Source organism: Pseudomonas sp. TE21435, assembly GCF_056279265.1.
The window spans coordinates 3,636,353-3,693,609 of sequence record NZ_JBWBQZ010000001.1 but is presented as its reverse complement, the minus strand read 5'-3'; the positions used below and the strand labels follow the sequence as shown (position 1 = coordinate 3,693,609).

Annotated in this window: 48 protein-coding genes and 2 pseudogenes (2 of these 50 running past the window's edge); 24 read left to right on the top strand and 26 right to left on the bottom strand. The window is 63.2% G+C overall.

Translation table 11 applies throughout. The features are described from left to right. The 4 genes from ntrC to glnA all read right to left on the bottom strand — a co-directional run. On the bottom strand, positions 1 to 845 hold the 5' portion of the coding sequence (gene ntrC, locus ACZ9C1_RS16650; protein ID WP_277502226.1) for a nitrogen regulation protein NR(I). It extends 592 nt beyond the left edge of the window; 845 of the gene's 1,437 nt are visible here — the first part of the coding sequence; its start codon is at positions 843 to 845; its stop codon lies off the left edge, out of view. Next, positions 842 to 1,927, bottom strand: coding sequence for a nitrogen regulation protein NR(II) (gene glnL / locus ACZ9C1_RS16645; RefSeq protein ID WP_046853886.1), 1,086 nt, complete (start codon positions 1,925 to 1,927; stop codon positions 842 to 844). The genes ntrC and glnL overlap by 4 nt, the downstream gene beginning before the upstream one ends. A gap of 255 nt (positions 1,928 to 2,182) precedes the next feature. Continuing rightward, the gene (aroQ, locus tag ACZ9C1_RS16640; protein WP_102681747.1) at positions 2,183 to 2,725 is read right to left on the bottom strand and encodes a gamma subclass chorismate mutase AroQ; all 543 of its coding nucleotides are present in this window, start codon (positions 2,723 to 2,725) and stop codon (positions 2,183 to 2,185) included. Between the two features lie 145 nt (positions 2,726 to 2,870). Then, on the bottom strand, positions 2,871 to 4,277 hold the full coding sequence (gene glnA, locus ACZ9C1_RS16635) for a type I glutamate--ammonia ligase (protein ID WP_023628815.1): 1,407 nt from the start codon (positions 4,275 to 4,277) through the stop codon (positions 2,871 to 2,873). A gap of 375 nt (positions 4,278 to 4,652) precedes the next feature. On the opposite strand from glnA, the gene thiI reads away from it, so the two are divergent. Both thiI and typA read left to right on the top strand, forming a co-directional pair. Further along, positions 4,653 to 6,107 (top strand): tRNA uracil 4-sulfurtransferase ThiI, encoded by a 1,455-nt coding sequence (gene thiI / locus ACZ9C1_RS16630; protein WP_110700348.1) that lies wholly within the window; start codon positions 4,653 to 4,655, stop codon positions 6,105 to 6,107. A 127-nt stretch (positions 6,108 to 6,234) separates the two neighbouring features. After that, positions 6,235 to 8,055, top strand: coding sequence for a translational GTPase TypA (gene typA / locus ACZ9C1_RS16625; RefSeq protein WP_046853888.1), 1,821 nt, complete (start codon positions 6,235 to 6,237; stop codon positions 8,053 to 8,055). A gap of 112 nt (positions 8,056 to 8,167) precedes the next feature. On the opposite strand, the gene ACZ9C1_RS16620 is transcribed toward typA, so the two are convergent. After that, complete coding sequence (locus ACZ9C1_RS16620; RefSeq protein ID WP_016712459.1) at positions 8,168 to 8,572, bottom strand: YkgJ family cysteine cluster protein; 405 nt, start codon at positions 8,570 to 8,572, stop codon at positions 8,168 to 8,170. 185 nt (positions 8,573 to 8,757) lie between these two features. Here ACZ9C1_RS16620 and ACZ9C1_RS16615 point away from each other — a divergent pair, with 185 nt between their 5' ends. The 3 genes from ACZ9C1_RS16615 to ACZ9C1_RS16605 all read left to right on the top strand — a co-directional run bounded on the left by ACZ9C1_RS16615 (position 8,758) and on the right by ACZ9C1_RS16605 (position 13,081). Then, positions 8,758 to 11,223 (top strand): glycogen/starch/alpha-glucan phosphorylase, encoded by a 2,466-nt coding sequence (locus ACZ9C1_RS16615; protein ID WP_277502225.1) that lies wholly within the window; start codon positions 8,758 to 8,760, stop codon positions 11,221 to 11,223. 247 nt (positions 11,224 to 11,470) lie between these two features. Further along, positions 11,471 to 12,481, top strand: a complete 1,011-nt coding sequence (locus ACZ9C1_RS16610; protein ID WP_038706942.1) for a class 1 fructose-bisphosphatase — start codon at positions 11,471 to 11,473, stop codon at positions 12,479 to 12,481. Between the two features lie 3 nt (positions 12,482 to 12,484). Continuing rightward, positions 12,485 to 13,081 carry a DUF924 family protein gene (locus tag ACZ9C1_RS16605; RefSeq protein WP_102681744.1) on the top strand — a complete coding sequence of 199 codons (597 nt, stop codon included), beginning with the start codon at positions 12,485 to 12,487 and terminating at the stop codon, positions 13,079 to 13,081. Positions 13,082 to 13,212: 131 nt separating this feature from the next. Here the strand turns inward: ACZ9C1_RS16605 and ACZ9C1_RS16600 are convergent, their stop codons facing one another. Further along, positions 13,213 to 14,001, bottom strand: a complete 789-nt coding sequence (locus ACZ9C1_RS16600) for a methyl-accepting chemotaxis protein (RefSeq protein ID WP_372241261.1) — start codon at positions 13,999 to 14,001, stop codon at positions 13,213 to 13,215. A gap of 66 nt (positions 14,002 to 14,067) precedes the next feature. Next, positions 14,068 to 15,105: pseudogene (locus tag ACZ9C1_RS16595) on the bottom strand (cache domain-containing protein); the annotation flags it as partial. A 223-nt stretch (positions 15,106 to 15,328) separates the two neighbouring features. Here ACZ9C1_RS16595 and bamE point away from each other — a divergent pair. Then, on the top strand, positions 15,329 to 15,583 hold the full coding sequence (bamE, locus tag ACZ9C1_RS16590; RefSeq protein WP_011536093.1) for an outer membrane protein assembly factor BamE domain-containing protein: 255 nt from the start codon (positions 15,329 to 15,331) through the stop codon (positions 15,581 to 15,583). Next, complete coding sequence (locus tag ACZ9C1_RS16585; RefSeq protein WP_139674073.1) at positions 15,580 to 16,152, top strand: lipocalin family protein; 573 nt, start codon at positions 15,580 to 15,582, stop codon at positions 16,150 to 16,152. Before bamE ends, ACZ9C1_RS16585 begins: the two co-directional genes overlap by 4 nt. Positions 16,153 to 16,222: 70 nt before the next feature. On the opposite strand, the gene ACZ9C1_RS16580 is transcribed toward ACZ9C1_RS16585, so the two are convergent. Further along, positions 16,223 to 17,587, bottom strand: a complete 1,365-nt coding sequence (locus ACZ9C1_RS16580; protein WP_110700358.1) for a formimidoylglutamate deiminase — start codon at positions 17,585 to 17,587, stop codon at positions 16,223 to 16,225. Positions 17,588 to 17,731: 144 nt separating this feature from the next. On the opposite strand from ACZ9C1_RS16580, the gene hutC reads away from it, so the two are divergent. From hutC to ACZ9C1_RS16510, 14 genes are all read left to right on the top strand, one after another. Beyond that, positions 17,732 to 18,442, top strand: a complete 711-nt coding sequence (gene hutC, locus ACZ9C1_RS16575; protein ID WP_167659468.1) for a histidine utilization repressor — start codon at positions 17,732 to 17,734, stop codon at positions 18,440 to 18,442. Beyond that, positions 18,439 to 19,011, top strand: coding sequence for a HutD/Ves family protein (locus tag ACZ9C1_RS16570; RefSeq protein ID WP_139674067.1), 573 nt, complete (start codon positions 18,439 to 18,441; stop codon positions 19,009 to 19,011). Before hutC ends, ACZ9C1_RS16570 begins: the two co-directional genes overlap by 4 nt. Positions 19,012 to 19,257: 246 nt before the next feature. Further along, the gene (gene hutU / locus ACZ9C1_RS16565) at positions 19,258 to 20,931 is read left to right on the top strand and encodes a urocanate hydratase (protein WP_038706939.1); all 1,674 of its coding nucleotides are present in this window, start codon (positions 19,258 to 19,260) and stop codon (positions 20,929 to 20,931) included. Positions 20,932 to 21,014: 83 nt separating this feature from the next. Continuing rightward, positions 21,015 to 22,547: a histidine ammonia-lyase gene (hutH, locus tag ACZ9C1_RS16560; protein WP_139674064.1), complete on the top strand. Its 1,533-nt coding sequence runs from the start codon at positions 21,015 to 21,017 to the stop codon at positions 22,545 to 22,547. A 140-nt stretch (positions 22,548 to 22,687) separates the two neighbouring features. After that, positions 22,688 to 24,091: an amino acid permease gene (locus ACZ9C1_RS16555; RefSeq protein WP_139674062.1), complete on the top strand. Its 1,404-nt coding sequence runs from the start codon at positions 22,688 to 22,690 to the stop codon at positions 24,089 to 24,091. Positions 24,092 to 24,109: 18 nt separating this feature from the next. Then, the gene (gene hutI, locus ACZ9C1_RS16550) at positions 24,110 to 25,315 is read left to right on the top strand and encodes an imidazolonepropionase (protein ID WP_277502220.1); all 1,206 of its coding nucleotides are present in this window, start codon (positions 24,110 to 24,112) and stop codon (positions 25,313 to 25,315) included. A 10-nt stretch (positions 25,316 to 25,325) separates the two neighbouring features. Next, the gene (gene hutG / locus ACZ9C1_RS16545; protein ID WP_198755750.1) at positions 25,326 to 26,141 is read left to right on the top strand and encodes an N-formylglutamate deformylase; all 816 of its coding nucleotides are present in this window, start codon (positions 25,326 to 25,328) and stop codon (positions 26,139 to 26,141) included. Between the two features lie 259 nt (positions 26,142 to 26,400). Next, a complete protein-coding gene (gene pip, locus ACZ9C1_RS16540; protein ID WP_046853900.1) occupies positions 26,401 to 27,372 on the top strand; it encodes a prolyl aminopeptidase in 972 nt (323 codons plus the stop codon). Continuing rightward, positions 27,369 to 27,806, top strand: coding sequence for a D-aminoacyl-tRNA deacylase (gene dtd / locus ACZ9C1_RS16535; RefSeq protein WP_139674053.1), 438 nt, complete (start codon positions 27,369 to 27,371; stop codon positions 27,804 to 27,806). Before pip ends, dtd begins: the two co-directional genes overlap by 4 nt. 262 nt (positions 27,807 to 28,068) lie before the next feature. Next, positions 28,069 to 29,805: a glucan biosynthesis protein G gene (locus ACZ9C1_RS16530; RefSeq protein WP_110700374.1), complete on the top strand. Its 1,737-nt coding sequence runs from the start codon at positions 28,069 to 28,071 to the stop codon at positions 29,803 to 29,805. Next, a complete protein-coding gene (gene mdoH / locus ACZ9C1_RS16525; RefSeq protein WP_102690661.1) occupies positions 29,798 to 32,365 on the top strand; it encodes a glucans biosynthesis glucosyltransferase MdoH in 2,568 nt (855 codons plus the stop codon). Before ACZ9C1_RS16530 ends, mdoH begins: the two co-directional genes overlap by 8 nt. A 266-nt stretch (positions 32,366 to 32,631) precedes the next feature. After that, complete coding sequence (locus ACZ9C1_RS16520) at positions 32,632 to 33,429, top strand: transporter substrate-binding domain-containing protein (protein WP_173862488.1); 798 nt, start codon at positions 32,632 to 32,634, stop codon at positions 33,427 to 33,429. Positions 33,430 to 33,507: 78 nt separating this feature from the next. Continuing rightward, a complete protein-coding gene (locus ACZ9C1_RS16515) occupies positions 33,508 to 34,470 on the top strand; it encodes an amino acid ABC transporter permease (RefSeq protein ID WP_102685492.1) in 963 nt (320 codons plus the stop codon). Beyond that, positions 34,463 to 35,197, top strand: coding sequence for an amino acid ABC transporter ATP-binding protein (locus tag ACZ9C1_RS16510; RefSeq protein ID WP_476254579.1), 735 nt, complete (start codon positions 34,463 to 34,465; stop codon positions 35,195 to 35,197). The genes ACZ9C1_RS16515 and ACZ9C1_RS16510 overlap by 8 nt, the downstream gene beginning before the upstream one ends. A 99-nt stretch (positions 35,198 to 35,296) precedes the next feature. On the opposite strand, the gene ACZ9C1_RS16505 is transcribed toward ACZ9C1_RS16510, so the two are convergent. The 13 genes and pseudogenes from ACZ9C1_RS16505 to ubiE form a co-directional block, all read right to left on the bottom strand. After that, complete coding sequence (locus tag ACZ9C1_RS16505; RefSeq protein ID WP_277502215.1) at positions 35,297 to 36,220, bottom strand: RHS repeat-associated core domain-containing protein; 924 nt, start codon at positions 36,218 to 36,220, stop codon at positions 35,297 to 35,299. A gap of 945 nt (positions 36,221 to 37,165) precedes the next feature. After that, positions 37,166 to 38,029: a methyl-accepting chemotaxis protein gene (locus ACZ9C1_RS16500; RefSeq protein ID WP_431197014.1), complete on the bottom strand. Its 864-nt coding sequence runs from the start codon at positions 38,027 to 38,029 to the stop codon at positions 37,166 to 37,168. Then, positions 38,021 to 39,085, bottom strand: a pseudogene (locus ACZ9C1_RS16495) (methyl-accepting chemotaxis protein); the annotation flags it as partial. The gene ACZ9C1_RS16500 and the pseudogene ACZ9C1_RS16495, both read right to left, overlap by 9 nt. A 169-nt stretch (positions 39,086 to 39,254) precedes the next feature. Beyond that, positions 39,255 to 41,171, bottom strand: coding sequence for a HAMP domain-containing methyl-accepting chemotaxis protein (locus ACZ9C1_RS16490; protein ID WP_277505507.1), 1,917 nt, complete (start codon positions 41,169 to 41,171; stop codon positions 39,255 to 39,257). 98 nt (positions 41,172 to 41,269) lie between these two features. Beyond that, a complete protein-coding gene (locus ACZ9C1_RS16485) occupies positions 41,270 to 41,977 on the bottom strand; it encodes a 16S rRNA (uracil(1498)-N(3))-methyltransferase (RefSeq protein ID WP_457378776.1) in 708 nt (235 codons plus the stop codon). Beyond that, a complete protein-coding gene (gene tatC, locus ACZ9C1_RS16480; RefSeq protein WP_139674032.1) occupies positions 41,974 to 42,765 on the bottom strand; it encodes a twin-arginine translocase subunit TatC in 792 nt (263 codons plus the stop codon). The genes ACZ9C1_RS16485 and tatC overlap by 4 nt, the downstream gene beginning before the upstream one ends. Continuing rightward, positions 42,762 to 43,130 carry a Sec-independent protein translocase protein TatB gene (gene tatB / locus ACZ9C1_RS16475; RefSeq protein ID WP_277502213.1) on the bottom strand — a complete coding sequence of 123 codons (369 nt, stop codon included), beginning with the start codon at positions 43,128 to 43,130 and terminating at the stop codon, positions 42,762 to 42,764. Before tatB ends, tatC begins: the two co-directional genes overlap by 4 nt. A 3-nt stretch (positions 43,131 to 43,133) precedes the next feature. After that, a complete protein-coding gene (locus ACZ9C1_RS16470; RefSeq protein WP_102682249.1) occupies positions 43,134 to 43,406 on the bottom strand; it encodes a twin-arginine translocase TatA/TatE family subunit in 273 nt (90 codons plus the stop codon). A gap of 77 nt (positions 43,407 to 43,483) precedes the next feature. Continuing rightward, positions 43,484 to 43,819 carry a phosphoribosyl-ATP diphosphatase gene (locus tag ACZ9C1_RS16465; RefSeq protein ID WP_023632586.1) on the bottom strand — a complete coding sequence of 112 codons (336 nt, stop codon included), beginning with the start codon at positions 43,817 to 43,819 and terminating at the stop codon, positions 43,484 to 43,486. Position 43,820: 1 nt separating this feature from the next. Further along, positions 43,821 to 44,213 (bottom strand): phosphoribosyl-AMP cyclohydrolase, encoded by a 393-nt coding sequence (hisI, locus tag ACZ9C1_RS16460; RefSeq protein WP_023632585.1) that lies wholly within the window; start codon positions 44,211 to 44,213, stop codon positions 43,821 to 43,823. 73 nt (positions 44,214 to 44,286) lie between these two features. Continuing rightward, a complete protein-coding gene (ubiB, locus tag ACZ9C1_RS16455) occupies positions 44,287 to 45,900 on the bottom strand; it encodes a ubiquinone biosynthesis regulatory protein kinase UbiB (protein ID WP_102682247.1) in 1,614 nt (537 codons plus the stop codon). After that, positions 45,897 to 46,520, bottom strand: coding sequence for a ubiquinone biosynthesis accessory factor UbiJ (locus ACZ9C1_RS16450; protein ID WP_277502212.1), 624 nt, complete (start codon positions 46,518 to 46,520; stop codon positions 45,897 to 45,899). The genes ubiB and ACZ9C1_RS16450 overlap by 4 nt, the downstream gene beginning before the upstream one ends. Next, on the bottom strand, positions 46,520 to 47,290 hold the full coding sequence (ubiE, locus tag ACZ9C1_RS16445; protein ID WP_023632556.1) for a bifunctional demethylmenaquinone methyltransferase/2-methoxy-6-polyprenyl-1,4-benzoquinol methylase UbiE: 771 nt from the start codon (positions 47,288 to 47,290) through the stop codon (positions 46,520 to 46,522). Before ubiE ends, ACZ9C1_RS16450 begins: the two co-directional genes overlap by 1 nt. Before the next feature lie 125 nt (positions 47,291 to 47,415). On the opposite strand from ubiE, the gene ACZ9C1_RS16440 reads away from it, so the two are divergent. After that, positions 47,416 to 47,691, top strand: a complete 276-nt coding sequence (locus tag ACZ9C1_RS16440; RefSeq protein WP_277502211.1) for a polyhydroxyalkanoic acid system family protein — start codon at positions 47,416 to 47,418, stop codon at positions 47,689 to 47,691. Between the two features lie 12 nt (positions 47,692 to 47,703). On the opposite strand, the gene ACZ9C1_RS16435 is transcribed toward ACZ9C1_RS16440, so the two are convergent. Further along, positions 47,704 to 52,413 (bottom strand): hypothetical protein, encoded by a 4,710-nt coding sequence (locus ACZ9C1_RS16435; RefSeq protein WP_476254176.1) that lies wholly within the window; start codon positions 52,411 to 52,413, stop codon positions 47,704 to 47,706. A 173-nt stretch (positions 52,414 to 52,586) separates the two neighbouring features. Between ACZ9C1_RS16435 and ACZ9C1_RS16430 the strand changes: the two genes are divergently transcribed. Continuing rightward, entirely contained in the window at positions 52,587 to 53,006 is a 420-nt protein-coding gene (locus tag ACZ9C1_RS16430; RefSeq protein ID WP_139674012.1) for a phasin family protein, read from the top strand. Positions 53,007 to 53,016: 10 nt separating this feature from the next. Next, a complete protein-coding gene (locus ACZ9C1_RS16425) occupies positions 53,017 to 53,760 on the top strand; it encodes a phasin family protein (RefSeq protein WP_277502209.1) in 744 nt (247 codons plus the stop codon). 85 nt (positions 53,761 to 53,845) lie between these two features. On the opposite strand, the gene ACZ9C1_RS16420 is transcribed toward ACZ9C1_RS16425, so the two are convergent. The 4 genes from ACZ9C1_RS16420 to phaC (ACZ9C1_RS16405) all read right to left on the bottom strand — a co-directional run. Then, positions 53,846 to 54,460 carry a TetR/AcrR family transcriptional regulator gene (locus ACZ9C1_RS16420; RefSeq protein WP_277502208.1) on the bottom strand — a complete coding sequence of 205 codons (615 nt, stop codon included), beginning with the start codon at positions 54,458 to 54,460 and terminating at the stop codon, positions 53,846 to 53,848. Between the two features lie 4 nt (positions 54,461 to 54,464). Then, entirely contained in the window at positions 54,465 to 56,147 is a 1,683-nt protein-coding gene (gene phaC / locus ACZ9C1_RS16415) for a class II poly(R)-hydroxyalkanoic acid synthase (protein WP_102682240.1), read from the bottom strand. A gap of 126 nt (positions 56,148 to 56,273) precedes the next feature. Beyond that, a complete protein-coding gene (gene phaZ / locus ACZ9C1_RS16410; protein ID WP_038706927.1) occupies positions 56,274 to 57,125 on the bottom strand; it encodes a poly(3-hydroxyalkanoate) depolymerase in 852 nt (283 codons plus the stop codon). A gap of 64 nt (positions 57,126 to 57,189) precedes the next feature. Beyond that, a protein-coding gene (gene phaC / locus ACZ9C1_RS16405; protein ID WP_046853916.1) for a class II poly(R)-hydroxyalkanoic acid synthase crosses the window boundary here: on the bottom strand, positions 57,190 to 57,257 show its 3' portion. The gene runs 1,612 nt beyond the window's last position; the window shows 68 of its 1,680 coding nt (coding positions 1,613-1,680); its start codon lies beyond the right edge, outside the window — the gene reads right to left on this strand; its stop codon occupies positions 57,190 to 57,192.

Genomic DNA, 57,257 nt, shown 5'->3' with positions numbered 1-57,257 from the left:
TGGGTGGCGGCGATGATGCGCACGTCCACCTTCACCGGCACATGGCCGCCGACCCGGTAGAACTCGCCGTCGGCCAGCACGCGCAGCAGGCGGGTCTGGGTGTCGGCGGGCATGTCGCCGATCTCGTCGAGGAACAGCGTGCCGCCGTCGGCCTGCTCGAAACGCCCACGACGCAGGTTGGCAGCGCCGGTAAAGGCGCCCTTTTCATGGCCGAACAGTTCGGACTCCATCAGGTCCTTGGGGATCGCCGCCATGTTCAGGGCGATGAACGGCGATGCCGCCCGTGGGCTATGGCGGTGCAGGGCATGGGCCACCAGCTCTTTGCCGGTGCCAGACTCACCATTGATCAGCACAGTGATGTTGGAGTGGCTGAGGCGGCCGATGGCGCGGAACACCTCTTGCATCGCCGGCGCCTCGCCGATGATCTCGGGGGTGCGGGCCAGCGCCTGGGGCACCTCCAGCGCCTGCTGCTCCTGGGCGTGCTGGTTGGCGCGCTTGACCAGCGACACCGCTTCGTCGACATCGAACGGCTTGGGCAGGTACTCGAAGGCGCCGCCCTGGTACGACGCCACGGCGCTGTCCAGGTCGGAGTGCGCGGTCATGATGATCACCGGCAGCCCCGGGTGCTGTTCGCGGATCTGGGCGAGCAAGTCGAGGCCGCTGGCGCCGGGCATGCGGATATCCGAGATGATCACGTCCGGTTGCTGGCGGGCCAGGCGGCCCATCACGCCGTCGGCGCTGTCGAAGCTCTGGGTAGTCATGCCTTCCTGCTGCAGGGCCTTTTCCAGGACCCAGCGGATGGAACGATCATCATCGACGATCCAGACGGTTTCACTTCGGCTCATGGGGCGGTGGCTCCTTGTTCCAGGGGCAGGTAGATCGAGAAGGTGGTGTGGCCGGCGTGGCTTTCACATTCGATCAGGCCCTGGTGCTGGCTGATGATGTTCTGGGTGATGGCCAGGCCCAGCCCGGTGCCGTCCGGGCGGCCGCTGACCATGGGATAGAAGAGGGTGTCCTGCAGTTCCGCGGGGATGCCGGGGCCGTTGTCGATGATCTCGATCCGCGCCACCAGGCGGTGGCGCACATGGCCGATGGTGAACTGGCGCACGGCCCTACTGCGCAGGGTGATGCGGCCCAGGCGCAGTTCGTTCTGCCCGGCGATGGCCTGCATGGCGTTGCGCACGATGTTGAGCACGGCCTGGATCATCTGCTCGCGGTCAATCAGCACGTCCGGCAGGCTCGGGTCGTAATCGCGCACCAGGGTGATGCCGCCCTGGCTCTCCGCCTCGACCAGGCTGCATACCCGCTCGAGCACTTCGTGGATATTGGTCATGGACAACGACGGCAGCTTGTTCGAGCCAAGCATGCGGTCGACCAGGTTACGCAGGCGGTCGGCCTCTTCGATGATCACATTGGTGTAGTCACGCAGGCCGTCCTCGGGCAGCTCGCGGGCCAGCAGTTGCGCCGCGCCGCGAATGCCGCCGAGGGGGTTCTTGATCTCGTGGGCGAGGCCACGCACCAGCATCTTGGTGGTTTCCTGCTTGCTTAGCTGGGCCTCCTCCTTGGTGATGCGCAGCAGGCGGTCACGCGGGTGCACCTCCAGCAGCAGCAGGGTCTGGCCCTGATGCAGGATGGGCGTGACGGCGTAGTCGACGGTGATGCTCTGGCCGGTCAGCGAGGTCAGCTGGGCTTCGCGCTTGGTGAACGGGTGCGCCTGCTCCACCGCCTGGCGCAGCGAGTTGAGTGCCTCGGCCGATTCGGTGAACAGCTCGCTGATGAACTGGCCATGGCTGCGCTGGCCACTGACAGCCAGGAGCATTTCCGCGGCTGGATTCATGTACTCCAGGCGCAGTTCGGCATTGAGCAGGAGCGTGGCCGTGGTCAGGTTGTCCAGAAGCAGACGGTGCTGTGCATCGCTGATGGTCATAAGGTGTCGTTGACCTCTTTTGGCACAGTGGCGCCCAACGGCTCGGGCCCGGGGGCGCGCACGGAAAAGTGCTGGATGCAGTGAAAATGCAAGAACCAAACCAAGGCTCCGAAAAGAAGCGGAAATTCCGGATAAACACCTGGAACTGCGCGAATTCGAGCCATAAAGCCCTGGTTTATCGATTCTTGTGACCCAAATTGGGTTGCATGATGGGGCGTACCGCCAAGTCATGCACCAATATGGAGCATAGGGCGGTCAGCGCAATTTGCACAGCTGGGCGCTGGCACGAACCAGGGCGAGGTGGCGCGTTGTGTCCTGGGTGCGTTGTTGCAGGGCGTCGGCCAGGTGGTTGGCGCATTGGCTCGGCGGGGTCTGGTCAAAACGGGCGAGGGCGCTCAGCAGCTGTTCCTGCAGCAGGTCCAGTTCAGGGCGCACTTCGTTGGCCAGGTCGCGGCGTGGAAGGGCTGGCGCCTGTCGGGCGCGATGCCAGGTGTCGAGCAGGTGGTACTGCAGGAGCTTGTTGGCTTCGATCTGGTCGGCAAAAAAGGCCTCGACGCGTGCCGGATCCAAGTGGTGGGCGACGGCGGCCTGGCGTGCGCTGACCAATACCTGGTGCTCGCGGGCGCTGGCCTGCACGGGTTGCTGGTGATCCCACTTGTGCAGGGCGACAGCTTCGGCCAGGTCCAGGCGCCGATCGATGGTGGCAAGCAACTGATCCAGGGTAGGCGTGATGCTCGGTGAGGTGGCACAACCAGATAGGGCGATGCAGCAGGTCAGGGCGAGGGTGGTGGCACGCATGGCGATCTCCTTGGGAATGAAGCCTCGAGTGTCGCCTGTGGCGTTGCGGCGGCTAATAGGTGTTGTCCGATGATGAGGGTATGAAAAAGAAACGGCCTCCCGAGGGAGGCCGTAATGATGTCACCGACGCGAGGCGCCGATCAGATCAGCAGCTGTAGTACAGCTCGTACTCCAGCGGGTGCACGAAGGTGCGGACCTTGATCTCTTCTTCGCTCTTCAGCTCGATGAAGGCATCGATGAAGTCGTCGGAGAACACGCCGCCCTTGGTCAGGAACGCACGGCCTTTGTCCAGCTCTTCCAGGGCTTCCTTCAGGCTGCCACAGACTTGCGGGATTTCCTTGGCCTCTTCAGGCGGCAGGTCGTACAGGTTCTTGTCGGCGGCATCGCCTGGGTGGATCTTGTTCTGGATACCGTCCAGGCCTGCCATCAGCAGGGCCGCGAAGGCCAGGTACGGGTTGGCCGACGGGTCCGGGAAGCGTGCTTCGATACGGCGGGCTTTCGGGCTGCCGACGTAAGGAATACGGATCGAGGCGGAACGGTTGCGCGCCGAGTAGGCCAGCATTACCGGGGCTTCGAAACCTGGGACCAGACGCTTGTAGGAGTTGGTCGACGGGTTGGTGAAGCCGTTCAGGGCCTTGCCGTGCTTGATGATGCCGCCGATGAAGTACAGGGCGGTATCGGACAGGCCGGCATAGCCTTCGCCGGAGAAGGTGTTCTTGCCGTCTTTCCAGATCGACATGTGCACGTGCATGCCCGAGCCGTTGTCGCCGTACAGAGGCTTGGGCATGAAGGTGGCGGTACGGCCATAGGCGTCGGCAACGTTGTGCACGACGTATTTCAGGGCCTGTACTTCGTCAGCTTTCTTCACCAGGGTGTTGAACTTGACGCCGATTTCGTTCTGGCCGGCAGTCGCCACTTCGTGGTGGTGAACTTCGACGGTCTGGCCCATTTCTTCCAGGGCGTTGCACATGGCGGTGCGGATTTCGTGGTCGTGGTCGAACGGCGGAACCGGGAAGTAGCCGCCTTTCACGCCCGGACGGTGGCCTTTGTTGCCGCCTTCCACGTCAGCGCCGGTCATCCATGAGCCTTGCTCGGAGAAGATCTTGAACATCGAGCCGGAGATGTCCGAGTGGAACTTCACTTCGTCGAAGATGAAGAACTCAGGCTCTGGGCCTGCGAACACGGTGTCACCGATGCCGGTGCTCTTCAGGTACTCTTCGGCGCGCTTGGCGATGCCGCGCGGGTCACGATCGTAGCCCTGCATGCTCGACGGGTCGACGATGTCGCAGGTGATGATCAGGGTCGGTTCTTCGGTGAACGGGTCCAGCACGGCGGTTTCGTCAACCGGCATCAGGATCATGTCGGAGGCTTCGATGCCTTTCCAGCCAGCGATGGAGGAGCCGTCGAACATCTTGCCGACTTCGAAGAAGTCTTCGTCCAGGCCATCGCGCGCCGGCATGGTCACGTGATGCTGAATGCCCTTGGTGTCCGTGAAACGCAGATCAATCCACTTGACGTCATGATCTTTGATGAGTTGAACCGACTTCGACATGTTGTCCTCCGGATGGTCTAGGGCGCAGTTGGCCGCTGCCCTGGAATAAGGGTGTCGCTGGGCGCGGATAGTCGGCCAAGCTTACCTGCCTCACAAGGGAGCAAATTGCATGCCAGTGCCCGAAAATGGCCTGCACGCGATAAAAGGAGGCGTTGCTGGGCATTTGCTGATGATCTGGATGGCTGCTGTGCACTCATGTGATGCGTTTTTTAACTTTGCTGCACTGTTATGGTGCGCTCTGTGCGTGCAGGGCTACATCGCGGGGCAGCCAACATAAATCCAACCTTCTGGACAAAAGTTGGTCAAAAGCTGAGCAATTTCCGCTATAATTCGCGCCCCTCATTTTCGGTAGGCCCTGGGCGCGCTGTTAAACCAATGAAACTTATCGTCAAAGTCTTCCCAGAAATCACCATCAAGAGCCGGCCGGTGCGCAAGCGCTTCATCCGCCAGCTCGCCAAGAACATCCGCAACGTGCTCAAGGACCTTGATCCCGAGCTCGCGGTTGATGGTGTCTGGGATAATCTCGAGGTGGTCACCCGCGTCGAGGACGAAAAGCTCCAGCGCGAAATGATCGAGCGCCTCACCTGCACGCCGGGTATCACCCACTTCCTGCAGGTCGAGGAGTATGCACTGGGCGATTTCGACGACATCGTCGCCAAGTGCAAGCACCACTTTGGCCACCTGCTGGCCGGCAAGCGCTTCTCGGTACGCTGCAAGCGCGGCGGCCACCACGATTTCACCTCGATGGACGTCGACCGCTACGTCGGCAGCCAGCTGCGCCAGCAGTGCGGCGCCGCCGGCATCGACCTGAAGACCCCAGAAGTCGTGGTGCGCATGGAGATCCGCGACCAGCGCCTGTACGTGATTCACAATCAGCACAACGGCATTGGCGGCTACCCGCTGGGCGCACTGGAACAGACCCTGGTGCTGATGTCCGGTGGCTTCGACTCCACCGTCGCGGCCTACCAGATGATGCGCCGCGGACTGATGACCCATTTCTGCTTCTTCAACCTCGGTGGCCGTGCCCACGAGCTGGGCGTGATGGAAGTGGCCCACTACCTGTGGAAGAAGTACGGCAGCAGCCAGCGTGTACTGTTCATCAGCGTGCCGTTCGAGGAAGTGGTCGGCGAGATCCTCAACAAGGTCGACAACAGCTACATGGGCGTCACCCTCAAGCGCATGATGCTGCGCGGCGCCGCGCACATGGCCGACCGTCTGCAGATCGACGCGCTGGTCACCGGCGAGGCGATCTCCCAGGTGTCGAGCCAGACCTTGCCGAACCTGTCGATCATCGACTCGGCCACCGACAAGCTGGTGCTGCGCCCGCTGCTGGCCAGCCACAAGCAGGACATCATCGACCAGGCCACCGAGATCGGCACCGCCGACTTCGCCAAGCATATGCCCGAGTATTGCGGCGTGATCTCGGTGAACCCGACTACCCATGCCAAGCGTCACCGCATGGAGCACGAAGAAAAGCAGTTCGACATGGCCGTGCTGGAGCGCGCCCTGGAGCGCGCCAAGTTCATCTCCATCGACCATGTGATCGACGAGCTGGGCAAGGACATCGAAATCGAGGAAGTGGCCGAGGCACTGCCAGGCCAGATCGTCATCGACATTCGTCACCCCGACGCCCAGGAAGACGAACCTCTGGTGCTGGAAGGCATCGAAGTCCAGGCCATGCCGTTCTACGCCATCAACAGCAAGTTCAAGCAGCTGGACCCCACGCGCCAGTACTTGCTGTATTGCGACAAGGGTGTGATGAGCCGTCTGCACGCACACCACCTGCTCAGTGAGGGACATGCCAATGTGCGTGTTTATCGTCCGACATAAGACGCCAGGGCTGTATGGCGGCAGCATCCGCCATCGCCCTCCCGACCATCGGGCCCGCTGAGCCGTAAACCGTACATATTGGCCGCCTACACTGGCGGCAACCGAATCCTCTGATCGAGATACAGTTGTGATCGAAAATCTGCGTAACATCGCCATCATCGCCCACGTTGACCATGGTAAAACCACCCTGGTCGACAAACTCCTGCGCCAGTCCGGCACCCTGGAGCGTAACGAGCTCAACGACGAGCGCGTCATGGACTCCAACGACCAGGAAAAAGAGCGCGGCATTACCATTCTGGCGAAAAACACCGCCATCAACTGGAACGGCTACCACATCAACATCGTCGACACCCCCGGCCACGCCGACTTCGGTGGCGAGGTTGAGCGTGTAATGTCGATGGTCGACTCGGTGCTGCTGCTGGTCGACGCCCAGGACGGCCCGATGCCGCAAACCCGCTTCGTGACCAAGAAGGCCTTCGAAGCTGGCCTGAAGCCAATCGTCGTGATCAACAAGGTCGACCGTCCAGGCGCGCGTCCTGACTGGGTTCTGGACCAGATCTTCGACCTGTTCGACAACCTCGGTGCCACCGACGAACAGCTGGACTTCAAAGTCGTCTACGCCTCGGCCCTGAACGGCATCGCAGGTCTCGACCACACCGCCATGGGCGAAGACATGACCGCCCTGTACCAGTCGATCGTCGACAACGTACCGGCGCCGGACGTTGACCGTGAAGGTTCGTTCCAGATGCAGATCTCGGCACTGGACTACAACAGCTTCCTGGGTGTTATCGGTGTTGGCCGTATCGCCCGTGGCCGCATCAAGCCGAACACCCCGGTTGTTGCCATCGATGTCGACGGCAAGAAGCGTAACGGCCGTATTCTGAAGCTGATGGGCCACCACGGCCTGCACCGCGTCGACGTCGAAGAAGCCCAGGCTGGCGACATCGTCTGCATCAGCGGTTTCGACGAGCTGTTCATCTCCGACACCCTGTGCGCCCCGGACGCGGTAGAAGCGATGAAGCCGCTGACCGTCGACGAGCCAACCGTTTCGATGACCTTCCAGGTCAACGACTCGCCGTTCTGCGGCAAGGAAGGCAAGTTCGTCACCAGCCGTAACATCAAGGACCGTCTGGACAAGGAGCTGCTGTACAACGTTGCCCTGCGCGTCCAGGAAACCGACTCCCCTGACAAGTTCAAGGTATCGGGCCGTGGTGAGCTGCACCTGTCCGTTCTGATCGAAACCATGCGCCGTGAAGGCTTCGAGATGGCCGTAGGCCGTCCTGAAGTGATCATCCGCGAAGTTGACGGCGTCAAGCAGGAGCCGTTCGAGAACGTCACCATCGACATCCCTGAAGAATCCCAGGGTAAGGTCATGGAAGAAATGGGTCTGCGTAAAGGCGACCTGACCAACATGGTGCCGGATGGCAAGGGCCGTGTTCGCCTGGAATACAACATTCCAGCCCGTGGTCTGATCGGTTTCCGTAACCAGTTCCTGACCCTGACCAACGGTGCAGGCATCCTGACCTCGATCTTCGATCGCTACGACACCATGAAGTCGGGCCAGATGTCCGGCCGTCTGAACGGCGTACTGGTTTCGGTCGAGACCGGCAAGGCACTGACCTACTCGCTGGAAACCCTGCAGGCGCGCGGCAAGCTGTTCGTCGAGCACGGCCAGGAGATCTACAACGGTCAGATCATCGGCCTGAACAGCCGCGACAACGACCTGGGCGTGAACCCGACCAAAGGCAAGAAGCTCGACAACATGCGTGCTTCGGGCAAGGACGAAGTCATCGCCCTGGTACCGCCGGTTCGCCACACCCTGGAACAGGCCCTGGAGTTCATCCAGGACGACGAGCTGTGCGAAGTCACGCCGAAGTCGATCCGTCTGCGCAAGAAGATCCTGGACGAAGGCGAGCGTACCCGCGCTGCCAAGAAAGCCAAGAACTGAGCTAGCTCAGGCTGAATGAAAACGCCCCCGGTCGAAAGGCCGGGGGCGTTTTTGTTTGCCTTCAGAAATACAGGCCGCTTTGCAGCCCCAGCATTTCAGGCGTGACGCAGTCTCAGCGCCCGACCACCTTGGGCTTGTACGCGCAATACCCCGGTCGCGGCCCGACCTTGGGGTGGTTGCGGCAGGTATCCGGGCGCTTGTCGTAGATGGTGCACAGACGGCTCTTGCGATCCAGGTACATGCAGTCATCGTTGCTCATCCGGGTCAGGGTGAAGATCCCCGACTTCTGGTTGAAGCGCTCGATGATGCCTTCCTTCTGCAGGCGTTTGGCCACGTTCTTTGGCGGTTCGTCTTTCTCGAATTCGTCCACCACGCCGATGCGGATCAGATCCTTGATCTTCACCTCCACCGGCAGGGTGCAACAGGTCGAGTGGCAGCCACCGCACATATGGCTGGCATAGCGCTGCCAGGTCTCCAGGCGGTCGACTTCGGCGGCGGCGATCAGGGTCGTTTTCATGGTTATGGGGTGAATCACGGTCTTGGGGCGCGCGATCATACCGGAGTTGTTCAATTTGTGAACAACCTTTTGCCCGATTCCCCTGGCAGTTGATGAAAACCGCGAACGCTCGCTGTCGCTGTGTGTCAGAGCGTCTAGGCTGAACACTCTCCCTGCGCTTTCGCCTACTTGCCCGAGGATGCCGCATGTCCCAGGAAAACAAGGCCCGTGAGGCCAAAGCTCATACCGACGAGGTGGCCGCGTTCCGCGCCGCCGTGCTGGCCAAGCTGACCTATGCCGTTGGCAAGGACCCGGAACACGCCTTCGACCACGACTGGTTCGAGGCCATTGCCCTGGCTGCCCGCGACCATATGGTCGACCACTGGATGGATCACACTCGCCAGGCCTACCGCCGTAGCCAGAAGCGGGTGTATTACCTCTCCCTCGAGTTTCTCATCGGCCGCCTGCTGTACGACAGCCTGAGCAACCTCGGTTACCTGGAGATCGCCCGCGAGGCGCTCGAAGGGCTGGACGTCGACCTGGAGCGTATCCGCCTGCTCGAGCCTGACGCGGCGCTGGGCAACGGTGGCCTCGGTCGCCTGGCGGCGTGCTTCATGGAGAGCATGTCGACCCTGGGTATTGCCGCCCATGGCTATGGCATCCGCTACGAGCATGGGTTGTTCCGCCAGGCGGTGGTCGATGGCTGGCAGCAGGAGCAGACCGAGAACTGGCTGGACTTTGGTAACCCCTGGGAGTTCGAGCGGGCCGAGGTGATCTACCCGATCAGTTTCGGCGGCAGCGTCGAGACCGTGCAGGAAGGCAATGGCCAGCAACGTCAGGTCTGGTGGCCGGGCGAGACGGTGCGGGCGGTGGCCTACGACACGCCGGTGGTCGGCTGGCGCGGCTCCAGCGTCAATACCCTGCGCCTGTGGCGTGCCCGGGCGCTTGAGGAGTTGCACCTGGAGCGCTTCAATGCCGGTGATCACCTGGGCGCGGTGGCCGAGGTGGCCCGCGCCGAAAGCATCTCGCGAGTGTTGTACCCGGCCGACAGCACCGAGGCTGGCCAGGAGTTGCGCCTGCGCCAGGAGTACTTCTTCGTTTCGGCCTCGCTGCAGGACCTGCTGCGACGCCACCTGAACATGCACAAGGACCTGCTCAACCTGCCGGATGCCGCGGCCATCCAGCTCAACGACACCCACCCGTCGATTGCCGTGGCCGAGCTGATGCGCCTGCTGGTCGACCAGCACGAAATCCCCTGGGACAAAGCGTGGGCGCTGACCGTCGGCACCCTGGCCTACACCAACCACACCTTGTTGCCCGAAGCCCTGGAAACCTGGCCGGTGGCATTGATGGAGCGCATGCTGCCGCGGCACATGCAGATCATCTACCTGATCAACGCCTACCATATCGACGCACTGCGGGCCAAAGGCCTGCACGACTTCGACGTGCTACGCGCGGTGTCGCTGATCGAGGAGGACAATGGCCGACGGGTGCGCATGGGCAACCTGGCGTTCCTTGGCTCGCACAGCGTCAACGGCGTGTCGGCGCTGCACAGCAAGCTGATGAAAAGCACGGTGTTCGCCGAGCTGCACAAGCTCTATCCGCAGCGAATCAACAACAAGACCAATGGCATCACCTTCCGCCGTTGGCTGTACCAGGCCAACCCGCCGCTCACGGCGATGCTGATCGAGGCGCTGGGGCCGGAGGTGCTGGATGACCCGGAAGGCAAGCTCAAGGCACTGGTGCCCTTCGCCGACAAGGCCACCTTCCGCAAGCAGTTCGCCGCCCAGCGCCTGCACAGCAAGCGCGCCCTGGCCAGCATCATCCAGGACCGGATCGGCGTGACGGTCAACCCGGAGGCGCTGTTCGATGTGCAGGTCAAGCGCATCCACGAGTACAAGCGCCAGTTGCTCAATCTGCTGCACACGGTGGCGCTGTACCAGGCCATCCGCAACGACCCCGGCACCGACTGGGTTCCGAGGGTGAAGATTTTCGCCGGCAAGGCGGCGGCCAGCTACCACCAGGCCAAGCTGATCATCAAGCTGGCTAACGACATCGCCCGGGTGGTCAACAACGACCCCACGGTGCGCGGCCTGCTCAAGGTGGTGTTCCTGCCCAACTACAACGTCAGCCTGGCCGAGAGCATCATCCCGGCGGCTGACCTGTCCGAGCAGATTTCCACGGCCGGCTACGAGGCCTCCGGCACCAGCAACATGAAGTTCGGCCTCAATGGCGCGCTGACCATCGGCACCCTCGATGGCGCCAACGTCGAGATGTGCGAGCAGGTGGGGGCGGAGAACATGTTCATCTTCGGCCTGACCGCGCAGCAGGTGGAGGCACGCAAGCGCAGCGGCGACTTTGGCGCCGCGTCGGCGATCGCTGCCTCCCATCGTCTGGGCGACGTGCTGCAGGCGATTCGCAGCGGGGTGTTCTCGCCTGATGATCCGGCGCGCTATGCCGGATTGGTGGACGGGCTGATCGCCTACGACCGCTTCCTGGTGTGCGCCGACTTCGATGCCTACTGGGACGCCCAGCGGCGAGTCGAGGAGTTGTGGCACGCGCCGCAGGACTGGTGGCGCGTGGCAGTGCTGAACACGGCGCGGATGGGCTGGTTCTCGTCGGACCGGACCATTCGCGAGTATGCGACCGAGATCTGGAAGGCCTTGGATTAGCACACCGGGGCCGCTTTGCGGCCCATCGCCGGCAAGCCGGCTCCCATAAAGATCCACAGCACCGCCAAACTCTGTGGGAGCCGGCTTGCCGGCGATGGGCTGCGCAGCAGCCCTAATCGACAAGCTGCGTGAACTCAAAGCCCAATGAGCCCTCTGATCTGCCACACGAGTCTCTTTGCTCGCTAGCCCGTCACTCTCCCTGTAAACTGCGGGGGTTTTTCTCCCCCTTTCCTTTTCGGAGCCATACATGTCCCGCGTTACCCTGAGTCGCTATCTGATTGAGCAGACCCGCAGCAACAACACCCCTGCCGATCTGCGCTTCCTGATCGAAGTGGTGGCGCGTGCGTGCAAGGAGATCAGTCACCACGTGTCCAAGGGCGCCCTGGGCGGCGTGCTGGGCAGCATGGGCACCGAGAACGTGCAGGGAGAGGTGCAGAAGAAGCTCGACGTGATTTCCAACGACATCCTGCTCGAAGCCAACGAGTGGGGCGGTCACCTGGCCGGCATGGCCTCCGAAGAGATGGACAATGCCTACCAGATCCCGGGCAAATACCCCAAAGGCGCCTACCTGCTGGTCTTTGACCCGCTGGACGGCTCGTCGAACATCGACGTCAACGTCTCGGTCGGCACCATCTTCTCGGTGCTGCGTTGCCCGAACGAATACCTGAGCCAGAACGAAACCCTGAACGAGAATGCATTCCTGCAGCCAGGCACCCAGCAGGTCGCCGCCGGTTACGCCATCTACGGCCCGCAGACCATGCTGATCCTGACCCTGGGCAACGGCGTCAAGGGCTTCACCCTGGACCGCGAGCTGGGCAGCTTCGTCCTGACCCACGAAAACATCCAGGTACCGGCCACCACCGCCGAGTTCGCCATCAACATGTCCAACCAGCGCCACTGGGAAGCCCCGGTGCAACGCTACGTGGGCGAGCTGCTGGCCGGCGAGACCGGGCCGCTGAAAAAGAACTACAACATGCGCTGGATCGCCTCCATGGTGGCCGACGTGCATCGCATCCTGACCCGTGGCGGCCTGTTCATGTACCCACGCGATGCCCGCGAGCCGAGCAAGCCGGGCAAGCTGCGCCTGATGTACGAAGCCAACCCGATGTCGTTCATCATCGAACAGGCAGGCGGCGCCTCCACCAACGGTTACGAGCGTATCCTCGACATCAAGCCGGAGAGCCTGCACCAGCGCGTGTCGGTGATCCTCGGCTCGAAGGAAGAGGTCGAGCGCGTCACCGCCTACCACAAGGAGTAAGTCATGCTCGCACCTTGGCAGCCGTTGCTGGAGTGGTGGTTCGGTTGGGGCACAAGTGCCCAGGCCGTGGCTGACGAGAAGAACACGCTGTGGTTCGGCAAGCATCACGACGTCGATGCCCAGGCGCTGTTCGGCGACCTGGTCGAGCAAGCCCTGGCGGGCGGGCTCGACGAGTGGCAGCAGAGCCCCCAGGGCTGGCTCGGTCTGCTGCTGCTGCTGGATCAGCTGCCGCGCATGATCTATCGCGACACGCCGCGTGCCTTCGAGGGTGACCGGCGTGCCCAGGTAGTGGCGATGCAGGGGTTGCAGAAGGGCTGGGACTACCAGCTGCTGCCGATCCAGCGCGTGTTCGTGCTATTGGTGCTGGAGCATGCCGAGGTGCTGGACTGGCAAAACCTGTGCGTCGAGCGTTACCAGACCTTGCTGGACGAGCAGCCCGAGGCCAGCCGTCGGTTGTTTGAAGGCTTCCTCGACTATGCCGAGCAGCACCAGCGGGTGATCGCCCGCTTCGGGCGCTTCCCGCACCGCAACCTGGTGCTGAACCGCCCGAGCACCAGTGAAGAGATGGACTTCTTGCTGGAGCCTGGGTCCAGGTTCTAGGCCAGTGGGGCTGCTTTGCAGCCCATCGCTGGCAAGCCAGCTCCCACAGGATAAGCGCTGCATTCGGGTCTGGCGCTATCCCTGTGGGAGCTGGCTTGCCAGCGATGGGCCGCGAAGCGGCCCCAGCCATCTCAGATCCTGAAACTCCCCACCAGATGCTTCAACCGCTCGACCTGATGCTCCAGGTCGGTGCAGGCACGCAAGGTGCTCTGCAGGTTCTGCACCCCTTCCTGATTCAGCGTATTGATCTCGGTGATGTCGACATTGATTGACTCGACCACGGCCGTCTGCTCTTCCGTGGCGGTGGCCACCGACTGGTTCATGCCGTCGATCTCGCCGATGCGCTGGGTGACACTGCCCAGGCGTTCGCCGGCCTGGTTGGCGATGCCGACACTGCGGTCGCTGTGTTGCTGGCTCTGGTTCATGGTGCTCACGGCCACCTGGGCCCCGGCCTGCAGCTCCTCGATCAGGCGCTGCACCTGCTGTGCCGAGTCCTGGGTGCGGTGTGCCAGGTTGCGCACCTCGTCGGCCACCACCGCGAAACCACGCCCGGCTTCGCCGGCACGGGCCGCCTCGATGGCCGCGTTGAGCGCCAACAGGTTGGTCTGCTGCGAAATGCCGCTGATCACATCGAGGATCTGGCCGATGTTGGCCGTGTGGTTGTTCAGCGTTTCGATGTTGCCGCTGGCATCACTGATGCGCGCCGACAACTGATTCATCACGTCGATGGTTTCGCCCACCACCTGCTGGCCCTCTTCAGCCAGGCCGCGGGCGGCGCTGGAGTGCTGCGAGGCGAGGGCGGCGTTCTGGGCGATCTCCTGGGCGGCGGCGCCGAGCTGGTTGATCGCCGCGGCGACACTGCTGGTGCGGCTGGACTGCTGGTCGGCGTTGTGGATCGAGGCATTCGAGGCGCTGACCACCTGACCGGCCACGGCATTCACCTGGCCGGTGGCCGAGGCCACTTCGCGGATCGATTCGTGGATCCGCTCGACGAAGCGGTTGAACGACTGCGCCAGACTGCCGAACTCGTCCTGGGCGTGGATGGCCAGGCGCCGGGTCAGGTCGCCTTCGCCCTCGGCGATGTCGCGCATGGCGCGGCCCATGACGTGCAGCGGTTCCATCAGCACGCGGATCAGCAAGCCGAGCAGGGCGATGATCACCACCACCGCGATCAGTGTCGCCACCACGGCCGAAGTGCGCAGCTCGCCGAGCATGGCGAAGGCCGCGTCCTGGTCCAGCACCAGCGCCACGTACCAGTCCGCCGAGGGCACGCCATCGACGTGGGTGAAGCTGATGAACTGTTTGCGACCCTCGACCTCCACTTCCTTCAGCCCGCTGCCGATGCGCAGGTTACTGCCAGGGTAGACTTCCGCCAGGGGCTTGAGCGCCAGTTCGCCCTTGGGATGGATGAGCACCTTGCCCTCGCCGTTGACGATGAAGGCGTGCCCGTGGCCGCCGAAGTCCAGGGTGTTGATCAGGTTGCTGATGGTCTGCAGATCGGTGTCGACACCGCTGACGCCGATCATGCGCCCGCCCTGTTGCACCGGAGTGGCCAGGGTAATGACCAGCTTGCCGGCCGATACCGAGATGTACGGTTCGGTGACGATGGTCTGGCCCGCGGTGCTGGCCGCCTTGTACCAGCCGCGCACGCGCGGGTCGTAGTCGGCGGCGCGGTTGCCCACCGGCACCGACTGCATGCTGCCGTCCTGGCCGCCGAAGTAGGTGAGGATGAAGTTGCTGCCGTACACCGGCAGCGCCAGGATGCGCTCGAGGCTGCTCTTGGCGGGACCGTCGACGGCAATCTGCTGTGCCACCGAGTTCACCAGCTGGATGCGGCTTTCCAGCCAGGTGCGGATGTTGCCGGCGGTGAGGTTGCCCAGCGATTGCAGCGTCGACTCGGTGTCGCTACGCAGCGACTGACGCTGTCGGTAGTCGTTGAACAGGACGAAGCAAGTGAAGGCGACGGCCACCACCAGGGCGGCGGCCAGCAGGATCTTGTGGCTGAACTTGAGGTTCTTGGTCATTTTTCTTGGAATCTGCGCACGGGCACGAAGGGGAGGGGTGCGGCAAAAAGCCACACCACCGCTTTATGTCGACGCACAGGGATAAAACATTAATCGTTTGCGCGCCAGGCGACCAACGGTGCACAACGAAACCTCGTCGGCCAGGGAACCGAGGAGCCTTTTTCCCTTCTAAGCTCCCTGCAGGCCCTCGCGCCTGTGTATCCATCTCCAGGAGTGTCCCTTCATGTCGTTGCGTTCCCTCGCCCTGTTGTCCTTGTGCGTCGTCCTGACCGCTTGCAGCAAGATCAACCAGGAAAACTATTCCAAGCTCAAGGCCGGCATGAACAAGGCCGAAGTCGAGCAGTTGCTCGGCACGCCCAAGGAGTGTTCCGGCGCGCTGGGCATGAGCAGCTGCACCTGGGGTGACGAGAAGAGCTTCATCAGCGTGCAGTACGCGGCGGACAAGGTCCTGATGTATTCCGGGCAGGGCCTCAAATGAGGCACCTGCACCTGCTGCTGGGCGTGTGCCTGGTGATGCTGCTCGGTGGCTGCGCCACCTCGGCCACCGACCCGCTGGCGCCGAAGACCGCAGGTGCGGTCGACCTCAAGCGTTACCAAGGCAAATGGTTCGAGCTGGCGCGCCTGCCAATGAAGTACCAGGACGGTTGCGCCCAGTCCGAGGCCCATTACAACCTCAAGCCCGATGGCACGGTCGGCGTGCTGAACCGTTGCCGTACCCTGGGTGATGAATGGCTGCGTGCCGAGGGCCATGCGACGCCGCAGCAGGCGGGGCATACCGACAAGCTGTGGGTGGAGTTCGACAATTGGTTCACCCGCCTGGTGCCCGGGGTGGCCAAGGGGGACTACTGGATCCTGTTCGTCGACGAGCGCTATCGCACGGCGATTGTCGGCAGCCCGGACCGCAAGTACCTGTGGATTCTTTCGCGTACGCCTTCGTTGCCGGCGTGGGAGCGTGAAAACCTGCTGGCCAAGGCGCGGCAGCAGGGCTTTGATACCAGCCGCCTGATCTGGCGCACATCCGACAAGAGCATCGTCGCCCGGCATTGAGGACGCCATCGCGGGGCAAACCCGCTCCCCACACGTACCAGTGGGAGCTGGCCCCGCGAGGTTTCGACTGTCAGTCCAGCAGCTGTCGCAGCACTTGTACAAACGCTGCCGCGCTTTGCTCCTCCTGTTCATGCCGCCCTTGGCGCACCACCCACTGCCCGTTGACCATCACATCGCGCACCTGGCGATCAGAACCCGCGAACAACCAGCGGTTGAGAATGGCATCGCCGTCGGCCACGGCCAGATACGGATCCTGCCCGTCCAGTACCAGCCAGTCCGCCCGCTTGCCCACGGCCAGTTCGCCGATCGGCTGCCCCAGCGCCTGGGCACCGCCCAGTAGCGCGGCGTCGTACAAGGTGCGCCCAACCATCGGCTGATCGGCGCGATACAGGCGATTGCGCCGCTGGTCACGCAGGCGCTGGCCATATTCCAGCCAGCGCAGTTCCTCGACCACGCTCAAGGACACATGACTGTCCGAGCCGATACCCATCCGCCCGCCCTGGGCCAGGTAGTCCACCGCCGGGAAGATGCCGTCACCCAGGTTCGCCTCGGTGGTCAGGCACAGGCCGGCCACCGCGCCACTGCGGGCCATGGCGGCGACTTCGTCGGCTTCGGCGTGGGTAGCGTGGACCAGGCACCAACGCTGATCGACATCGACATGCTCGTACAGCCATTGCAGTGGACGGCGGCCGCTCCAGGCCAGGCAGTCATCGACTTCCTTCTGTTGCTCGGCAATGTGGATATGGATCGGGCAGGATTTGTCGCTGGCACCGAGCACATCGGCGATCTGCCCCGGTGTCACGGCGCGCAGCGAGTGGAAGCACAGTCCCAGTGCCTGCGCCGGCTGTTGTGTCAGCAATGGTGCTAGCTGCTGTTGCAGTTGCAGGTATTGTTCGGTTGAGTTGATGAAGCGCCGTTGCCCGTCATTGGGCGCCTGGCCGCCGAATCCGGCATGGCTGTATAGCACCGGCAGCAAGGTCAGGCCGATGCCGCTGGCGGCGGCGGCGGCGCTGATGCGCCGCGACAACTCGGCAGGGTCGGCATAGGCCTGGCCGTTCTGGTCATGGTGTACATAATGGAACTCGGCCACCGAGGTGTAGCCGGCCTTGAGCATCTCGATATACAACTGGCGCGCGATGACCTGCAGTTGCTCCGGCGTGATGCGGCCGACCAGGCGGTACATCAGCTCGCGCCAGGTCCAGAAGCTGTCGTTGGGATTGCCGGCCACTTCCGCCAGCCCTGCCATGGCCCGCTGGAATGCGTGCGAGTGCAGGTTGGGCATGCCCGGCAGCAGCGGCCCGCCCAGGCGCTCGGCGCCCTCGGCGTCGGCATCGGCCATGATCGCGGCCAGTCGACCGTCGGCGGCGACCTCCAGGCGGACATTGCGGGCCCAGCCCGAAGGGAGCAGGGCGCGTTCGGCGAAGTAGGCGGGCATCGGTGAAATCCTGTTATTGTTAACTTGTATATACATATACAGCCGTTTGCCTGCCGGGTAAACTCCGGCAAGCTACCGTTCACTCCAACCGCACAAGGATTCAACGCCGTGCCGACACTTCCTGTCTCCGCGCTGGTTGCCCAGATGGGCGAAGGGCCGGCGCCGCTCTACGCCCGGGTGAAACAGATGATCATCCAGCAGATCGAGAGCGGCAGCTGGCCGCCTCATCACCGGGTGCCATCGGAAAGCGAACTGGTCAGCGAGCTGGGCTTCAGCCGCATGACCATCAACCGCGCACTGCGCGAACTCACCGCCGAAGGCCTGCTGGTGCGCATGCAGGGCGTCGGCACTTTCGTCGCCGAGCCCAAGAGCCGCTCGGCGCTGTTCGAGGTCAACAACATCGCCGACGAGATCGCCGGCCGTGGCCACCAGCATAGCTGCCAGGTGATAAAGCTTGCCGAAGAGGCCGCCGGCTCCGAGCGCGCCCTGGCCCTGGACATGCGCGAAGGGCAGCGGGTGTTCCACTCGCTGATCGTGCATTACGAAAATGGCGTGCCGGTGCAGATCGAGGACCGCTACGTCAACGCCGCCATCGCTCCGGATTACCTCAAGCAGGATTTCACCCGGCAGACGCCCTACGCCTACCTGTCGCAGGTGGCGCCGCTCACTGAAGGCGAGCACGTGGTCGAGGCGATCCTTGCCGAACCTGAAGAATGCAAGCTGCTGCAGATCGAGCGGGGCGAACCGTGCCTGTTGATCCGCCGTCGCACCTGGTCGGGGCGCCAGCCGGTCACCGCTGCGCGCCTGATCCACCCCGGTTCCCGTCACCGTCTGGAAGGACGATTCAGCAAATGACCCAGTTGCAGCTGTTGCGTGCCCAGGACTACCCGCGCATGCCCTGGAAGAACGGTGGCGGTTTCACCGAAGAGATCACCCGCGACGCAGGCGACAGCCTGGACGGTTTCGGCTGGCGCCTGTCGATCGCCGATATCGAGGAGTCCGGTGGTTTTTCCAGCTTCACCGGGTACCAGCGGATCATCACCGTATTGCAGGGCGATGGCATGCGCCTGCTGGTCGATGGCCAAGCCAGCCGGCCGTTGCTGCCGTTCGATGCGTTCGCCTTCAGTGGCGAAAGCCAGGTGAGCTGCAAGCTGTTGGGCGGGGCGATTCGCGATTTCAACCTGATCTATGCGCCGCAGCGGTATCGGGCGCGGTTGCAGTGGTTCGATGGCAGTAGCCGGCTCTTCAGCTCGGCGTCGACGCTGTTGCTGTTTGCCGCCAGCACTCATGTCGAGGTGGGGCTGGCTGGGGAGGAGACGCAGCAGCTTGGGCGCTATGACTGTCTGCGGATCGATGGCAATGAAGGGTTGCTGGAAATGGATGTACAGGGGCGGTTCTGCCTGATCGAGCTGATTTCACACTGATCTGTCATCGCTGAAAGGGGGCTGCTATGCAGCCCATCGCTGGCAAGCCAGCTCCCACATGGGCCAAGTGAACCCTGTGGGAGCTGGCTTGCCAGCGATGGGGCGCGTAGCGGCCCCTTTTTTGTTTTTCATCCGAGGAATGGTCACTCTTTTTTGGTTGCCTATGCTTGTACATACAAGTAAAGGTGTGTTTGTATAGTCACCACGACACACACATGCCGTCGGACGACCGCAGAGGACATCCCCGTGACTGACAACAACAAGTACCGTGACGTAGAAATCCGTGCCCCGCGTGGCAACAAGCTGACCGCCAAGAGCTGGCTGACCGAAGCTCCGCTGCGCATGCTGATGAACAACCTCGACCCACAGGTCGCCGAAAACCCGAAGGAGCTGGTGGTATACGGTGGCATCGGCCGCGCCGCGCGCAACTGGGAGTGCTACGACAAGATCGTCGAGACCCTGACCCGCCTGGAAGACGACGAAACCCTGCTGGTGCAGTCGGGCAAGCCGGTCGGCGTGTTCAAGACCCACAGCAACGCCCCGCGCGTGCTGATCGCCAACTCCAACCTGGTGCCGCACTGGGCCAACTGGGAACACTTCAACGAACTGGATGCCAAGGGCCTGGCCATGTACGGTCAGATGACCGCCGGCAGCTGGATCTACATCGGCAGCCAGGGCATCGTCCAGGGCACCTACGAAACCTTCGTCGAAGCCGGCCGCCAGCACTACAACGGCAGCCTCAAGGGCAAGTGGGTACTGACCGCGGGCCTGGGCGGCATGGGCGGCGCCCAGCCTCTGGCGGCAACACTTGCCGGCGCCTGCTCGCTGAACATCGAGTGCCAGCAGAGCCGCATCGACTTCCGCCTCGAGACCCGCTACGTCGACGAGCAGGCCACTGACCTGGACGACGCCCTGGCGCGCATCGCCAAGTACACCGCCGAAGGCAAGGCCATCTCCATCGCCCTGCACGGCAACGCCGCCGAAATCCTGCCAGAGCTGGTCAAGCGTGGCGTGCGCCCGGACATGGTCACCGACCAGACCAGCGCCCACGACCCGCTCAACGGCTACCTGCCGGCTGGCTGGACCTGGGAACAGTATCGCGACCGCGCGGTGACCGACCCGGCAGGCGTGGTCAAGGCCGCGAAACAGTCGATGGCCGTACATGTACAAGCCATGCTCGACTTCCAGAAGCAGGGCATCCCGACCTTCGACTACGGCAACAACATCCGCCAGATGGCCAAGGAAGAGGGCGTGGCCAACGCCTTCGACTTCCCGGGCTTCGTCCCGGCGTACATCCGCCCGCTGTTCTGCCGCGGTGTCGGCCCGTTCCGCTGGGCTGCGCTGTCCGGTGACGCCGAGGACATCTACAAGACCGACGCCAAGGTCAAGGAACTGATCCCCGACGACGCCCACCTGCACCGCTGGCTGGACATGGCCCGCGAGCGCATCAGCTTCCAGGGCCTGCCGGCGCGTATCTGCTGGGTTGGCCTGGGCCTGCGCGCCAAGCTGGGCCTGGCCTTCAACGAAATGGTCCGCAGCGGCGAACTGTCGGCGCCGGTCGTCATCGGCCGCGACCACCTGGACTCGGGCTCGGTATCCAGCCCCAACCGTGAAACCGAAGCCATGCGCGACGGCTCCGACGCGGTCTCCGACTGGCCGCTGCTCAACGCCCTGCTCAATACCGCAGGCGGCGCCACCTGGGTCTCGCTGCACCACGGCGGCGGCGTGGGCATGGGCTTCTCCCAGCATTCGGGCATGGTCATCGTCTGCGACGGTACCGATGAAGCCGCCGAGCGTATCGCCCGCGTACTGACCAACGACCCGGGCACCGGCGTGATGCGCCACGCCGACGCGGGCTACCAGATCGCCATCGACTGCGCCAAGGAGCAGGGCCTGGACCTGCCGATGATCACCGGCTGATCGCCGCGCTTTGGATCGCACCCTTCACGGGTGATACTGAACAACAAGAAGGGGGCCATGGCCCCCGCGATTGGAGTAGCGAAGTGACCGAATTGACCCTCAAGCCCGGCACCCTGACCCTGGCCCAACTGCGCGCCATCCACGCCGCGCCCGTGCGCCTGCAGCTCGATGCCAGCGCCGCGCCTGCCATCGACGCCAGCGTCGCCTGCGTCGAGCAGATCATCGCCGAAGACCGTACCGCCTATGGCATCAACACCGGTTTCGGCCTGCTGGCCTCGACCCGCATCGCCAGCCACGATCTGGAAAACCTGCAGCGCTCGCTGGTGCTGTCGCATGCCGCCGGTATCGGCGCGCCACTGGACGACGACCTGGTACGCCTGATCATGGTGCTCAAGATCAACAGCCTGAGCCGTGGTTTCTCCGGTATCCGCCGCAAAGTCATCGATGCGCTGATCGGCCTGGTCAACGCCGAAGTCTACCCACACATCCCGCTGAAAGGTTCGGTCGGCGCCTCCGGCGACCTGGCGCCGCTGGCGCACATGTCGCTGGTGCTGCTGGGCGAGGGCAAGGCCCGCTACAAGGGCCAGTGGTTGCCGGCCTCTGAAGCCCTGGCCGTCGCTGGCCTGGAGCCGCTGACGCTGGCCGCGAAAGAAGGCCTGGCCTTGCTCAACGGTACCCAGGCGTCCACCGCCTACGCCCTGCGTGGCCTGTTCCAGGCCGAAGACCTGTACGCCGCGGCCATCGCCTGTGGCGGCCTGAGCGTCGAGGCGGCGCTGGGTTCGCGCTCGCCGTTCGATGCGCGCATCCATGAAGTGCGCGGTCAGCGTGGCCAGATCGATACCGCCGCCTGCTTCCGCGACCTGCTGGGCGATTCCAGCGAAGTCTCGCTGTCGCACAAAAACTGCGACAAGGTCCAGGACCCGTACTCGCTGCGCTGCCAGCCGCAAGTCATGGGTGCCTGCCTGACCCAGATCCGCCAGGCTGCCGAAGTGCTGGGCATCGAAGCCAACGCTGTGTCGGACAACCCGCTGGTGTTCGCCGCCGAGGGTGACGTGATCTCCGGTGGTAACTTCCACGCCGAGCCGGTGGCCATGGCCGCCGACAACCTGGCCCTGGCCATTGCCGAGATCGGCTCGCTGAGCGAGCGCCGCATCTCGCTGATGATGGACAAACACATGTCCCAGCTGCCGCCGTTCCTGGTGGAAAACGGTGGTGTGAACTCCGGCTTCATGATCGCCCAGGTCACCGCAGCCGCCCTGGCCAGCGAGAACAAGGCACTGTCGCACCCGCACAGCGTCGACAGCCTGCCGACCTCCGCCAACCAGGAAGACCATGTCTCGATGGCCCCGGCCGCCGGCAAGCGCCTGTGGGAGATGGCCGAGAACACCCGTGGCGTGCTGGCCATCGAATGGTTGGGCGCCTGCCAGGGTCTGGACCTGCGCAAGGGGCTGAAGACCTCCGCCAAGCTGGAACAGGCGCGCCAGGCGCTGCGTCGCGAAGTGCCGCACTATGACCGCGACCGCTTCTTCTCGCCGGATATCGAGGCGGCTGCCGCGTTGCTGGCCAAAGGCACGCTGACCGGGCTGCTGCCGGTTGGCGTCCTGCCAAGCCTGTAACGCCCTCGGGGCCGCTTTGCGGCCCATCGCCGGCAAGCCGGCTCCCACAACTGCTTGTGTGGGAGCCGGCTTGCCGGCGATTGGGCTGCGCAGCAGACCCCATCCCGATATCACGACCAGAACAACAATAAGGACGTGACATGCAACAAGCTCAAGGTCTCAAGCGCGGGCTATCGGCCCGGCACATCCGTTTCATGGCGCTCGGTTCGGCAATCGGTACCGGGCTTTTCTACGGTTCGGCCTCGGCCATCCAGATGGCCGGCCCGGCCGTGCTGCTGGCCTACCTGATCGGCGGCGCCGCAGTATTCATGGTCATGCGCGCCCTCGGCGAAATGGCCGTGCACAATCCGGTGTCCGGCTCCTTCGGCCACTACGCCAGCACCTACCTCGGCCCCATGGCCGGCTTCATCCTCGGCTGGACCTACGCCTTCGAGATGGTCATCGTCGCCATCGCCGACGTCACGGCCTTCGGGATCTACATGGGCTTCTGGTTCCCCGAAGTGGCACGCTGGATCTGGGTACTCGGTATCGTCTTCCTGATCGGCGGCCTGAACCTGTGCAACGTACGGGTGTTCGGCGAGATGGAGTTCTGGCTGTCGCTGCTCAAGGTCGGCGCCATCGTCGCGATGATCCTCGCAGGTCTCGGCATCATGGCCTTCGGTTTCAGCCAGGTGGGCACCGGGCAGGCTGTCGGGGTGAGCAACCTGTTCGAACATGGCGGCTTCATGCCCAATGGCGTCAGCGGCCTGATCGCTTCGTTCGCGGTGGTGATGTTCGCCTTTGGCGGCATCGAGATCATCGGCGTCACCGCAGGTGAAGCGAAAGACCCGCAACGCGTGATCCCGAAAGCGATCAACGCCGTGCCGCTGCGCATCCTGCTGTTCTACGTGCTGACCCTGTTCGTGCTGATGTGCCTGTACCCCTGGCCGCAGATCGGCAGCCAGGGTAGCCCGTTCGTGCAGATCTTCAGCAACCTGGGGATTGGCTCGGCAGCGGCGGTGCTGAACATCGTGGTGATTTCGGCAGCCATCTCTGCGATCAACAGCGACATCTTCGGCGCTGGCCGGATGATGTACGGCCTGTCCCAGCACGGCCAGGCGCCGCGTGGCTTTGGCAAGCTATCCAGGCACGGTGTGCCGTGGATGACCGTGGTGGTGATGGGGGCGGCGCTGCTGGTCGGCGTTCTGCTCAACTACCTGATCCCGGAGAACGTGTTCCTGCTGATCGCTTCGATCGCCACCTTCGCCACTGTGTGGGTGTGGCTGATGATCCTGGTCACCCAGGTTGCCATGCGCCGCAGCATGAGCCGCGAGGAAGTCGCCCAGCTCAAGTTCCCAGTACCCTTCTGGCCCTATGGCCCGGCCCTGGCCATTGCCTTCATGGTGTTCATCTTCGGTGTGCTCGGCTACTTCCCCGACACCCAGGCGGCATTGATCGTCGGGGTGATCTGGGTGGTGTTCCTGGTGGCCTCCTACCTGCTGTGGTGCAAACCACGCGCCGGTGGTGGCGAGCCGGTCCGGGAATCTGCCGAGCTGCAACGCTGAATTAGAAAGGAGATCCTGATGAGAACCCTCTGGCAGCACTGCCACGCCGCGACCATGACCGAAGGCCGTTACTCGGTCATCGAGGACGCGGCGATCATCACTAGCGCGGGCCTGATCGAGTGGATCGGGGCCCGCGATGAGGTGCCGCCGGTCGCGGCCGACCGCGTCGTCGACCTGGGCGGCGCCTGGGTCACCCCCGGGCTGATCGACTGCCACACCCACGCCGTGTTCGGTGGCAATCGCAGCGGCGAGTTCGAGCAGCGCCTGGAGGGCGTCAGCTATGCCGAGATCGCCGCCCAGGGCGGCGGTATCGCCAGCACCGTGCGGGCTACCCGTGCCGCCAGCGAGGACGAACTGCTGGTGAGTGCCCGTCAGCGCGTCCAGGCGCTGATGCGCGACGGCGTGACCACGATCGAGATCAAGTCCGGCTACGGCCTGGACCTCGAGAGCGAGCGCAAGATGCTGCGTGTTGCCCGGCGCCTGGGCGAGGAGCTGCCCGTGACCGTGCGCAGCACCTGCCTGGCGGCCCATGCCCTGCCGCCGGAATACGCGGGGCGGGCCGACGATTACATCGCACACATCTGCGATGTCATGCTCCCGGCATTGGCTGCCGAGGGCCTGGTGGACGCGGTGGATGCGTTCTGTGAGCACCTGGCGTTCTCCCCTGCCCAGGTCGAGCGAGTATTCATCAAGGCTCGTGAGTTGGGGTTGCCGGTGAAACTGCACGCCGAGCAACTGTCGTCGTTGCACGGTTCGAGCCTGGCGGCGCGTTATCACGCGCTGTCGGCCGATCACCTGGAGTTCATGACCGAGGAAGATGCCATCGCCATGGCCGAGGCCGGTACGGTGGCAGTGCTGCTGCCGGGGGCGTTCTACTTCCTGCGCGAAACCCAGTTGCCGCCAATGGATGCTTTGCGCCGGCACGGCGTGAAGATCGCCCTGGCCAGCGACCTCAACCCCGGCACCTCGCCGGGGCTGTCACTGCGCCTGATGCTGAACATGGGCTGCACCTGTTTTCGCATGACCCCCGAGGAAGCCCTGGCGGGTGTCACCGTGCACGCCGCCACCGCCCTGGGCCTGGGCGACAGCCATGGTTCGCTGGAAGAGGGCAAGGTCGCGGACTTCATCGCCTGGCAGATCGAACGCCCCGCCGACCTCAGCTACTGGCTCGGCGGTGACTTGCCCAAGCGCGTGGTGCGCCTGGGTCATGAGATAACCCACTGAGCGAGGCGACATGGACAAAGTATTGAGTTTCCACCAGGGCCGCCTGCCGCTGTTGATCAGCATGCCCCATGCCGGGCTTGGCCTGACCGACGCCGTGCGCGACGGGCTGGTCGAGCCGGCGCGCAGCCTGCCCGACACCGATTGGCACATCCCGCGGTTGTACGACTTTGCCCGCGAGCTGGGTGCCAGCGTGGTAGCGGCGGAGTACTCGCGGTTCGTCATCGACCTGAACCGGCCGGATGACGACAAGCCGCTGTATGCCGGCGCTACCACCGGGTTGTATCCGGCGACGCTGTTCGAGGGGGAACCGTTGTTCAAGGAAGGCAAGGCGCCCAGCCCTGAGCAGCGGGCCGTGTACCTGGAGCAGATCTGGCGGCCGTACCACGACACGATTCGTCGCGAGCTGGCGCGGATGCGTGAAGAGTTTGGCTATGCGTTGCTGTGGGATGCCCACTCGATCCGGTCGGTGATTCCGCATCTGTTTGATGGGAAGTTGCCGGATTTCAATCTCGGCACGTTCAATGGCGCCAGTTGCGATCCGGTATTGGCTGAGCGGCTGCAGGGTGTTTGCGCCGAGTTCCCCGCTTACAGCCATGTGCTCAACGGGCGTTTCAAGGGTGGGCATATCACCCGCCATTATGGGGATCCGGCCGAGCATATCCATGCGGTGCAGCTGGAACTGGGGCAGTGCACCTACATGAATGAAGTGGAGCCGTTCGGTTATCGCGATGATCTGGCGCGGCCGACGCAGGTGGTGTTGCGGCGGTTGCTGGAGACGGTGCTGACGTGGGGCGAGGAGCGCTATCAGGGTGGTTCGCGGGGGTAGAGCGTTCGACCGTGTCACGGCCGGCAGGTGTTCGCCACGACCCTTTTGGCGCTCGATCTTGAGGGCGCTGAAGAGCCCGTGTCGGGCACCTGTCAGCCCTGATGCAATCTCGAACCATGCCCTCCCGGGCATCACGCTTCACCCTTGCCCCCATCGCCAGCAACTCCAAAACCCCGACGATTCACACGGACACATGCTCTGCGCGCAATTCAGGTTTATGATGCCCAACGGCAGATTAAATCCTCACACGGAGTGCGCGATGCAGACCCTCTACCCGCAGATCAAACCCTACGCCCGGCACGATCTGGCCGTGGAAGCGCCGCATGTGCTGTACGTCGATGAAAGCGGCTCGCCCGAAGGTCTGCCCGTGGTGTTCATCCACGGCGGCCCAGGCGCTGGTTGCGACGCCCAGAGCCGTTGCTACTTCGACCCCAATCTCTACCGCATCATCACCTTCGACCAGCGCGGCTGTGGTCGCTCCACGCCCCACGCGAGCCTGGAGAACAACACCACCTGGCACCTGGTCGAGGATCTGGAGCGCATCCGTGAGCACCTCGGCATCGACAAATGGGTACTGTTCGGCGGCTCCTGGGGCTCCACCCTGGCCCTGGCCTATGCCCAGACTCACCCCGAGCGCGTGCATGGGCTGATCCTGCGCGGGATCTTCCTGTGCCGCCCGCAGGAAATCAGCTGGTTCTACCAGGAGGGCGCAAGCCGCCTGTTCCCCGATTACTGGCAGGACTACATCGCACCGATTCCACCGGAAGAGCGTGGCGACCTGGTCAAGGCTTTCCACAAGCGCCTGACCGGCAACGACCAGATCGCCCAGATGCATGCGGCCAAGGCCTGGTCCACCTGGGAAGGCCGTACCGCCACCTTGCGGCCGAACCCGTTGGTGGTCGACCGCTTCTCCGAACCCCAGCGCGCCCTGTCCATCGCCCGCATCGAATGCCATTACTTCACCAACAACGCGTTCCTCGAGCAGGATCAGCTGATCCGCGACATGCCGAAGATCGCCCATCTGCCGGCGGTGATCGTGCATGGCCGCTACGATGTGATCTGCCCGCTGGACAACGCCTGGGAACTGCACCAGGCCTGGCCGAACAGCGAGTTGAAGGTGATCCGCGACGCCGGCCACGCCGCCTCCGAGCCGGGTATCACCGACGCTCTGGTACGCGCGGCCGACCAGATGGCGCGACGCCTGCTCGACCTGCCCCTGGAAGAGGCATGAAAGGGCTGATCCAGCGTGTGCGTGGCGCACGGGTGGAAGTGGCGGGGGAGACCGTCGGGGCCATCGACCAAGGGCTGCTGGCGCTGGTGGCGGTCGAGCCAGGCGATTCGCCTGAGCATGCCGACAAACTGCTGCATAAACTGCTGAACTACCGAGTGTTCAGCGATGAGCAGGGCAAGATGAACCGCTCGCTCAAGGATGTCGGTGGCGGCCTGTTGCTGGTGTCGCAGTTCACCCTGGCCGCCGACACCCGCAACGGCATGCGCCCGAGCTTCTCGACGGCTGCGCCACCGGCCCTTGGCGCTGCGCTTTTCGACTATCTTTTGAATCAGGCACAAGGTCAGCACCGGCAGGTGGCCAGTGGTCGCTTCGGCGCTGACATGCAGGTGCATCTGGTCAATGATGGCCCGGTAACATTTATGTTACAAATATGAGGTCAAAAAACCCTTTGTTTGGCGAAAACAAGGGGTTTTGTACGATAAATAGTTTGTTCAGCCTGATGCGTTGTAACGCGACCTGCTGGATAATCGCGCGCTGCATGAACCTGCGTTCGCAGGTTCGTTTCACTTTGACTCGAGCATTGTCAGGATCCGTTTGGGGAATCATTACGCCCTCACGGGGTCCGAACAGTGCTCGCCAACCCGGCATTTGTCGCTGGCCGTTGGTTTCATGATCTGTTTTCGGCGAGGATTGCTCGTGATTGTAAGCCCCTGTATTGCACCTAGAATCCCCGGTATCCGGCTGCGCAAGGCCCTGTTGGCCGGCGTGGCGCTGGTCGGCCTGATGAGCGCGGGCCAGCTGTGGGCATTCAATCTGGACGATGTTGCAGCCAAGGCAAAGGATCTGGCCGGTCAGAAGTTCGAGGCACCGAAGAGCAACCTGCCGCCGGTGTTCCGCGACATGAAGTACGCCGACTACCAGAAGATCCGCTTCCTGCAGGAAAAGGCCGAGTGGGCCAAGGACAAGACGCCGTTCAAGCTGTCCTTCTATCACCAGGGCATGCACTTCGACACGCCGGTGACCATCAACGAGATCACCGCCAACAAGGTCAAGGAAATCAAGTACGACCCGAGCCGCTTCGAGTTCGGTGACGTGCCCCATGACGCTGATGCCACCAAGAACCTCGGCTATGCCGGCTTCCGTGTGCTCTACCCGATCAACAAGGCCGACAAGCAGGACGAGATCATGACCCTGCTTGGCGCCAGCTACTTCCGCGTGGTCGGCAAAGGCCACCGCTATGGCCTGTCGGCCCGCGGCCTGGCCATCGATACCGCACTGCCGTCGGGCGAGGAATTCCCGCGTTTCCGCGAATTCTGGATCGAGAAGCCCAAGCCGAAAGACAAGCACCTGGTGATCTACGCACTGCTTGACTCGCCGCGCTCCACCGGTGCCTACAAGCTGACCCTGCGCCCTGGCGAGGACACCCTGGTCGACGTCAAGTCGCGCGTCTACCTGCGTGAAAACGTCAGCCGTCTGGGCATCGCCCCGCTGACCAGCATGTACCTGTTCGGCCCCAACCAGCCGTCGAAGGTCATGAACTACCGCCCGGCCCTGCATGATTCCGAAGGTCTGGCCATCCACGCCGCCAACGGCGAGTGGCTGTGGCGCCCGCTGAACAACCCGAAACACCTGGCCGTGAGCAACTTCAGCGTCGAGAACCCGCGTGGTTTCGGCCTGCTCCAGCGCCAGCGCGCCTTCAGCGACTATGAGGACCTCGACGACGAGTACGAAAAGCGTCCGAGCGCCTGGATCGAGCCGAAAGGTGATTGGGGCAAGGGCACCGTCGACCTGGTCGAGATTCCGACCGCCGACGAAACCAACGACAACATCGTGGCCTTCTGGAGCCCGGAAAAACTGCCTGAGCCAGGCAAGCCGTTCGAATACGACTACCGCCTGCGCTGGACCATCAAGGAAGACCAGCTGCACTCGCAGGAGCTGGGCTGGGTCAAGCAGACCCTGCGCTCCGCCGGTGACGTCAAGCAGTCCAACCTGATCCGTCAGACCGACGGCAGTGTTGCCCTGCTGGTCGATTTCATCGGCCCGAACCTTGCGGCGTTGCCGGCGGACACCGCCGTGCGCAGCCAGGTCAGCGTCGGCGACAACGCCGAAGTGGTCGAGAACAATCTGCGTTACAACCCGGAAACCAAAGGCTGGCGCCTGACCCTGCGCCTGAAGGTGCAGGATCCGAAGAAATCCACCGAGATGCGTGCCGCGCTGCTGCGTGACGTGCCGGTCGAGCAACCGAAGCCCGCCAAGGAAACCAAGCAGGACAAGGCCGCGGCCAAGCACGCCCACGCCAAGGCTGAGAAAGCCAAGGCCGAGCAGGCTGCCGAGCAACCCGCCGCCGACGCGGCATCCACCAACGGGGCCCCGGCCACCACCGAGAAGGTGCTGACCGAGACCTGGAGCTATCAGTTGCCTGCCGATGAGTAACTCAAGCGCAAGGCCGGAATCGCTTGGCGAATACCTGGCCCACCTCCCCCTGAGCGACGAGCAACGCGCGGAACTCGCCCGTTGCACCTCGTTCAGCGAGCTGCACCAACGCCTGGCGGCCAACCCGGCCGCCGCCACCGCCGAGGCCGTCCAGGCTTCGGTGGGGGCCCGTCTTACCGTAGGCAGCGCCGCTGAACTGGAAGAGGCCGAGATGCTCGGCGTCGATGGCAGCGGCCGCCTGTGCCTGAAGATCGCCCCACCGATCAAACGCACCAAGGTCGTGCCCGAGCCGTGGCGCACCAACGTGCTGATCCGCATGTGGCGGCGCATGACCGGTCGCACCAACGCCCCGCAGCCGCCCAAGCGCGAGCTGCCCCCGGCACGCTGGCGCACGGTCGGCTCGATCCGCCGCTACATCCTGCTGACCTTGATGATTGGCCAGACCATTGTCGCCGGCTGGTACATGAAGGGCATCCTGCCGTACCAGGGCTGGTCGTTCGTCGACCTCGACGAAGTCATCCACCAGCCACTGTGGGACACCGTGGTGCAGGTGTGGCCGTATGCGCTGCAGACGTCCATCCTGATCCTCTTCGGCATCCTGTTCTGTTGGGTATCGGCGGGCTTCTGGACCGCGCTGATGGGCTTCCTCGAGCTGCTCACCGGGCGTGACAAGTACAAGATTTCCGGCAGCAGCGCCGGCAACGAGCCGATTCCCGCCGAGGCGCGTACCGCGCTGGTGATGCCGATCTGCAACGAAGACGTGCCACGGGTGTTCGCAGGCCTGCGGGCGACCTTCGAGTCGGTGGCCGCCAGCGGTAACCTCGATCGTTTCGACTTCTTCGTGCTTAGCGATACCAACGACACCGATATCGCCGTGGCCGAACAACAGGCCTGGCTCGACGTGTGTCGCGAGACCAAGGGCTTCGGCCGCATCTTCTACCGTCGTCGCCGGCGCCGGGTGAAGCGCAAGAGCGGCAACCTCGACGACTTTTGCCGCCGCTGGGGCGGCGATTACAAGTACATGGTCGTGCTCGACGCCGACAGCGTCATGAGCGGCGAGTGCCTGAGCAGCCTGGTGCGCCTGATGGAGGCCAATCCGGACGCCGGCATCATCCAGACCGGGCCAAAAGCTTCGGGCATGGATACCCTTTATGCGCGCATGCAGCAGTTCGCTACCCGCGTATACGGCCCGCTGTTCACCGCCGGCCTGCACTTCTGGCAGTTGGGGGAGTCGCACTACTGGGGCCACAACGCGATCATCCGCATGAAGCCATTCATCGAGCACTGCGCCCTGGCGCCGTTGCCGGGCAAGGGCGCGTTTGCCGGTGCGATCCTTTCCCACGACTTCGTCGAAGCCGCACTGATGCGCCGGGCCGGTTGGGGCGTGTGGATCGCCTACGACCTGCCGGGCAGCTACGAAGAACTGCCGCCGAACCTGCTCGACGAGCTCAAGCGCGATCGTCGCTGGTGCCACGGCAACCTGATGAACTTCCGCCTGTTCCTGGTCAAGGGCATGCACCCGGTGCACCGCGCGGTGTTCCTCACCGGGGTGATGTCGTACCTGTCGGCGCCACTGTGGTTCCTGTTCCTGGTGCTGTCTACCGCACTGCTGGCGACCAACACGCTGATGGAGCCGCAATACTTCATCGAACCGTTCCAGCTCTACCCGCTGTGGCCGCAATGGCACCCGGAAAAAGCCATCGCGCTGTTCTCCACCACCATCGTGCTGCTGTTCCTGCCCAAGCTGCTCAGCGTCATCCTGATCTGGGCCAAGGGCGCCACCGAGTTTGGCGGGCGCATCAAGGTCACCTTGTCGATGCTGATGGAGATGCTGTTCTCCATGCTGCTGGCGCCGGTGCGGATGATCTTCCACACCCGCTTCGTGCTGGCCGCGTTCCTCGGCTGGGCCGCGACCTGGAACTCGCCGCAGCGTGACGACGACTCGACTCCGTGGAGCGAGGCGGTACGTCGCCATGGTCCGCAGACCCTGCTGGGCATCGCCTGGGCCGGCCTGGTGGCCTGGTTGAACCCGAGCTTCCTGTGGTGGCTGGCGCCGATCGTCGGCTCGCTGGTGCTGTCGATCCCGGTTTCGGTGATCTCCAGCCGCACCCGCCTGGGCCTGGCGGCCAAGGACGAGAAGCTCTTCCTCATCCCCGAGGAATATGCGACGCCGCAGGAGCTGCTGGCCACCGACCAGTACACCCACGAGAACCGCTGGCATGCCCTGCACGACGGCTTCGTGCGGGCCGTGGTCGACCCACGCCAGAACGCCCTGGCCTGCGCCATGGCCACGGCGCGTCACGGCCAGGCGGCGCCGATCGAGGCGCTGCGCGTTGAGCGTGTGGCCAAGGCGCTGGAAGTGGGGCCACAGGGCCTGGACCTGAACACCCGCCTGGCGCTGCTCAGCGACCCGGTGGCGCTGTCGCGCCTGCACGAGCAGGTATGGGCCGGGCACAACACGGCGTGGATCGATGTATGGCGCGCGTCCATCGCCAACGACCCGCACTCGCCGCTGCTGCCGCTGCATCCGGAGCACGTGGTCCAGCCAGCACTGGCTTGACTCCGTCGCACCGATAATCGCGGGGCAAGTCGGGCCGCCGCATCGCCGCTCCCACGCCGTATCAACGGTGCGTGGGGCGGCGATGCGGCGGCCCGACTTGCCCCGCGATTGTTTTTCCCTCATCGATTTTTGGCCAACAAAGTCCCCACCGGCTCTAGGTCCCGGCCTTCGCATGCGTTAGCATCCGTCTCGACATTACGCATCGGTCTATAGGACCGTGCTTACAAGAAAAATCTGCGTACTTCTTGCTAGGGGACTTGGTGATGATGAAGAAATACCTGTCGCGACTGCTGGTAGGTGCGACCGCCCTGATCGCGGTAGCCACCGCCCAGGCCGGCGCCATCGATGACGCGGTCAAGCGCGGCACCCTGCGTGTGGGCATGGACCCGACCTACATGCCGTTCGAAATGACCAACAAACGTGGCGAGATCATCGGCTTCGAAGTCGACATCCTCAAGGCCATGGCCAAGTCCATGGGCGTCAAGCTGGAGATGGTCTCCACCGCCTACGACGGCATCATCCCGGCGCTGATGACCGACAAGTTCGACTTCATCGGCAGCGGCATGACCCTGACTCAGGAGCGCAACCTGCGCCTGAACTTCAGCGAGCCCTTCATCGTCGTCGGCCAGACCCTGCTGATCCGCAAGGAGCTGGCGGGCGAGATCAAGTCGTACAAAGACCTGAACAACGAGAAATATCGCCTCACCTCCAAGCTTGGCACCACCGGCGAGATGGTCGCGAAGAAGCTGATCGGCAAGGCCAAGTACCACGGCTACGACAACGAGCAGGAAGGGGTGATGGACGTGGTCAATGGCAAGGCCGACGCCTTCGTCTACGACTCGCCCTACAACGTGGTGGCGGTGGAGAAGGCTGGCGCCGGCAAGCTGGTGTTCCTGGAAGAGCCCTTCACCTACGAGCCACTGGCGTTCGGCCTGAAGAAGGGCGACTACGACAGCATCAACTACATCAACAACTTCCTGCACCAGATCAAGCATGACGGGACCTATGATCGTATCCACGACAAGTGGTTCAAGAGCAAGGACTGGCTGAAGGAAATGGAATAAGGCCTGGGCCACAAACCCAAGCGCTGACCTCGACGCGCAGGTAAACCCTGCGCGTTCGCATTTACGGAAGTACCCCACGTGATCAAACACAAGAAAGCACAGTGGCCCTGGCACGGGCTGACCGCGCTGGTCCTGGTGGGCCTGGCGATCAGCCTGTACCTGGCCACCTCGATGATTTCCTACGAGTGGCGCTGGAACCGTGTTCCGCAATACTTCGCCTACAAGGCCGAGGAAACCCAGCGTGCCGCCAACCCTGGCACGGTCGAGGAAATCGTGGTGTCCGGCGACAACGCCCGGGTCACCCTGAAGGATGAGAGCGGCGACACCCAGGTCGTCGAAGTGGCCAAGGACAGCATGCTGCTGACCCGTGGCGACGACGTCGCCGAGGGCGATGCCATCGGCGTCACCCGTCACTGGGCCGCTGGTCCCTTGGCCTGGGGCCTTTGGACCACGCTGTGGATCTCGGTCATCTCCGGCGCCCTGGGCCTGGTGATCGGCCTGTTCGCCGGATTGTGTCGGCTGTCGAGCAACCCCACCCTGCGCGACCTGTCCACGGTGTATGTCGAACTGGTGCGCGGCACGCCGCTGCTGGTGCAGATCTTCATCTTCTACTTCTTCATCGGTACCGTGCTCAACCTGTCCCGCGAGTTCGCCGGGGTGGCGGCGCTGGCACTGTTCACCGGCGCCTACGTGGCCGAGATCGTCCGTGCCGGCGTGCAGTCGATCGCCAAGGGCCAGAACGAGGCGGCGCGCTCCCTGGGCCTGAACGGCGCCCAGTCGATGCGTCACGTGATCCTGCCCCAGGCCTTCAAACGCGTGCTGCCACCGCTGGCCGGGCAGTTCATCAGCCTGGTCAAGGACACCTCGCTGGTGTCGGTGATCGCCATCACCGAACTGACCAAGAGCGGCCGCGAGGCCATCACCACCTCGTTCTCGACCTTCGAGATCTGGTTCTGCGTGGCGGGCCTGTACCTGCTGATCAACCTGCCGCTGTCGCACATCGCCAGCCGGCTCGAGCGGAGGCTTGCGCAAAGTGATTGAAGTCCGTGACCTGCTGAAAGTCTTCGACACCCGCGGCCAGGTGGTGCGTGCGGTGGACAACGTCACCACCCAGGTCGCCAAGGGTCAGGTGGTGGTAGTGCTGGGCCCGTCCGGCTCGGGCAAGTCCACTTTCCTGCGTTGCCTGAACGGCCTGGAGCATTTCGACCAGGGCCATGTGTCCATCAACGGCGTGCAACTGGACGACCCGAAAACCGACATCAACGCCTACCGCCGTGAAGTCGGCATGGTGTTCCAGCATTTCAACCTGTTCCCGCACATGACCGTGCTGGAGAACCTGTGCCTGGCGCAGAAGGTGGTGCGCAAGCGCAACAAGGCCGATCGGGAAGCCAAGGCCCGGGCGTTGCTGGAAAAGGTCGGTATCGCCCAGAAAGCCAACGAGTACCCGTCGCGCCTCTCCGGTGGCCAGCAGCAGCGGGTAGCCATCGCCCGCGCCCTGGCGATGGACCCGAAGGTGATGTTGTTCGATGAGCCGACCTCGGCGCTCGACCCGGAAATGGTCGGTGAAGTGCTCGATGTGATGAAGACCCTGGCCCAGGAAGGCATGACCATGGTCTGTGTGACTCACGAGATGGGCTTTGCCCGGGAAGTAGCGGATCGGGTGTTGTTCTTCGATCACGGCAAGCTGTTGGAAGATTCGCCGCCAAAGGCGTTCTTCGATGCGCCGAAGGACCCACGGGCCCAGGCGTTCTTGCGCCAGGTGCTGTAGGGGGAGCAGCTGCTCATGCCCGGTAATGGCCGCCTGGCAGCAACGGTGTGGGGGCGGTGCAACACCGCTCCCACGAACCCTGTGAAGCTTTAACCAAGGCTACTCCCGTATGCGGTAGTTTTCATATCCTGATTTCCAGTACTGACGATCAATAGCGTTCACAGCCTCTTGCGCGGTGCGCACAGCATCGAGATATACAATTGCCTCAATCTCCAGCAAGGGTTGGAGGTCAGCTATTTCTTGGCGTATTTTTTTAGCTTCTAAAATTTTATTTTTGATGGTTTCGATATGTTTGTTTATATCTTCTGGGCTGAGGCTGAGAATTTTTCTATGCGCATCCCCGTTCAAGCCCGTAAAGGGTAGTAGTTGTTGTAGTGATTTCCCTGCTGTTTGGCTAGTTATTTTTTTAGTTTGGTGTTGTATCGATATCGACAGTATGTCTGCGAGTTCCTTTTTTGAGTCTTCAATGGATGTTAATTTCCTAGAGAGTTTGCCGATTTCGGTGGTTCTAGCGTCAAGTCTCTTTTTTGCTATCTCTGCGACAGCTATAGAGCTGTCTGCATGTGAAGTGAGGATTGTATCTAGAGCGAGTTGCTTAAGGGACCGAAGGTTTCCAGATGGATCGCTATAGTTGACCGGGTCGCCGTTGCAATAGGCATAGGCATTGTAGTTTTGTTGTAAAAACACTCCGATCCGATCCGGAGACAAAAAACGCATGAGCCTGGGACTGTAAACACGGTTGCCATGTCCCAGCAGATAAAGGCCTGCCTGCTCCATGTATTCGCCGTTATAAGCCAACAGGTTCCGCGCGCAACCGGGTCGCAGTTCACCATAGGGTGAATAGGCGTTGTTTTGCTGGACTGCGCCTTGGGCGGTCAGCAGTATGGATTTGGATAAGTCGGTCGCCAGAAGTTTGGATTGGGCCAGGGCATATCGTCGAGTATGCGGTGGACTACCCAACGCGAAAATGGAGTCCTTTGTATAGGGCGCGTGTTTTTTAGTCACCTGCCAAACTCCGGTCATGAAAGGAGAATCCTTCACGGAGTATCGTCCAGGCCCCGGAGGTCGGTAAACTAGCAAAAATGACAGGTCGAGCGAGCCCGCGCTGAGTCCCGGGCAGGCGACTTTCCATTCATGCTTGTCGCTGTGCATAACATGCCCTAACAAAACCAACATATCTGCTCTTGATCTTGCTTCTAAGCGCGCGATAGTTCAGGCGCCACCAATTGCGACTTCAGGAGGCCGAACGGAGGGCTTGCGCAGGGAGGTGACGGGCATGGATGCCCGTCAAGCGCCGATCAGGCCATGGATGGCCCGTCGGCGCGGCCTCCCGGAGCGAGCCCGGAGTGAGGGGACCCCGGAGCGAAGCGTAGGGGCCGGATGAATGGAGCGAGCGGTTTTTGCCTTCTTTTGCCCGCGTGCAAAAGAAGGTCGCCGTAAAGGCGAAAAGGTGAGTGTGCGTCGATATCGCAAATGAATGCGCATACAACTTTGAAAACATACGCTCTGAAAGTAAAAGTAAAAGTAAAAGTAAAAGTAAAAGTAAAAGTAAAAGTAAAAGTCAATCGGCACCGGTTTTTATAGTTGTAAGTGCATTCATTTGCGATGTCGACGCATAGTCACCTTTCCGCCCTTACGGCGGGTCCCTTTTTGAAGCATCAAAAAGGAACCAAAAAATGCTGCTCCATTCATCCGGCCCTCCGCTTCGCTCCGGGTTCCCTCACTCCGGCCTTGCTCCCGGGAGGACCGCGCTGAACGCCCCATCCTGGGGCGCAGCGCTTGACGGGCATCCATGCCCGTCACCTCCCTCCGCAAGACCTCCGTTCGGCCTCCTGAAGTCGCGAAGTTACGGGCGGCGCCTGGGCTGGCGCAGCTGTCGCTAGTGGGCTTTGGGGGAACCTTCTGATCGCCAAAGCAAAGCCAAAGCCTAGGCCCGGGGCTGGAGATTTGAACGCACGGCCGGAAGGCCTAAAGGCTGAACCGCCCCACCATGCCCCTCAACTGCTGCCCCAAGTGCTCCAGTTCCCCGCTTGAAGCAGCGGTCTGCTCACTGGCCGCACTGGTCTGGTCCGACACATCACGTACATTGATCACGCTGCGATTGATCTGCTCGGCCACCACGCTCTGTTGCTCGCTGGCGGTGGCGATCTGCTGGTTCATGCCTTGGATGGTCGATACCGTCTGGGTGATCTGGCCGAGCGCGTCGCCCGCCTTGCGGCTGAGTTCGACGCTTTGCTCCGTCAGGCGCTTGCTGTTGTCCAGCAGGCCGGTGACTTCGTCGGTCCCCCGGTGCAGGCTATCGATCAGCTGCTCGATTTCCTCGGTTGACTGCTGGGTACGCTGGGCCAGACCGCGCACTTCGTCGGCCACCACGGCGAAACCACGACCCGCCTCACCCGCCCGCGCCGCCTCGATGGCCGCATTGAGCGCCAGCAGGTTGGTCTGCTCGGAAACCGACTTGATCACATCGAGAATCGAACCGATACGCTGGCTTTCGCCAGATAAGTGGCCCATCGCTTCAAGGCAGTGATCCATCTGGCCGGCCAATTGTTCGATACGGGCGATGGCTTCGGCCACTACCTGGTCGCCCAGCTGTGCCTGGTTGTCTGCAGTGGTCGCCGCCACCGAAGCCTGTTCGGCGTTCTGCGCCACCTCTTGTACCGTGGCACTCATCTGGTTCATTGCGGTGGCCACCTGGTCGGTCTCCTCGCGCTGCTGGCTGATGCGTTCACGGGTATCGATGCTCGAGGTGGCTAGTTGCGCCGCAGACTTCGACAGCTGCCCGACGCCTTCGTTGATGCCTCCAAGCAGCTCGCGCAGGCTCAGGGTCATCTCGCGCATGCTGTTCTGCAGTTCGCCCATTTCGTCACGCCGTGCGACCGAGTCAATCTGGCTGAGGTCGCCACGGGCGATGCGAGTGGCCTGCGTCAGTACCTGCTGCAGGGGTGTGGTGATCTGTCGGGTGATCAACCAGCCGGCAAGCAGACCGACCAGTAGTGCCAGCACGGCAACGCTGGTGAGCAGCGAGCGGGCGGCCACTGCCTCGCTGTCGCGCTGTTCGATCTTGCGGGCGCCCAGTTCAAGGCTGGCGGTGCGCAGTTCCTCGCCCATCTTCTCCATGTTGTCCTGCAGTTGCTCGACCTCCAGTGCTACCTTCCGATAGCGCAGCAGGCTTTCCCGGTAGCGACCAAGCTCGCCCTCGGGCCGCTCCATCAGCGCGCGTGGCAGATCCAGCGGCGCGATCGAGCGCAACAGCTGTCCCATACTGGTATCCGCAGAGTCCAGTGCCGTGTCGCCCACCTTGGCGAAGTCATCCCCGGAGCCGAAGTAGGCCGGTACCTGGCTCTGCTGGTTGGCGGACTCGATGTGGCGGCTGAGCGTATCCATCAGACCGATCACATTGCCTTGCTGGCCGTCGCCGGGCATTTTCAGCAGTGCCTGGGTCTGCAGTTCGTCGATAACTTTCTCCAGCGTGGCCGCCTGTTCGCGCATGGCGGTGCGCAGCCCTTCGCGACTGTCGACGGTGCGCTGTAAGGTACCGAAGTCTTCTTGCAGACGCTGGAGCAGCTGCAATTTCTGCTCCAGCACCTGGCGCGACTCGTCCACCCTGCTGCGTTGCAACAGCAGGTTCAGACGGCTCTGCAACTGGTCGAGTATTCGACCGATACGGGTCTTGCTGGTGTCGTCATTGAGGACCCGGTAGGTGATGCGTTCGGCGCGAAGGTCCTTGGTCAGGTCGTTGATCGCCCCTATTTCGCTGAGTTGTTCCGAGCGAGTGATGGCGCCGTCGAGGGCACGCCAGCCGCTGATGGTGGTGGCCAATGTGAGCAGCAGTACCACGGCGAACCCAAGGGCGAGTTTGCGCCCGACCTTGAGGTTTCCGAGCATGCGGTCTAGGTAGCCGAACATGGCAGGTCTCCGTGCAGATGAACAAAGACCATGGCGGCAAATTGCCGGCATGGTCTGTTGATCATCGACGCAGAGTGCGTGGGACGTGGCCTGTAAATCGTGTAGGAAAATTCCTTGCGGTTTGAGGGATTACCGCTGCTCTTGCGCGTTAGAGCTTGAACCGTCCCACCAATTGCTGCAGATGCGTGCCCAGGCGCGCCAGTTCGACGCAGGAGCTGGCCGTCTCCTCGCTGGCGGCCGAGGTCTGGTCGGAAATGTCGCGTACGTTCATCACGCTACGGTTGATCTCCTCAGCCACTGCGCTTTGCTGCTCGGCGGCGGTGGCGATCTGCTGGTTCATCGCCTGGATCGACGACACGGTGCGGGTGATGGTGTCTAGTGAGCCACCTGCACGACGGGTCAGCTCGACACTGCTGTCGGTCAGCGCACGGCTGCTGTCCATCACGTTGGCCACTCGCTCTGTGCCGTGCTGCAGGCTGGCGATCAGTTCCTCAATCTCCTCGGTCGACTGTTGGGTGCGCAGCGCCAGGCTGCGCACCTCGTCGGCGACAACGGCGAAACCACGTCCGGCTTCGCCGGCGCGGGCGGCTTCGATGGCGGCATTGAGTGCCAGCAGGTTGGTCTGCTGGGCCACTGACTTGATCACGTCGAGCACGCTGCCGATCTTGTCGCTCTCGGCCTTGAGCTGATTCATCGCTTCGCTGGAGTTCACCACTTCGTTGGCCAGACGCTCGATCTGGGCAATGGTTTCGCCGACCACCTTGTCGCCCTCGCGGGCCTGCTGGTCGGCCATCAGCGCGGCCTCCGAGGCTTGTTCGGCGTTGCGCGCCACTTCCTGGACGGTGGCGGCCATCTCGTTCATGGCGGTGGCGACCTGGTCGGTCTCGACTTTCTGGTTGTTGACTCCGGCGCTGGTCTGCTCGGTGACCGCCGACAGTTCCTCGGCAGCACTGGCGATCTGCGTCACGCCGTCGCCGATGCCGCCGATCAGTTCGCGCAGGCTCTGGGTCATGCGTTGCATGTTGGCCTGTAATTGGCCCAGCTCGTCGCGGCGGTTGGTCTTGAGGTCCTGGCGCAGATCGCCACCAGCCACGCGTTCGGCGGCCGCCAGGGTCTGGCGCAGCGGCACGGTGATCTGCCGGGTAATGGCGACGGCGGCCAGTATTCCCAGCAGCAGGGCCAGGACGGTAGCACCGGCGAGCAGGCTCTTGGCCTGACGGGTGCCCTGGTCGCGGACCTGGGTTTGCGATTCGGTCATCTGCAGGCTGGTATCGAGCAATACGGTACCTAGGGCTGCCATCTGGGTGAGGGCCTGTTCGCCGGCAGTCTGGGCGTTGCCTACCTGGATTACCGCGTCGCGGTAGGCAGCCAGCGCACTGGTGGCGGCTTCGAGGCTGGCGGCATGCTCGGCGGGAACCTTGGCTGGCAGGGCCCTGAGTACCGGTAAGGCCTGGTCGATGGCGGCCAGCGCGGTCTGCTGGAATTCGGCACGGCTACTGTAGGTATAGCCGCGGACCTGGAAGCGTGCCTGTTGCAATTGGCCGCTGACTTCAACCGCTTCCTGGTACTGGTGGATATCGCCGCCCTGCAGCAGCCCCTGCTGGACCTTGCCGATCAGTTCGCTAGCCTTGTCGGCGTTGTCGCCCAGCACCTGGCGACTGGCGCTGCGCTGCTGGTCGGCTTGCTTGAGATCGTTGAAGGTTTGCTGGTATTGGCGTACTGCGTCGCGCTGCTGCTCCAGGCGCTGTCGATCAGCTGGCAGTTCAATCTGTTCGAGCATGAGCTGGACCTGGCGCTCTAGGTTGGCCAGGGCCTTCTCCAGCTCCGCCACGCTGGCCTGGTCGCGGTTGCGCTCGTAGTGTTGGCGAGCGATACGCAGGTCCTGGGTGTACTGGTGGATCACTGAAATGTTGCCGAGCTTATCGCCGCGGTCGGTCACGCTGTCGAGGCCGATCCAGCCCGTGAAAGTGATGGCGAGGGTGAGCAACAACACCAGGCCGAAACCGATCCCAAGCTTACGTTTGACGCTCACATTCCCCAGTGATTGGGCAAACCATCGGTACATATCGACTCCCCGGCGATTGGTAGTGCAAATTGTTATTTTGTTGCACAGGCCATCGGCTTGCACCAGGGAAACTTGATGGGATAGATCTGAACTGGCTGTCAGAAAATTCGCGAGAGCAGTGCGGTCACCGCCGTTTCTACCCGCAGAATGCGTTCTCCCAGTTGTACGGGGGCCAGTCCGGCCTTGCCCAGCAACTCGACCTCGTAGGGGATCCAGCCGCCCTCCGGGCCAATGGCCAGGGTGACCGGGCCATCGACCGCTCGTGGGCAGGCTGGGTAGCGGCCGGGATGGGCGACAAGGCCCAGGCTGCCTTGGGCGATGACCGGCAAACGATCCTCGACGAAGGGCTTGAAGCGCTTTTCGATGATCACGTCAGGCAGCACTGTGTCACGGGCCTGCTCAAGGCCCAGAATCAGGTTTTCGCGGATACTTTCGGGGGAGAGGTACGGGGTCTGCCAGAAACTCTTCTCAACCTTGTAGCTATTGACCAGGATCAGCCGCGGCACGCCCAGGGTGGCGACCGTCTGGAACAGCCGGCGCAGCATCTTCGGGCGCGGCACGGCCAGCACCAGTGTCAGCGGCAGCTTGGCCGGTGGTGGCTGGTCGAAGGCCACCTGCAGTTCGGCTTCGTGATGTTCGAGGCGTACGACCTCGGCCTTGCCCATCAGGCCGTTGACGCGGCCCACCCGCAGGCTGTCGCCCACCGTCACGCGGTGGATCTCCTGCATGTGGGTGAAGCGGCGATCAGCCAGGACAACGCGGTCGGCCGACACGAAGTCGGCCTCTTCAAGGAGCAACAGGTTCACGGTTGGGTCGCAGGCGGCTGGTCGTTGTGGTCGTTGCCGGTTTCTTCGTGCGTGTGGCTGCGCTTGCGGATCAGGCTGCCGCACAGCACGCCGACCTCGAACAGCATCCACATCGGCACGGCCAGCAGGGTCTGGGAGAAGATGTCCGGCGGGGTGAGGATCATGCCGACCACGAAGCAGCCGATGATCACGTACGGGCGGATCTTCTTCAGGTACTGCACGTCGACCACGCCAATCCACACCAGCAGCACTACCGCCACGGGGATTTCGAAGGCGACCCCGAAGGCGAAGAACAGGGTCATGACGAAGTCGAGATAGCTGGAAATGTCGGTCATCATCGACACGCCTTCGGGCGTGGCGCTGGCGAAGAAGCCGAAGATCAGCGGGAACACCAGGAAATAGGCGAAGGCCATGCCGGCGTAGAACAGGAAGATGCTCGACACCAACAGCGGGATGGCGATGCGCTTTTCATGGCGGTACAGGCCGGGGGCAATGAAACCCCAGATCTGTTGGAGTATGAACGGGATTGCCAGGAACAGCGAGACGATCATGGTCAGCTTGAACGGCGTCAGGAACGGCGAGGCCACATCGGTGGCGATCATCGTCGCGTTGGCCGGCAAGTGCTCGCGCAGCGGCGCCGAGACCAGGGTGTAGATCTGCTGGGCGAAGGAGAACAGCCCGGCGAAGATCAGGAAAATGGCGGCGACGCAGCGCAGCAGGCGGGTGCGCAGCTCGGTCAGGTGCGAGACCAGCGGCATCGGCTGGTCGGTTTCCGGATTCTCGCTCATGGGGCTCGCGGCGGTTGTGGCGGTTCGGAGGGTGGTGCTGCGACCGGCTGCGCGGGGGCGGCATCGGTGGCAGGTGCGGCAGGCGTTTCAGCGTTGGCCGGCGGCTGCACGGGTGGCGCCAGGGGGTTGAGGATGCGCTTGGCCTCCTGCTCCATCTGCAGGATGTGCTCGTTGTGCAGCTGGCGGCGGATGTCATCGGCGCCGATCTCGCGCTCGACTTCCATCTTGATCGCGTTGAAGCTGCGCTTGAGGCGACCGATCCACAGCCCGGCAGTGCGCGCGGCTCCCGGCAGGCGCTCAGGGCCGAGCACCAGCAAGGCGACCAGGCCGACGAGCAGCAGCTCGCTGAAGCTGATACCGAACATGGGTCAGTCTTTCCGCTGCGGCTCTTGAACCGGCTGGGCCTGGCCCTCGATGGTGTGGCCCTGGGCCTGCTGCGCGGTGTTCTGCACAGGCGGAACGGGCTGCGCCGGCGGTGGGGCCTGCTCGGCCGGCTTGGCTTCTTCTTCATTCATGGCCTTGCGGAAGCCCTTGATCGATTCGCCCAGGTCGCTGCCGAAGTTCTTCAGTTTCTTGGTGCCGAACACCAGCACCACGACGACCAGCAGGACGATCCAGTGTTTCCAGTCAAAAATACCCATTTCGTACTCCTGAAAAATGTATGTCAGCCGGAACCGGCGCTATCGCGGGGTGAGCCCGTTCCTACAAATACGCGCGGTCAGGCCTGTGGCTGACGGGCGGCCTTCTCGTCATGGCCGGAAAGGCCGAAGCGGCGCTCCAGTTCGTCGAGCACCGCCTGTGGATGCTGGCCCAGCGCACTGAGCATGACCAGGCTATGAAACCACAGGTCTGCGGTCTCGTAGATGACATCGCTGTAATCCTTGCTGACGGCGGCATCCTTGGCAGCGATGATGGTCTCGATGGACTCTTCGCCGAGCTTCTCGAGGATCTTGTTCAGGCCCTTGTGATGCAGGCTGGCCACGTAGCTGCTGTCGGGCGCCGCGTGCTTGCGTTCTTCCAGCACCTCGGCGAGGCGGTCTAGCGTGTCGCTCATGTCAATGCCCTGCGCTATAGATGGCGTCCGGATCCTTGAGGACCGGATCGACGATTTTCCACTGGCCGTCTTCGAACACGCGATAGAAGCAGCTTTCGCGGCCGGTATGGCAGGCGATATGGCCCAGTTGCTCGACCATCAGGATGATCACGTCGGCGTCGCAGTCCAGGCGCATTTCGTGCAGCTTCTGCACATGGCCCGACTCTTCGCCCTTGCGCCACAGCTTGCCCCGCGAGCGCGACCAATAGATGGCGCGATGCTCGGCGGCGGTCAGGGCGAGGGATTCACGGTTCATCCAGGCCATCATCAGCACGCGCCCGGTCTTGTGGTCCTGGGCGATCGCCGGTACCAGGCCATCGCTGTTCCACTTGATCTCGTCCAGCCAGTCTTTCATCGTCGACTCCAAACCGGGCCCGCTCCCGTACCGGGCCCCTGTGCGCTAGTGTGCCAGCCAGCGACGCGGCTGGCTATCGGCGCACGATCAGGTACAGGCCCGCTGCCAGCATCAACCACGCGGGCCAGGCGGCCGGGGCGCTGAGGCTGACCGCACCGGCCGCCAGGGTGGCGCCACCACCGAGCAGGCCGGCACCGAGCAGGCGCAGCGCCCAGTTGTCGCCGGCGCGGCGGCGCTCGGGCAGTTGCGGGTCGTGCAGGTGCGGTTGCGACAGGCGTTCGAGCAGGTCGCGGGTCATGTCGGCCAGGTGCGGCAGTTGCTCGGCCTGGCTGTAGAGGTTGCCGATTACCGCTTTCGGGCTCATGCGCTCGCGCATCCAGCGTTCGAGGAAGGGCTTGGCGGTGCTCCACAGGTCCAGGTCGGGGTAGAGCTGGCGGCCCAGGCCTTCGATATTGAGCAGGGTCTTCTGCAGCAATACCAGCTGTGGCTGGACCTCCATGTTGAAGCGTCGGGCCGTCTGGAACAGGCGCATCAGCACCTGACCGAAGGAGATGTCCTTGAGCGGCTTTTCGAAGATCGGCTCGCACACGGTGCGGATCGCCGCTTCGAACTCGTTGACCTTGGTCTGCGCCGGTACCCAGCCCGAATCGATATGCAGCTGGGCCACGCGGCGGTAGTCGCGCTTGAAGAAGGCGATCAGGTTGCGGGCCAGGTAGTCCTGGTCCTCGGCAGTGAGGCTGCCGACGATACCGCAGTCGATGGCGATGTATTGCGGGCTCCACGGCTTGACCGTGCTGACGAAGATGTTGCCGGGGTGCATGTCGGCATGGAAGAAGCTGTCGCGGAACACTTGGGTGAAGAACACCTCGACGCCGCGCTCGGCCAGCATCTTCATGTCGGTGCGCTGGTCGGCGAGCGTCGCCATGTCGGTGACCGGCACGCCATAGATGCGCTCCATCACCAGCACCTTGGGCCGGCACAGGTCCCAGTAGACCTGGGGTACGTACATCAGCTCGGAGCCTTCGAAGTTGCGCCGCAGCTGGCTGGCATTGGCGGCCTCGCGCAGCAGGTCGAGTTCGTCGTAGATGGTCTTTTCGTAGTCGCCGACGATTTCCACCGGGTGCAGGCGACGGGCATCGGCCGAGGCGCGCTCGGCGGCCTTGGCGATCAGGAACAGCCAGGCCAGGTCCTGGGCAATGACCGGTTTCAGGCCTGGGCGCACCACCTTGACCACCACTTCCTCACCGCTCTTCAGGCGTGCGGCGTGTACCTGGGCCACCGAAGCCGAGGCCAGCGGCTCAACGTCGAAACGGCTGAACACCTCGCCCACCTTGGCACCGAGCTGTGCTTCGATCAGCGCCACGGCGTGCTGCGGGTCGAAGGGTGGCACGCGGTCCTGCAGCAGCATCAGTTCGTCGGCGATGTCGGTGGGCAGCAGGTCGCGGCGGGTGGAGAGCAACTGGCCGAACTTGATGAAGATCGGCCCCAGGTCCTGTAGCGCCAGGCGCAGGCGTGCGCCGCGGCTCAGCTCCAGGGGCTTGCGCGGCAACCAGCGCCACGGCATCAGCAGGCGCAGGCTGGCCAGCCACCAAGGCAGCAGGGGTTGTTCGAACAGCAGGTCATCGAGGCGGTAGCGGATCACGACGCGCTGGATGCGCAACAGACGGCGGACGGCGAGCAGCTTCATGCGTTATCGCTGGTATCAAGAGTGTGGGCGAGGCGGCGCAGGCGTGCCTCGAGGCGTTCGATATCGACCTTCAGCGTATCGAGTTCGCTGAATGCCGCTTCGGCTTCGCGTTTGCCGACCAGGGTACGCGATTCCTCGGCCAGGTACTCGGACAGATTCTCGCCGAAGCGGGCCAGGCCCTGGCGGGTCCAGCGCGCGCGCAGGCGCAGGTGGCCGGCGATCAGCGCGGTGGGCACCGGCCCCAGCCAACGCTGCAACTCGTGTTCCCAGTCCAGTTCCAGGTCCTGCAGGATGCCGAACAGGTCGAGCAGCACGGCGCTGTCGCCATGCAGCTCGACCTGGGGGCTGTGCAGTACCGCGGTCTTGTCTTTGGCCAGCGCCAACTGCGCCAGGCGCCCGGCGGGGGCGTGCAGGGTGCAGTCGACCTCGCTTTCCCAATGGGCGGCAAGCATCAGGCCTTCCTCGTCGGGCAGCACGAACAGCTTCAGGGCCGGCTGCACGCAGTCGATCTCGATTACCTTGCCTTCCAGCGCCGCGAGGCGCGGGAGGGCGGTGCTGTCCAGGCGCAGGACACGGTTGAGCCCGTGCTCGACGCTGGCGAGCAGGCCGGCCAGGAGCATCAGGGCTTGATCCCCCGGTGCACGGCGACGATGCCGCTGGTCATGTTGTGGTAGGTGACGCGGTCGAAGCCGGCCTCGACCATCATGCTCTTGAGCGTTTCCTGGTCGGGGTGCATGCGGATCGATTCGGCCAGGTAGCGGTAGCTTTCCGAGTCGTTGGTGATGAGCTTGCCGGCCAGCGGCATGAAGGCGAACGAGTAAGCGTCGTAAGCCTTGGACATCAGCTTGTTGGTCGGCTTGGAGAACTCCAGGATCAACAGGCGGCCACCGGGCTTGAGCACGCGCAGCATGGAGCGGATGGCCGCATCCTTGTGCGTCACGTTGCGCAGGCCGAAGGCGATGGTCACGCAGTCGAAGTGGTTGTCCGGGAACGGCAGCTTTTCAGCATCGGCCTGGACGAATTCGATATTGCCGGACACGCCGCGGTCGAGCAGGCGGTCGCGGCCGACCTTGAGCATCGATTCGTTGATATCGGCCAGCACCACCTGCCCGGTCGGGCCGACCAGGCGCGAGAACTTGGCGGCCAGGTCGCCGGTGCCACCGGCGATGTCCAGTACCCGGTTGCCGCTGCGCACCCCGGACAGCTCGATGGTGAAGCGCTTCCACAGACGGTGCATGCCGCCGGAGAGCACGTCGTTCATCAGGTCGTACTTGGCGGCCACCGAGTGGAAGACCTCGGCGACTTTCTTCGCCTTCTGGCTCTCGGGAACGTCCTGGTAGCCGAAGTGGGTGGTGGGTTCGGCGTGGTCGCCTTTGCGCTGGTCGGTCATATCGCTTCACCAGAAAAAAATTACGGCCATTCTAGGGGCTACGGGCGGATTTGTCTTGGCGGGGTGTGTCATGCAAAGGGGGCGGGCATAATGGCGATTATGTCTTCATATCCAGGATCACCCGCATGACCCAGATCAGCGTCGAACGCAAACACACCCTCGGCCGTGAAGCCGCTCGCGCCAAGGCGCAGGCGCTGGTGGAAAAGCTGACCCGCGAGTACGACCTCAAGGCCAGCTGGAACGGTGATCGTGTCGATGTGAAACGCAGCGGCGCCAACGGCAGTGTGCATATCGGTGAGGACACCATCCGCGTCGAGCTCAAGCTGGGCATGATGCTGTCGATGATGAGCGGCACCATCAAGGGCGAGATCGAGCGGGCGTTGGACAAGGCGCTGGCCTGACGCCCGCTGCTGTCAGTTGTCGGGGAACGGGATCAGGTCGTCGATCTGCTCCAGACGTAGATCACCTCTATAGATCTCATTGCGCTCTGCCGGGGCCAATGCACGTTCCAGGCGCTCGTCGCGACTCATGGCGTCCGGGAACTTCAAATGGCCTTTGGCGAAGCGCCGGGCATCGACATTGGCAGTGGTGTAGTGGAAATGCGCTTCCCAGAGCTTCTGCCTGGGTTGCAGGCGATAAATGTCATACACATCCAGAAAATCGTTGGCCTTGAGCTTCTTGCGGCTTCGGGTCAGCTTGATCTCGATTTCGCCCGCCTCCACCAGGAAACGCAGGGCTTTGCTATCCGGCTGCAGGGTGCCAAGGTAGGCGATGGTCAAGAGCCGTTTCTTTTCTGCCTGTACCTCGGCAATCGCCTGATCCAGCCTGGTGGCGAGTGAATGCCCTTGATCCGGGCCGTTACGCAAATCCTTTGCGGTGTTGGCCATGTCCTGAATGTAGAAATCAAGCTGGTCTGCCAGGTCGTTAGGGCCCTTCAGATGGCGGGAGGCGTGGGCGACCCTGGCATTGTGCTGAGCTAAAAGGTCGGCGCCGGTGCGGCGCAGGCGAGCGTAGTCGGGTGTCGGCGGGCTTTGCGTTACAGCTTTCCAGCAATCACCTTCAGGCTGATAGCGCGCAATGGTCTGTCCTGTCAGCGGATCGACCTGCACGGCTTCGCTGCCTTCCTCGGCCTGTTCGACGACCAGTGATGTGCCGCGGGTGGTGCGGATCACTTTGCGTCTCACTGGACGCACCTTGTGCGTCAGGGGCGGTTCGAGCACTGCCTCCTGCGTATCCGCGGCGGCAGAAACATGGGCAAGGTCATTCTCGGCCAGCGTTATCAGTGCGTTCAGCTCATCGATGTATTCATTGAGCCTGCTGCTGTCCATCGCCGGAATATCCCCTGATAGTAAATATTCGGCATTGCTCCGTGACAGTTTGTATTCGCGCAGCGCGCTCTCCAGCGGCTCCTTCTGTGCTTGCGGCTCCAGGCGGGCAGCGGCCAGGCTGTCGTGGCTCAGCAGCGCTTCATGGAGCTGTTTGCTGCGCAAGGTCTTTTGCAAGAGCAGGATGGTTTCGAAGTTTTCCGCGGTCAGCTGGTCTCGCTTAACCACCAACTGATACAAGTCGCTCAGGATCTGGGCTCGAACGATCAGTGTGGAGTATCGCCGGCTGGTGATGATGCGATCGAGCATCTTGCGTTTGCCCGAGAACTGGACCTGCCCATCTGCCAGAGCCTCGCTGAGGTCCTGGTCAAGCCGTTGGCTGGCGTTGAATAGGCGTCTATGGGTACCCAGCGTTGCCTCGACGTTCTTGCTGAACTCCAGATACAGCGCTGCCTGCTGCTGGCCGAAAGGCAGTTGCTGGAGCCGACGCGACTGGTCTTTGAGTGTGTCGTAGTCATTCATTTCGAGCAGGCGGCGGAAATGTTGCAGGTCGGCGGTCAGCAACTGTTCCGACCACTGGCCACGGGCAAAGGATGCGGCGGCCTTGGGGTCGAACCTGGCGTATTTGGGGTCGCTCATACTGGCGTACAGCTGCACCTGGTCCTTTATCAGCCCGGCCTGTTTTTCGAAGGTGCGTGCCAGTACATCGAGGTTCACCCGTGCCTCGTTGCGCAGCGTCCGTAGTGCCTGCCGCTGTATCTGCAGGTCTTCCGGCAGGTCGTCGGGGGCGACGCCGGGGTAATCGTTCAGAGCCTGCTCGAACGCCAAATGGGCTTCGTCATACGGTTTCACCCGCTCAAGATAGCGCTCGACGAACGTTTCCGTGCTGGTGAGTTTTTGGTCATTCGCCATTCGGCGTTCCTGCATTGCCTTGAAGGCCTGCTTTTTTTCATCGATCAACGCCTTTGCCGTTTTTGGCATGTCGTCTGGCATGCCGCCTGGCATGTGCAGGTTCAGCATCCATTCGCCATTCCAGCGCTCCAGCCAAGGACCGCGGCTGCGTTCGCGGCCGACAATGTAGTACCCGTCAGGCTCCGCCCCCCAGGTTTGCGACCATTCGCTCTGGCTGACCTCCGGGCCAATGATGCGCATGCCGCTCCAGCTCTCCTCAACTTCATAGGCGACATCCTGCAGTTTTACGTAGTAGCGGTCGTCCACCTTGTACAGGCCGCGCATGCGGCTGCTGGCCAGCGCACTGTGTTCGTTCAGGCTGACATGGGCGCGTAGCGTGACAAGGGCGGCACGGGCTTCGCGGGGCAAGTTGCCGAGCCGCTGATCGTGACCCCATTGTCTGACGTTGAGCGCTGCAGGCTTGGGTTGCTCGAGGGGGGCTTGCCAGGTTTTTTGCTCAGGTTGCTGCTTTGTGGTCGCGCCGCAGCCACGCCGTGGCCTGGGCTGCAGCGCCAGCTCAGGTTCGACGTCGGCTGGGCTGGAGCCGTGGACCAGCAGCATGGCCAGGTTCAGCAGTATGTCAGCGGTGGCGAGCACCTTTTCTCCGCTGCTTCCTTGGGTCAAGGCTGTCAGGTCATCCTTGATGCTGAGCAGGGCTGTCACCAGCCAGGCGAGCAAGCCTGCAGGCCCACGCAGCAGCGGCGTGACCGTGTTGAATGCCAGCCAGGCGAATTGCACGACCATCGCCCAGCGTTGTTGGGCATTCGAGGTGCTCTGGCGTGAAGCCAGTAACAGAAGCACGTCGGCCCTGGCCTGAAACATCGACCTGTCCAGGTCGCCGGTCGGTGGAGTGAAGGCCAAAGTGGCCGGTGCCCTCAGGCGTTCGATCGCCTCGGCGGCCAGCTCGGAACCGGGCCCCAGCAAGTGCGCCAGTTCAGTCAGGCCACTGTGCAAGTGCGGATGAGTGAAGCCATCATCGGCATAAATGGGGCGGGCTTCGTCATCCAGCCAGGCGAGGATGTCCTGCTGCAGGCGCTGCTCAGTCCGGATTGCTGCCATCAGGTGCCCTTGGCTTTCGAACTGCCTGACAGCCTGCGCGGCGTTCAAGGGCCGGTAGAGTATCCAGGCCTCTGTGGCGGGGGCGTGGATGACGAACATGCCATGCACCCGGTTGGCCTTCGGGCCACCCGGGACGCTGTTGAATGACAGCGGAGCCAGGCTCAGCGATGCGCTGGCGTGGGCTTTACGGTGGCAAAAGTCTGCAACGACCTGCCAGGTTCGCTCGCTCAGCTGGCCACCGATCTTGGCCTGTAGTGCGCTCAGCAGCAGGGCTGCACGCCATTCTTCGGCGAAAAGCTGGCGGTGTTTGTCGGTGTCGTTGCCCTTTTGCAACTGGTCGTGGACAAAGGACGGATACTGGCCACCAACATCCACGGCAGCGATCAGTGCATCGACGTAGTCAAGGTCCAGCCAGCTGCTCAGCGCCTGTTGATCGGCCAGTTGGATGGCTGAAGCTACCTGGCCGCTGCCCAAGGGCAGGCGTGAAATGGCCAGTTCGGTCAGGCTCATGGTTTTCAGGTACTCAAGCCTCGCCGGCCCCTCGGAGGACACCTGCACCACCTGCGAAACGGTGATCTGCACCTGGTCAGGGTGGCAAGGCGGCTCGGCCGGGTGGTCATTGCGCATGTGCTCGCGTAGGCGGCGAACCGTGTACTGCTGCAAGTCTTCGATTCCGTCCAGGGATGACTCACCCTGTTTCAGCATTTGCTGCGCCGACAGATCCAGCAACGCCATGTGGTACTGGAATCGGTCCGTCAGCGTGGCGTTTTCCAGCCAGTCAGGGAGGGGGATCGCGGGTGTCCATTGCTCGAGCTTGAAGGAGGCCGGGAATGTCGATGAAGGATCGCTCAGCAGGCTGTAGGCCTCTTCCAGATCGCTTGTCTGTTCGATTGCATCAAGTTGCACGCGGTCAATCTGTTGCAGCATGGCGTTGAGCAGTTGCCTGGCCTGATAGCCGAACGGGTCTTCGGCCAGGGCCGTGCAGGCCCAGGACATCGTGTCGAACACATGGCGCTCGGAGAGCTCGTCGCGCAGGGCGACTGCAAAGGCCGCGAGCTCGGTGAAGCCACGTACGGTGCCAGAGGGCTTGCACCACAAGATCAGGTCGCGCGCCTCTTTTTTGCCCGTGATGAGCAGGTCCGGCAGTACCAGATGAACCGTGCTGCCCGGGTTGCCGAGTGAGGCTTGCACACCCTGCACGTTGGCCGACGTATCCGATTGAGCGAGCATGGCGTACAGCAAGGCCTTCTGGTCACTGTCCAGGCCTTGGCGCTCGAGCGTGCCGAGCAGTGCGGCCTTCAGCACCTGCTGCATCCAGCGCAGACGGGTCACATCCGAGTCACCCTCGCGGCTGTTCCAGAAACTGACCTGTGCCTGTTGAAATCTCTCGCAGAGAATCGCAAGGACATCGTCGTAATCCGTGTTCAGGTCGGCCATGCGAATGTCGATGGTCGGCGCGTCGTTCTGAGGACGAAAGATGGCCGGCGGGTTCAGGCTGAACTGGTCCGTGGGCTTGAGTGCCATGGGCTGGCCCGTGAGGAAATGCTCAAGCATGGTGTCGACCAGGTTGCCTGGTTGTGCCGCGGGTTCTTCATCCTGGCCAGGCAGGATGCTGAAGTTTTTTATCGATTGCAGTTCTGGGTGGTTCTTGCGGATCCACGGATAGCGTGCGGCGAGTGCGTCGAAACCCGCGGCGGCAACGACCTCGCGCAAGCTTGGGCGGTGGGCGAACTGCATCGCTACCCGTTGCCGGAACGATGTCGCTGGCGAGGTCGGTGGCTGGGGCATGGCGAAGGCTCCGGAAAAAGGGAGCCGAATTCTGGAGTGCCGGTCTGCAACCAGTGCGGTAGATACATCAGTGTGGCGATCTTAGGGTGAAGATTCTAAATCCTGCCCCTACCTTATGCTCAAGCCCAAACTTCATGGGCGGTTCTCCCACTCATGAGCATGAGGTACAGAGCATGGCCAAAGTGACTGTGAAGAAAAAGGACGACGCCCAGAGTACGCTGGGCGAAGTGCGCGGCTACGCGCGCAAGATCTGGTTGGCTGGGATCGGCGCTTATGCGCGGGTCGGCCAGGAAGGCTCCGACTACTTCCATGAGCTGGTCAAGGCCGGCGAAGGTGTCGAGAAGCGTGGCAAGAAGCGCATCGATAAAGAGCTTGATGCTGCCAACCACCAGATCGACGAAGCCGCTGAAGAAGTCAGTCGCGTACGCGGCAAGGTAGAGATCCAGCTGGACAAGATCGAAAAAGCTTTCGACGCACGGGTGGGGCGCGCCTTGAATCGCCTCGGCATTCCGTCTAAACATGACGTTGAGGCGTTGTCCATCAAGCTTGAACAGCTGCACGAGCTGCTCGAGCGCGTCGCGCACAAACCATAAGGAGAGCAGGATGGCTGGCAAGAAGAACACCGAGAAAGAAGGCAGCTCCTGGATCGGCGGAATCGAGAAGTACTCCCGCAAGATCTGGTTGGCTGGCCTGGGTATCTACTCCAAGGTCGACCAGGACGGTCCGAAGCTGTTTGATTCGCTGGTGAAGGACGGCGAGAAGGCCGAGAAACAGGCGAAGAAAACCGCCGAAGACGTGGCCGAGAGCGCCAAGTCGTCGACCAACTCGCGAGTGTCGGGCGTGAAGGATCGCGCGCTGGGCAAGTGGAGCGAGCTGGAGGAAGCCTTCGACAAGCGTCTGAACAGCGCCATCTCGCGTCTGGGCGTGCCCAGCCGCAATGAGATCAAGGCCCTGCACCAGCAGGTCGATTCGCTGACCAAGCAGATCGAGAAACTGACCGGTGCCTCGGTCACCCCGATCTCCAAGGCCAGCGCCAGCAAGACGGCCGCCAAGCCATTGGCCAAGGCGGCCGCCAAGCCTGCGGCCAAGACCGCTGCGGCAAAACCTGCGGCGAAGACCGCGGCGGCCAAGCCTGCGGTCAAGGCTGCGGCCAAGCCTGTAGCGGCCAAGCCCGCTGCCAAACCGGCCGCAGCCAAGAAACCTGCCGTGAAGAAAGCGGCGCCGGCCAAGCCTGCCGCAGCCAAGTCCGTCGCACCGGCGCCTGCTGCCACCGCAGCCCCGGCACCGAGCGCGGCTCCGGCCAGCAGCACCCCGTCGGCACCGGTGAACGCGGCCAACCAGGCCTGATATCGGGTCGTACTGCTCGCGGGGCAAGCCCGCTCCCACGAAACCTGCACAGGACTCGGGGGAGCGGGCTTGCCCCGCGATCGTTTCAGCCTTCCAGATACCTCATTGCCAACTGCTCCGCCGCCATACGCGCCGGGGCCTGCAGATGTGGCGCCACCAGCATCATCACCTGGTACACCACCACGCCGACATCGCCCTCGCGGCCAAGCACGCGCTGATAATCAAGCGAGCACATCAGGGTCAGGGTGATCTGTTCCACCAACTGCCCCAGTGCCTGGGTCTCGCTGGTCACCTGGCCCTGTGCCTTGAGGCTGGCCAGCAGTGCGGCCAGGGTGCGCTTGAGAGCGTTGATCAGGCTGCGCATGCCCCGCGCCAGCTTGGGCAGGCGCCCGGTGAGGTTGGACAGGTCCTGGAACAGGAAACGGTACTGGGCCATGCGTTCGACGATCAGGTGCAGGAACAGCCAGTAGTCCTCGGCATTCAGGCGTACGTCCAGCGGCGGGTCGAGCAGTGGCATCAATTGCTCTTCGAAACGTTCGAACAGGCCGATCACCAACGGCTCCTTGCCGTGGAAGTGGTAGTACAGGTTGCCTGGGCTGATCCCCAGTTCGTTGGCGATCTCCAGGGTCGAGACGTTCGGTTCGCCCTGGCGATTGAACAGCTGCAAGGCACATTCGAGGATACGGTCGCGGGTCTTCATCCGGTCAGCGTGCCAGTACGTAGCTGCCGGGCGCGGGGCCCAGCGGTGGATAAGTGGTGCTGCCCAGGTCGTCGCGTGGCGTCCTGAGCGTGCCGGAGCGCTGCAGTATCCATTCCAGCCACAGGGGCCACCAGCTGCCGTCGCGGCGTTGGGCGTCGTGGAACCAGGCCCGCGGGTCGCTGGAGAGCTTGGGGTTTTCCAGGTAGTAGGACTTTGGGTTGCCGGGCGGGTTGATGATGCTCTGGATATGACCGCTGTTGGCCAGAATGAAGCGCCGGTCGCCGCCGAGCAGCAGGGCCGAACGGTACACCGCGTCCCAGGGGGTGATGTGGTCGTTGCTGCCGGCCACGGTGAAGCTGTCCAGCCCGACCTGCGTGAGGTCGATCGGTGTGCCGCACACCTCCAGGCCTTCGGGGAAGGTCAGCGGGTTGAGCTTGAAGAAATCCAGCAGGTCGCCGTGCAGCGCGGCCGGCAGGCGCGTGCTGTCGGCGTTCCAGTAGAGGATGTCGAAGGCCGGCGGTGTCTTGCCCATCAGGTAGTTGTTGACCCAATAGTTCCAGATCAGGTCGTTGGGGCGCATCCAGGCGAAGATCCGTGCCACCTCGCCGCCGTCCAGTACGCCGCGCTGATAGGAGCGGCGCTTGGCCGCCTCGATGGTCTGTTCGTCGGCGAACAGGCTGGCGGGGCTGTCGAACTGGCTGTCGAGCAGGCTCACCAGGTAAGTGGCGCTGCGCACCTTGCGCAGCTGCTTCTTAGCTTGCAAGTGGCCCTGCAGCGCGGCCATGGTCAGGCCGCCGGCGCAGGCGCCCATGAGGTTGGGGTCGCGGTTGCCGCTGATGCTGCGGCAGGCGTTGAGCGCTTCCTCCAGGGCTTGCACATAGCTGGACAGGCCCCACTCACGGTGACGGGGGTCGGGGTTGCGCCAGCTGACCATGAACACCTGCAGGCCCTGCTTGAGCATGTACTGGACGAAGCTGTTGGTCGGGCTCAGGTCGAAGATGTAGAACTTGTTGATCTGCGGCGGTATCACCAGCAGCGGCCGGGAGTACTGTTTCTCGCTCATGGGCTTGTACTGGATCAACTCCAGCAGCTCGTTGCGAAACACCACGGCGCCCGGGGTCGCTGCCAGGTTGCCGCCAACCTCGAAGGCCCGTTCGTCCACCTGCCGTGGCAAGCCGTCGTTGTGGCGCAGGTCGTCGAGCAGATGGCTGACGCCACGCAGCAGGCTCAGGCCGCCGGTGTTGAACAGCTCCTTGACCGCCAGCGGATTGAGCAGCGAGTTGCTGGGGGCGAAGGCGTCGCTGACCAGGTTGAACAGGAACTGCGCCCGGGCGCGGTCGTCGTCGGCCAGGCTGCTTTCCTCGATCCACAGGCGCGTCTGCTTCTGCCAGGCAAGGTAGGCCTGCAGGCCGCGGCGGTAGAACGGGTTCTGGCTCCAGGTCGGGTCGCTGAAGCGTGCGTCACGCGGGTGGGGCTGGTAGGGGCTGTCGCCGATAAGCACGCGCCCCAGCTGGCCGCCCAGGCTCAGCAGGTGATGCGCGGTGTGCAGCGGATTGCGCAGGCCGATCCGGCCGACCTGGCGCAGGGTCGAGAACAGGTCGCGACCGCGCAGGCCGGTAATGGCGTTCTGCACGTTCATGCTCGTGGCGGGGACCGGTGTCGATCCTCTGGCCGGTTTGTCCTTCATGCCAACACTCCTTCGTCAGATCCATTTCCGCGTTGGCCTTGGTGCGGGTAAAGCTACTCCTGCAGGTTCGCATCACCTGCCTGGGAGTGCCCGCAAAGGCCCGTGCTGACGCAATAAAAAGCCTTCCTACCCCCGTGCCGCTGGCCGAGGGTGCATGACCGCGCGTTGGCGTTCTTGCTCGAGGAATTTCATGATGATCGGTGCGACGGCCTCGGCCCGGGTGATCAGGAACAGGTGGCCATCATCGATTATGTGTAGCTGGGCATTGGGAATCCGCCAGGCCAGCAGGCGCATGTTGATCAGCGGGATCAGCGGATCGTCGTCGCCGGCCAGCACCAGGGTGGGCTGGTGGATCTTGTGCAGCCAGTGGATGCTGGTCCAGCCGAGCCCGGCGAACAGTTGCCAGTAGTAGCCCAGCTTGCCGCCCGAACGCACCTTCGAGGCATGGTGCATGGCCAGGTCCGGATCCCGGCGAAAGCCGCCGCCATAGATCAGCGGCGCGATGCGGATCACATGGGAGGGCTGCACGTAGCGCCGTGGGCTGGCCATCATCCACAACACCTTGGGCTTGCCCGGTACCATCACCGCACCGGCGGCGGTGGCGGCCAGCACCAGTTTCTTGCAGCGTTCGGGGTAGTCGTGGGCGAACTGCTGGGCCAGGGCGCCGCCCCAGGACACGCCGATGACGTTGACCTGGCCGTAGTCCAGGTAGTCGAGCATCCTTGCAGTCAACTTGGCCAGGCCGGGAAAACGGTAGGGGTGACGGGGCGTGGACGAGCCGCCCACCCCGGGCACGTCGAAGGCGATGACCTCCAGGTCCGGGTCCAGGGCCTCGATGAATGGAAACACCAGCTCGAGGTTGGCGCCGATGCCGTTGAATATCAGCAGCGGCGTCAGGTGGGGCTTGCCGGGGCGGACCGCAGTGCGGATGGACTGGTCGTCCAGCTCGACGGTCCTGAAGATGTACGGTTGCGGCATGCGCGTGACTCTGTGGTGAAAGTAGCGCCGCGCTGCGCCAGCAGGCGCACCACGGCGGTTCGGCTCAACGCTCGTGCACGTATGTTCCCGGTGCGGCCTCGCCCGCGGTATAGGCGCGGTTACCCAGCCGTG

What these genes read in the sequence shown, in the direction of transcription:
- glnL (WP_046853886.1), bottom strand. Translation starts at nt 1,927, where the DNA reads ATGACCATCAGCGATGCACAGCACCGTCTGCTTCTGGACAACCTGACC.
- aroQ (WP_102681747.1), bottom strand. Translation starts at nt 2,725, where the DNA reads ATGCGTGCCACCACCCTCGCCCTGACCTGCTGCATCGCCCTATCTGGT.
- glnA (WP_023628815.1), bottom strand. Translation starts at nt 4,277, where the DNA reads ATGTCGAAGTCGGTTCAACTCATCAAAGATCATGACGTCAAGTGGATT.
- thiI (WP_110700348.1), top strand. Translation starts at nt 4,653, where the DNA reads ATGAAACTTATCGTCAAAGTCTTCCCAGAAATCACCATCAAGAGCCGG.
- ACZ9C1_RS16620 (WP_016712459.1), bottom strand. Translation starts at nt 8,572, where the DNA reads ATGAAAACGACCCTGATCGCCGCCGCCGAAGTCGACCGCCTGGAGACC.
- ACZ9C1_RS16615 (WP_277502225.1), top strand. Translation starts at nt 8,758, where the DNA reads ATGTCCCAGGAAAACAAGGCCCGTGAGGCCAAAGCTCATACCGACGAG.
- ACZ9C1_RS16610 (WP_038706942.1), top strand. Translation starts at nt 11,471, where the DNA reads ATGTCCCGCGTTACCCTGAGTCGCTATCTGATTGAGCAGACCCGCAGC.
- ACZ9C1_RS16605 (WP_102681744.1), top strand. Translation starts at nt 12,485, where the DNA reads ATGCTCGCACCTTGGCAGCCGTTGCTGGAGTGGTGGTTCGGTTGGGGC.
- bamE (WP_011536093.1), top strand. Translation starts at nt 15,329, where the DNA reads ATGTCGTTGCGTTCCCTCGCCCTGTTGTCCTTGTGCGTCGTCCTGACC.
- ACZ9C1_RS16585 (WP_139674073.1), top strand. Translation starts at nt 15,580, where the DNA reads ATGAGGCACCTGCACCTGCTGCTGGGCGTGTGCCTGGTGATGCTGCTC.
- ACZ9C1_RS16580 (WP_110700358.1), bottom strand. Translation starts at nt 17,587, where the DNA reads ATGCCCGCCTACTTCGCCGAACGCGCCCTGCTCCCTTCGGGCTGGGCC.
- hutC (WP_167659468.1), top strand. Translation starts at nt 17,732, where the DNA reads ATGGGCGAAGGGCCGGCGCCGCTCTACGCCCGGGTGAAACAGATGATC.
- ACZ9C1_RS16570 (WP_139674067.1), top strand. Translation starts at nt 18,439, where the DNA reads ATGACCCAGTTGCAGCTGTTGCGTGCCCAGGACTACCCGCGCATGCCC.
- ACZ9C1_RS16555 (WP_139674062.1), top strand. Translation starts at nt 22,688, where the DNA reads ATGCAACAAGCTCAAGGTCTCAAGCGCGGGCTATCGGCCCGGCACATC.
- hutI (WP_277502220.1), top strand. Translation starts at nt 24,110, where the DNA reads ATGAGAACCCTCTGGCAGCACTGCCACGCCGCGACCATGACCGAAGGC.
- hutG (WP_198755750.1), top strand. Translation starts at nt 25,326, where the DNA reads ATGGACAAAGTATTGAGTTTCCACCAGGGCCGCCTGCCGCTGTTGATC.
- pip (WP_046853900.1), top strand. Translation starts at nt 26,401, where the DNA reads ATGCAGACCCTCTACCCGCAGATCAAACCCTACGCCCGGCACGATCTG.
- dtd (WP_139674053.1), top strand. Translation starts at nt 27,369, where the DNA reads ATGAAAGGGCTGATCCAGCGTGTGCGTGGCGCACGGGTGGAAGTGGCG.
- mdoH (WP_102690661.1), top strand. Translation starts at nt 29,798, where the DNA reads ATGAGTAACTCAAGCGCAAGGCCGGAATCGCTTGGCGAATACCTGGCC.
- ACZ9C1_RS16520 (WP_173862488.1), top strand. Translation starts at nt 32,632, where the DNA reads ATGAAGAAATACCTGTCGCGACTGCTGGTAGGTGCGACCGCCCTGATC.
- ACZ9C1_RS16505 (WP_277502215.1), bottom strand. Translation starts at nt 36,220, where the DNA reads ATGACCGGAGTTTGGCAGGTGACTAAAAAACACGCGCCCTATACAAAG.
- ACZ9C1_RS16500 (WP_431197014.1), bottom strand. Translation starts at nt 38,029, where the DNA reads ATGACCCTGAGCCTGCGCGAGCTGCTTGGAGGCATCAACGAAGGCGTC.
- ACZ9C1_RS16490 (WP_277505507.1), bottom strand. Translation starts at nt 41,171, where the DNA reads ATGTACCGATGGTTTGCCCAATCACTGGGGAATGTGAGCGTCAAACGT.
- tatC (WP_139674032.1), bottom strand. Translation starts at nt 42,765, where the DNA reads ATGAGCGAGAATCCGGAAACCGACCAGCCGATGCCGCTGGTCTCGCAC.
- tatB (WP_277502213.1), bottom strand. Translation starts at nt 43,130, where the DNA reads ATGTTCGGTATCAGCTTCAGCGAGCTGCTGCTCGTCGGCCTGGTCGCC.
- ACZ9C1_RS16470 (WP_102682249.1), bottom strand. Translation starts at nt 43,406, where the DNA reads ATGGGTATTTTTGACTGGAAACACTGGATCGTCCTGCTGGTCGTCGTG.
- ACZ9C1_RS16465 (WP_023632586.1), bottom strand. Translation starts at nt 43,819, where the DNA reads ATGAGCGACACGCTAGACCGCCTCGCCGAGGTGCTGGAAGAACGCAAG.
- hisI (WP_023632585.1), bottom strand. Translation starts at nt 44,213, where the DNA reads ATGAAAGACTGGCTGGACGAGATCAAGTGGAACAGCGATGGCCTGGTA.
- ubiB (WP_102682247.1), bottom strand. Translation starts at nt 45,900, where the DNA reads ATGAAGCTGCTCGCCGTCCGCCGTCTGTTGCGCATCCAGCGCGTCGTG.
- ACZ9C1_RS16450 (WP_277502212.1), bottom strand. Translation starts at nt 46,520, where the DNA reads ATGCTCCTGGCCGGCCTGCTCGCCAGCGTCGAGCACGGGCTCAACCGT.
- ubiE (WP_023632556.1), bottom strand. Translation starts at nt 47,290, where the DNA reads ATGACCGACCAGCGCAAAGGCGACCACGCCGAACCCACCACCCACTTC.
- ACZ9C1_RS16440 (WP_277502211.1), top strand. Translation starts at nt 47,416, where the DNA reads ATGACCCAGATCAGCGTCGAACGCAAACACACCCTCGGCCGTGAAGCC.
- ACZ9C1_RS16435 (WP_476254176.1), bottom strand. Translation starts at nt 52,413, where the DNA reads ATGCCCCAGCCACCGACCTCGCCAGCGACATCGTTCCGGCAACGGGTA.
- ACZ9C1_RS16430 (WP_139674012.1), top strand. Translation starts at nt 52,587, where the DNA reads ATGGCCAAAGTGACTGTGAAGAAAAAGGACGACGCCCAGAGTACGCTG.
- ACZ9C1_RS16425 (WP_277502209.1), top strand. Translation starts at nt 53,017, where the DNA reads ATGGCTGGCAAGAAGAACACCGAGAAAGAAGGCAGCTCCTGGATCGGC.
- ACZ9C1_RS16420 (WP_277502208.1), bottom strand. Translation starts at nt 54,460, where the DNA reads ATGAAGACCCGCGACCGTATCCTCGAATGTGCCTTGCAGCTGTTCAAT.
- phaC (WP_102682240.1), bottom strand. Translation starts at nt 56,147, where the DNA reads ATGAAGGACAAACCGGCCAGAGGATCGACACCGGTCCCCGCCACGAGC.
- phaZ (WP_038706927.1), bottom strand. Translation starts at nt 57,125, where the DNA reads ATGCCGCAACCGTACATCTTCAGGACCGTCGAGCTGGACGACCAGTCC.